General features: G+C 41.2%; 45 protein-coding genes, 8 tRNA genes and 1 pseudogene (2 of these 54 running past the window's edge). 11 read left to right on the top strand and 43 right to left on the bottom strand.

Features of this window, described 5'->3' with window-relative positions:
- The 10 genes from F8N35_RS13480 to F8N35_RS13435 all read right to left on the bottom strand — a co-directional run.
- On the bottom strand, positions 1 to 3990 hold the 5' portion of the coding sequence (locus tag F8N35_RS13480; protein ID WP_293054015.1) for a hybrid sensor histidine kinase/response regulator transcription factor. The gene continues 30 nt to the left of window position 1, outside the view; 3990 of the gene's 4020 nt are visible here — the first part of the coding sequence; its start codon is at positions 3988 to 3990; its stop codon lies beyond the left edge, outside the window.
- 660 nt (positions 3991 to 4650) lie between these two features.
- Positions 4651 to 4724, bottom strand: a tRNA-Arg gene (locus tag F8N35_RS13475).
- Positions 4725 to 4805: 81 nt separating this feature from the next.
- Entirely contained in the window at positions 4806 to 5387 is a 582-nt protein-coding gene (locus F8N35_RS13470; protein ID WP_293054013.1) for a Maf-like protein, read from the bottom strand.
- 22 nt (positions 5388 to 5409) lie between these two features.
- The gene (locus F8N35_RS13465) at positions 5410 to 6408 is read right to left on the bottom strand and encodes a geranylgeranylglycerol-phosphate geranylgeranyltransferase (RefSeq protein ID WP_293054010.1); all 999 of its coding nucleotides are present in this window, start codon (positions 6406 to 6408) and stop codon (positions 5410 to 5412) included.
- An 11-nt stretch (positions 6409 to 6419) separates the two neighbouring features.
- Positions 6420 to 6641 carry a DUF4834 family protein gene (locus F8N35_RS13460; protein ID WP_293054008.1) on the bottom strand — a complete coding sequence of 74 codons (222 nt, stop codon included), beginning with the start codon at positions 6639 to 6641 and terminating at the stop codon, positions 6420 to 6422.
- Between the two features lie 29 nt (positions 6642 to 6670).
- Positions 6671 to 7813, bottom strand: coding sequence for a GTPase ObgE (gene obgE / locus F8N35_RS13455; RefSeq protein WP_293054005.1), 1143 nt, complete (start codon positions 7811 to 7813; stop codon positions 6671 to 6673).
- A gap of 29 nt (positions 7814 to 7842) precedes the next feature.
- On the bottom strand, positions 7843 to 9162 hold the full coding sequence (gene hisD, locus F8N35_RS13450) for a histidinol dehydrogenase (RefSeq protein ID WP_293054002.1): 1320 nt from the start codon (positions 9160 to 9162) through the stop codon (positions 7843 to 7845).
- Between the two features lie 207 nt (positions 9163 to 9369).
- Positions 9370 to 10221 carry an ATP phosphoribosyltransferase gene (hisG, locus tag F8N35_RS13445; RefSeq protein WP_293053999.1) on the bottom strand — a complete coding sequence of 284 codons (852 nt, stop codon included), beginning with the start codon at positions 10219 to 10221 and terminating at the stop codon, positions 9370 to 9372.
- Positions 10222 to 10498: 277 nt separating this feature from the next.
- Complete coding sequence (locus tag F8N35_RS13440) at positions 10499 to 12568, bottom strand: helix-hairpin-helix domain-containing protein (RefSeq protein ID WP_293053996.1); 2070 nt, start codon at positions 12566 to 12568, stop codon at positions 10499 to 10501.
- 3 nt (positions 12569 to 12571) lie between these two features.
- The gene (locus F8N35_RS13435) at positions 12572 to 13309 is read right to left on the bottom strand and encodes a hypothetical protein (protein ID WP_293053993.1); all 738 of its coding nucleotides are present in this window, start codon (positions 13307 to 13309) and stop codon (positions 12572 to 12574) included.
- A gap of 384 nt (positions 13310 to 13693) precedes the next feature.
- Here F8N35_RS13435 and F8N35_RS13430 point away from each other — a divergent pair.
- Positions 13694 to 13766 (top strand) — tRNA-Met (locus F8N35_RS13430).
- Between the two features lie 39 nt (positions 13767 to 13805).
- Here the strand turns inward: F8N35_RS13430 and F8N35_RS13425 are convergent.
- Complete coding sequence (locus F8N35_RS13425; protein WP_293053990.1) at positions 13806 to 14495, bottom strand: DNA alkylation repair protein; 690 nt, start codon at positions 14493 to 14495, stop codon at positions 13806 to 13808.
- Positions 14496 to 14609: 114 nt separating this feature from the next.
- Between F8N35_RS13425 and F8N35_RS13420 the strand changes: the two genes are divergently transcribed.
- Positions 14610 to 14681, top strand: a tRNA-His gene (locus tag F8N35_RS13420).
- 39 nt (positions 14682 to 14720) lie between these two features.
- On the opposite strand, the gene F8N35_RS13415 is transcribed toward F8N35_RS13420, so the two are convergent.
- The 6 genes from F8N35_RS13415 to aroQ all read right to left on the bottom strand — a co-directional run bounded on the left by F8N35_RS13415 (position 14721) and on the right by aroQ (position 22732).
- Positions 14721 to 16121 carry a DUF5723 family protein gene (locus F8N35_RS13415; protein ID WP_293053987.1) on the bottom strand — a complete coding sequence of 467 codons (1401 nt, stop codon included), beginning with the start codon at positions 16119 to 16121 and terminating at the stop codon, positions 14721 to 14723.
- 136 nt (positions 16122 to 16257) lie between these two features.
- Positions 16258 to 17301 carry an inorganic phosphate transporter gene (locus tag F8N35_RS13410; RefSeq protein WP_293053984.1) on the bottom strand — a complete coding sequence of 348 codons (1044 nt, stop codon included), beginning with the start codon at positions 17299 to 17301 and terminating at the stop codon, positions 16258 to 16260.
- A gap of 6 nt (positions 17302 to 17307) precedes the next feature.
- Complete coding sequence (locus F8N35_RS13405; RefSeq protein WP_068704387.1) at positions 17308 to 17958, bottom strand: DUF47 family protein; 651 nt, start codon at positions 17956 to 17958, stop codon at positions 17308 to 17310.
- Positions 17959 to 18084: 126 nt separating this feature from the next.
- The gene (locus F8N35_RS13400; RefSeq protein WP_293053979.1) at positions 18085 to 20517 is read right to left on the bottom strand and encodes a TonB-dependent receptor; all 2433 of its coding nucleotides are present in this window, start codon (positions 20515 to 20517) and stop codon (positions 18085 to 18087) included.
- A gap of 161 nt (positions 20518 to 20678) precedes the next feature.
- Positions 20679 to 22127, bottom strand: coding sequence for a pyruvate kinase (gene pyk / locus F8N35_RS13395; protein ID WP_293053976.1), 1449 nt, complete (start codon positions 22125 to 22127; stop codon positions 20679 to 20681).
- A 173-nt stretch (positions 22128 to 22300) separates the two neighbouring features.
- A complete protein-coding gene (aroQ, locus tag F8N35_RS13390; RefSeq protein ID WP_293053973.1) occupies positions 22301 to 22732 on the bottom strand; it encodes a type II 3-dehydroquinate dehydratase in 432 nt (143 codons plus the stop codon).
- Positions 22733 to 23168: 436 nt separating this feature from the next.
- Here aroQ and F8N35_RS13385 point away from each other — a divergent pair, with 436 nt between their 5' ends.
- Positions 23169 to 25328 (top strand): elongation factor G, encoded by a 2160-nt coding sequence (locus F8N35_RS13385; protein WP_293053970.1) that lies wholly within the window; start codon positions 23169 to 23171, stop codon positions 25326 to 25328.
- Between the two features lie 99 nt (positions 25329 to 25427).
- On the opposite strand, the gene F8N35_RS13380 is transcribed toward F8N35_RS13385, so the two are convergent.
- From F8N35_RS13380 to F8N35_RS13290, 19 genes are all read right to left on the bottom strand, one after another.
- A complete protein-coding gene (locus F8N35_RS13380; protein ID WP_293053967.1) occupies positions 25428 to 26138 on the bottom strand; it encodes an MBL fold metallo-hydrolase in 711 nt (236 codons plus the stop codon).
- A 172-nt stretch (positions 26139 to 26310) separates the two neighbouring features.
- On the bottom strand, positions 26311 to 30585 hold the full coding sequence (gene rpoC / locus F8N35_RS13375) for a DNA-directed RNA polymerase subunit beta' (RefSeq protein ID WP_293053964.1): 4275 nt from the start codon (positions 30583 to 30585) through the stop codon (positions 26311 to 26313).
- A gap of 99 nt (positions 30586 to 30684) precedes the next feature.
- A complete protein-coding gene (rpoB, locus tag F8N35_RS13370; RefSeq protein ID WP_293053961.1) occupies positions 30685 to 34497 on the bottom strand; it encodes a DNA-directed RNA polymerase subunit beta in 3813 nt (1270 codons plus the stop codon).
- Between the two features lie 280 nt (positions 34498 to 34777).
- Positions 34778 to 35152, bottom strand: coding sequence for a 50S ribosomal protein L7/L12 (gene rplL, locus F8N35_RS13365; RefSeq protein WP_068704403.1), 375 nt, complete (start codon positions 35150 to 35152; stop codon positions 34778 to 34780).
- 45 nt (positions 35153 to 35197) lie between these two features.
- The gene (gene rplJ / locus F8N35_RS13360; RefSeq protein WP_293053957.1) at positions 35198 to 35719 is read right to left on the bottom strand and encodes a 50S ribosomal protein L10; all 522 of its coding nucleotides are present in this window, start codon (positions 35717 to 35719) and stop codon (positions 35198 to 35200) included.
- 14 nt (positions 35720 to 35733) lie between these two features.
- Positions 35734 to 36432: a 50S ribosomal protein L1 gene (rplA, locus tag F8N35_RS13355; protein ID WP_293053954.1), complete on the bottom strand. Its 699-nt coding sequence runs from the start codon at positions 36430 to 36432 to the stop codon at positions 35734 to 35736.
- Between the two features lie 18 nt (positions 36433 to 36450).
- On the bottom strand, positions 36451 to 36891 hold the full coding sequence (gene rplK / locus F8N35_RS13350) for a 50S ribosomal protein L11 (RefSeq protein WP_293053951.1): 441 nt from the start codon (positions 36889 to 36891) through the stop codon (positions 36451 to 36453).
- A 51-nt stretch (positions 36892 to 36942) separates the two neighbouring features.
- On the bottom strand, positions 36943 to 37488 hold the full coding sequence (gene nusG, locus F8N35_RS13345; RefSeq protein ID WP_293053948.1) for a transcription termination/antitermination protein NusG: 546 nt from the start codon (positions 37486 to 37488) through the stop codon (positions 36943 to 36945).
- 10 nt (positions 37489 to 37498) lie between these two features.
- A complete protein-coding gene (gene secE, locus F8N35_RS13340; RefSeq protein ID WP_293053944.1) occupies positions 37499 to 37693 on the bottom strand; it encodes a preprotein translocase subunit SecE in 195 nt (64 codons plus the stop codon).
- A 19-nt stretch (positions 37694 to 37712) separates the two neighbouring features.
- Positions 37713 to 37785: transfer RNA gene (locus F8N35_RS13335), tRNA-Trp, on the bottom strand.
- A gap of 136 nt (positions 37786 to 37921) precedes the next feature.
- Positions 37922 to 39109 carry an elongation factor Tu gene (gene tuf, locus F8N35_RS13330; RefSeq protein ID WP_293053941.1) on the bottom strand — a complete coding sequence of 396 codons (1188 nt, stop codon included), beginning with the start codon at positions 39107 to 39109 and terminating at the stop codon, positions 37922 to 37924.
- A 55-nt stretch (positions 39110 to 39164) separates the two neighbouring features.
- A tRNA-Thr gene (locus F8N35_RS13325) sits at positions 39165 to 39236 on the bottom strand.
- 65 nt (positions 39237 to 39301) lie between these two features.
- A tRNA-Gly gene (locus F8N35_RS13320) sits at positions 39302 to 39377 on the bottom strand.
- Positions 39378 to 39467: 90 nt separating this feature from the next.
- Positions 39468 to 39550, bottom strand: a tRNA-Tyr gene (locus F8N35_RS13315).
- A 107-nt stretch (positions 39551 to 39657) separates the two neighbouring features.
- Positions 39658 to 39731: transfer RNA gene (locus tag F8N35_RS13310), tRNA-Thr, on the bottom strand.
- A 185-nt stretch (positions 39732 to 39916) separates the two neighbouring features.
- Complete coding sequence (raiA, locus tag F8N35_RS13305; RefSeq protein ID WP_068704417.1) at positions 39917 to 40222, bottom strand: ribosome-associated translation inhibitor RaiA; 306 nt, start codon at positions 40220 to 40222, stop codon at positions 39917 to 39919.
- Between the two features lie 2 nt (positions 40223 to 40224).
- The gene (locus F8N35_RS13300) at positions 40225 to 41115 is read right to left on the bottom strand and encodes a tyrosine-type recombinase/integrase (protein WP_293053937.1); all 891 of its coding nucleotides are present in this window, start codon (positions 41113 to 41115) and stop codon (positions 40225 to 40227) included.
- A 54-nt stretch (positions 41116 to 41169) separates the two neighbouring features.
- On the bottom strand, positions 41170 to 41361 hold the full coding sequence (rpsU, locus tag F8N35_RS13295) for a 30S ribosomal protein S21 (RefSeq protein WP_068704419.1): 192 nt from the start codon (positions 41359 to 41361) through the stop codon (positions 41170 to 41172).
- Positions 41362 to 41524: 163 nt separating this feature from the next.
- On the bottom strand, positions 41525 to 43861 hold the full coding sequence (locus F8N35_RS13290) for an outer membrane beta-barrel protein (protein ID WP_293053934.1): 2337 nt from the start codon (positions 43859 to 43861) through the stop codon (positions 41525 to 41527).
- 530 nt (positions 43862 to 44391) lie between these two features.
- Between F8N35_RS13290 and F8N35_RS13285 the strand changes: the two genes are divergently transcribed.
- The 4 genes from F8N35_RS13285 to tig all read left to right on the top strand — a co-directional run bounded on the left by F8N35_RS13285 (position 44392) and on the right by tig (position 47657).
- Positions 44392 to 44961: a DUF177 domain-containing protein gene (locus F8N35_RS13285; protein WP_293053932.1), complete on the top strand. Its 570-nt coding sequence runs from the start codon at positions 44392 to 44394 to the stop codon at positions 44959 to 44961.
- Between the two features lie 11 nt (positions 44962 to 44972).
- Entirely contained in the window at positions 44973 to 45158 is a 186-nt protein-coding gene (gene rpmF, locus F8N35_RS13280) for a 50S ribosomal protein L32 (protein ID WP_068704424.1), read from the top strand.
- Positions 45159 to 45249: 91 nt separating this feature from the next.
- Positions 45250 to 46254, top strand: coding sequence for a beta-ketoacyl-ACP synthase III (locus F8N35_RS13275; RefSeq protein WP_293053925.1), 1005 nt, complete (start codon positions 45250 to 45252; stop codon positions 46252 to 46254).
- 59 nt (positions 46255 to 46313) lie between these two features.
- Positions 46314 to 47657, top strand: a complete 1344-nt coding sequence (gene tig / locus F8N35_RS13270) for a trigger factor (protein WP_293053922.1) — start codon at positions 46314 to 46316, stop codon at positions 47655 to 47657.
- A gap of 76 nt (positions 47658 to 47733) precedes the next feature.
- Here the strand turns inward: tig and F8N35_RS13265 are convergent, their stop codons facing one another.
- The 5 genes and pseudogenes from F8N35_RS13265 to mce all read right to left on the bottom strand — a co-directional run bounded on the left by F8N35_RS13265 (position 47734) and on the right by mce (position 51277).
- Positions 47734 to 48408 (bottom strand): phosphatase PAP2 family protein, encoded by a 675-nt coding sequence (locus F8N35_RS13265; protein ID WP_293053919.1) that lies wholly within the window; start codon positions 48406 to 48408, stop codon positions 47734 to 47736.
- A 117-nt stretch (positions 48409 to 48525) separates the two neighbouring features.
- Positions 48526 to 48942: a biotin/lipoyl-containing protein gene (locus F8N35_RS13260; protein ID WP_293053918.1), complete on the bottom strand. Its 417-nt coding sequence runs from the start codon at positions 48940 to 48942 to the stop codon at positions 48526 to 48528.
- 25 nt (positions 48943 to 48967) lie between these two features.
- Positions 48968 to 49123: pseudogene (locus F8N35_RS13255) on the bottom strand (lamin tail domain-containing protein); the annotation flags it as partial.
- 53 nt (positions 49124 to 49176) lie between these two features.
- Positions 49177 to 50739 (bottom strand): acyl-CoA carboxylase subunit beta, encoded by a 1563-nt coding sequence (locus F8N35_RS13250; RefSeq protein WP_293053915.1) that lies wholly within the window; start codon positions 50737 to 50739, stop codon positions 49177 to 49179.
- Between the two features lie 124 nt (positions 50740 to 50863).
- Complete coding sequence (gene mce, locus F8N35_RS13245) at positions 50864 to 51277, bottom strand: methylmalonyl-CoA epimerase (protein WP_293053912.1); 414 nt, start codon at positions 51275 to 51277, stop codon at positions 50864 to 50866.
- Between the two features lie 418 nt (positions 51278 to 51695).
- Here mce and F8N35_RS13240 point away from each other — a divergent pair, with 418 nt between their 5' ends.
- The 4 genes from F8N35_RS13240 to F8N35_RS13225 all read left to right on the top strand — a co-directional run bounded on the left by F8N35_RS13240 (position 51696) and on the right by F8N35_RS13225 (position 56432).
- Complete coding sequence (locus F8N35_RS13240; RefSeq protein WP_293053909.1) at positions 51696 to 52901, top strand: C1 family peptidase; 1206 nt, start codon at positions 51696 to 51698, stop codon at positions 52899 to 52901.
- A gap of 116 nt (positions 52902 to 53017) precedes the next feature.
- Positions 53018 to 53566, top strand: coding sequence for a hypothetical protein (locus F8N35_RS13235; RefSeq protein WP_293053906.1), 549 nt, complete (start codon positions 53018 to 53020; stop codon positions 53564 to 53566).
- Positions 53567 to 53748: 182 nt separating this feature from the next.
- Entirely contained in the window at positions 53749 to 55809 is a 2061-nt protein-coding gene (metG, locus tag F8N35_RS13230) for a methionine--tRNA ligase (RefSeq protein ID WP_293053903.1), read from the top strand.
- Positions 55810 to 55904: 95 nt separating this feature from the next.
- The gene (locus tag F8N35_RS13225; protein WP_293053900.1) at positions 55905 to 56432 is read left to right on the top strand and encodes an RNA methyltransferase; all 528 of its coding nucleotides are present in this window, start codon (positions 55905 to 55907) and stop codon (positions 56430 to 56432) included.
- 140 nt (positions 56433 to 56572) lie between these two features.
- Here the strand turns inward: F8N35_RS13225 and F8N35_RS13220 are convergent, their stop codons facing one another.
- Together F8N35_RS13220 and F8N35_RS13215 are read right to left on the bottom strand one after the other, a co-directional pair.
- Positions 56573 to 56908, bottom strand: coding sequence for a hypothetical protein (locus tag F8N35_RS13220; RefSeq protein WP_293053897.1), 336 nt, complete (start codon positions 56906 to 56908; stop codon positions 56573 to 56575).
- A gap of 201 nt (positions 56909 to 57109) precedes the next feature.
- Positions 57110 to 57671, bottom strand: partial view of an ethanolamine ammonia-lyase reactivating factor EutA gene (locus F8N35_RS13215; RefSeq protein WP_293053894.1) — the 3' portion only. It continues 341 nt past the right edge of the window; 562 of the gene's 903 nt are visible here — the last part of the coding sequence; the start codon falls outside the window, past its right edge; the stop codon is at positions 57110 to 57112.

Below are 57671 nucleotides of genomic sequence, written 5' to 3'. Positions count from 1 at the left end.
GCGCAAATATTCGGATGGTGATACGCCAAACTCAATCCGGAAGTTTTTAGTGAATATTTTAGGTGAATTGAATCCCACAGCATAGGCAATTTCAGCTATTTGCAGTTGGCTTTTTTCCAGCAGCTGACGCCCCCGTTTCAGACGAACGGTACGAATAAATTCCGCAGGTCCTTTACCTGTTATATTCATCAATTTCTTATACAAGTGACTACGGCTCATGCCCACTGCCGAACCAAACGCTTCAACAGAAAACTCCGTATCACTTATATTTTCTTCTACAACCCGTATAGCTTTTTCAATCAGCTGTTGATCCAATGATGTTATAGTGATCTCACTGGGCGAGACATCCATTTTTTGGCTAAAAGCAACGTGGCATTTCTCCGTCCATTCAATGAACCGCCGAACCCTCAGTTTCAGGATATTAAAATTAAAGGGTTTTGTTATGTAATCATCGGCACCAAGTTCCAGGCCCTCTACCTGAGCCTCTTCCGCGGTGCGGGCAGTCAACAGTATAACCGGGATATGAGACCACAGGATATTCGTTTTTATCTGTTTACAGAGCTCTGTCCCACTCATCACCGGCATCATCACGTCGCTCACCACAATATTCACATCAAACTGGTTCAACTGCTCGATGGCTTCCTGTCCGTTATAAGCCGTCAGCACTTCGTATTCGTCCGAAAGACTGTCCGACATAAAATCACAAAAATCTTTGTTATCGTCGACGAACAGCAACACCGGTTTTTTATTGGCAATCGGCCTTTCGGGGTTATCGGACACATCCTCTTCTTTTTCTATTGTTTCCGACTCGTCCAAAACCGGCATGTCAGGCTCCACAATAGGAATCGTAAACGCGAATACACTTCCTGCCGGCACATTGTCTGTCACCTCAACAACACCACCATGCATCTGTACATATTCACTAACAATATGCAGACCGATTCCACTGCCTGTTTTATCCTGCTTTTGCGGAGCCTGATAAAAACGTTCGAAAACATGTCTCTTTTCAGAATCACTTATACCCGAACCTGTATCAGAGATACGAATACATGCATTATTGTCCTGCCGGGTTATACTCACCGTTACTGCACCTCCGTCAGGTGTATATTTAAAAGCATTCGAAAGCAGGTTGATTACAATTTTCTGTACTTTATCAGGGTCAAATCGCATCGGAAGAGTATCGACATCCGTTGTCAGCATAAAGTTTATTTTCCTATCGGTTGCATACATCTGAAATGAAGAGTACACTCCTCTGATAAAGCTAACCAAATCCTCGCTTCTGAGTTTTAGTGTCTCTGCTCCGACATCCAGCTTTCTAAAATCCAGCAACGAATTGATTAACTGCAACAACTGCTCTGCGTTCTTGTGCATTGTCTGAAGTGTTTTCCGCAGCTTTTCATCCGACACTTCATTTAACATGATTTGAATTGGAGTAATAATCAGTGTAAGTGGTGTCCGCAAATCGTGACTTATATTGGTAAAGAATTTCAATTTCATCTCATTGAGATTCATCTCCTGTTCATGTTCTATTTGCAGCTTTTGTTGCTCCAGCTTAATCCGATGATGACGTTTAGTCCGTTTAATAATATACAGGAACAGCGAAATCAATAGTATTATATAAATCACTATGGCTACCCACGACAAATAAAATGGCGGCAACACCCTAATATCCAGCACGACCGGATCTTCATTCCACACACCATCACTGTTACAGGCTTTGATTAACAGACGATAACTACCCGGAGGCAAGGCTGAAAATTCAATTTTATCTTCTTTCGTAAACAGCCATTGGTCTGTGAAGCCTTCCAATTTATACGCATATTTCACTTTATCGGCATGAAGTAAATCGCCGGTAGTAAAATAAAACGCAATCAGTTGATCATCATATCTGAATGTCAACTCAGATGTTTTTTCCAATGAGCAATCCAGAAACTTATGTCCATGGTACAACGAATCGACCTCAATAACCTGATTGGCCACTCTTAGTTCTGTAAAAACAATATTAGCAAGCGGGCGCTTTTTTTCTGCCATTTTATTGGAATATATCAGCGTTGATCCGTCGGCATCACCCAACAAAATATTCCCGTTCCGCAGTTTACACAAAGAATGGTTATTGAAACTATTACTCTTCAGACCATCTTTGACGGAAAAATTTCTGCAGGCAAAAGTCAAATCTCCTGCTTTATTATTACTCGCTGATATGATAGACATCCCATTGCTGGTGGTAACGACCACATTTCCATATCCATCTTCAACAATTCCTCTGATAATATCATCGCATAATCCGGCTTCCTTATCCAGATAATAAAGAGTATCCTTCTTCAAATCCCAAATGGTTATTCCCTGCAAATGCCCCAGCCACAAACGACCTTTTTTATCCTTATAGATGTTTGAGATATAGGGTTGCCTGAATTGTTGCGTCCCATGTGCATTGCCGAAATACGACACCTTTTTGCCGCTAATAACATTCTTAATATAAAGACCATAAGCGGTTCCTACATACAAATTGTTTCCTCCGTCATAATATGTACTCTGAGGGTATTTGACCTCCAACCCTACCTTCTCCGGACAAAATTTTCTGGTATCGGGCTGAAAGCATTGAACCTTACCGCCCAGAGCTCCTATCCACAAATTTCCATAACGATCTTCCTGCAAACTCCAGATATTATTATCAGACAAATTGCTATTCGCAGTTGTATACTGGGTTATAGTTCCGTGATCATAACAAAATAAGCCATTTTGATATGCACCGATCCACATTCTCCCCTTCTTATCTTCGAGCAAAGAGACAATGGCAAAGTTTGGAAATGAAATTTTCTGCATTGGGTTGTTTGCACCTCCGTTCTGCACAAAAATACCGTTGCCGTCAGTTCCATACCATATATTGCCTTTCTTATCTTCGAGAATCACGCTCACATCTCTGCATCCGGGCGACTGTATATTTACAATATTCTGAAAACTTTCATGAAAGTAAGACAACCCCAGTTTATCGTGTCCCAGCCAGATTGTTCCGTTATTATCCCTGTAAATGCAATCAACATTATTAGAGGCTATTGAGGTGTACAAATACGGATCATTCTTCATATTTCTAATGGCATCTTTGTTTCTATCATACACAAAAACACCTTTATGATCTGTTCCAATCCAAACATTTCCGGCACCATCATCCATAATACTCTGCACCACGTTAGTCTGAGTTTTTATGGTCGAATTCAAAGCGATTTTCTTCCATACCGACGCAGAGTTTCGCTTATAATAAATCAGATTGGATTTATTGGAGAAAAGCCACAGACCGAAATTAGTGTCTGCATAAATTTTATTATAATTTCCCGACATGTCATTTCTGACAAAATCCGGAAGGTCGATTCTTGCCAGTCTGCCGCTAAACTTACCTATTTGAAACAATGCGCCTTCTTTAGTTATAACATACAGACTCTCTTCATTATCGCTTATGCCAATGTTGGAATAATCCGACACCGGCAACGTGTTCTTTATTATTTTAACGATATTGTTTTTATAGTTATAATAATATATGCGGCCATCACTAAACACCCATAAATTATGGTTGATATCAATATAAATTTTATAATTACGTTCAACGGTAATAGAATACTTCTTCAAAAGTCCCGGTATGTCCGTGATGAACTGATCTTTCAATTTCGAATACACCACATACCCATGTCCAATATCAACCCATATATCGCCTTTCGCATCTTCACTCAGGCCTACTATATCATTATAAGACAACACATTGCTATTAGCTTCGCGGATAGGATAAATTTTAAAACGATAGCCATCATACCTGTTCAGGCCGGCTTCGGTACCAATCCACAAAAAACCGTTCCTATCCCGCAAAATGGTATATACATGACTATTAGAAAGACCATCAACGGTTGATAAATGATGGAATACATAATCCGTTTGACCTTTTGCTTCGAAAAACAAAAAGACAAAAAAAACAAACGCCGGCAAGAAGCGCATATTCTTCATAGTATTGCTTATCCAAATTAAAAATTACAAGACCAAAGATACCACTAAATCTACCACTTACTCAGGCAAAACAGTAATAAAACAGCCGTTTATGTTTCCTATGTATGCTCTTGGGGTCTTTTGGGGAAATATTTAAACGGATAATGCCATCTCTTTCATAATCCAGTTCATAAATCAAAATAATTTTAATCTTATTGGATATTTTCCCTAATCTTGGAATTGAAATCAAGAAAAGTCTACATTTACTTAACAAAGTCATTTTGATGTCATTGTGTAGTACCCTTAACTGGACATGCACAAGTCATGAAAAAAAGTAAATGTCACTTTGTCCGGCACTTTAAATAGTCAATTTACAGATCCAAAAAAGGCTACCGTAACTAATTTATTCGTTTCTGGAGTAACCGCAATATTAAATTATACGTGATAAAATAACGATCCTTTCACAGCTATACTAAAGTGCAGCAACAATTCAAACATATAGTGGAAATAGTGGAACTTATTCCGATTCTTACTGAAATCATCTTATAAAAGTCCTAAAAAAAGAACTGTAAAAACCAAACTTAACCAAACGATCGAAGGCTATCCAAAACCAAGTAAACCAGAGTATTTAAAAGAAAAAATCAGACAGCTAATTTTATATAACTGTCTGATTTTCAAAAGTGATTCGGTTGGGATTCGAACCCAAGACCCACAGCTTAGAAGGCTGTTGCTCTATCCAGCTGAGCTACCGAACCCTTTTCTTTTGGAGGTGCAAAATAAGCGATTTTTTGCGACATTCGCAATAGCTTGAAGCTATTTTGTTCAATTAAAAACGGTTACCATTTTTTCAGTTCCGCATACAGTCGTTGAACCGGCAATCCCATTACGTTATAAAAGGAGCCATTGATTGACTCAACCGCCACATAACCAATCCACTCCTGCACTCCATACGAGCCGGCTTTATCCATCGGTCGGTATTTCCCGACATAATAATCGATCTCTTCTGCCGCCAATTTGGCAAAACGCACCTCTGTAGAAACTGAAAATGCCACCTGCTTTTCTTTCGCTTGCAGGCAGACACCCGTAAACACCGTGTGGGTTTTATCCGACAAATGAGCAAGCATACGTTTTGCATCAGCTTCATCGGCCGGCTTTTCAAGAACATGACCATCGCACCATACAATGGTATCGGCAGTAATCACCAATGTATTATCGTCCAACAAATGTTCGTATGCCGAAGCTTTGTGTTTGGCCAGATAAAGAGCTACCTCGTCACCCGAGAGTGTATCCGGATACACTTCTTCCAGATCGGGGAGCACCTGAACCGTAAAAGGAATGTCCAAACCGGCTAAAAGTTCTTGCCGACGTGGCGACTGCGACGCTAAAATGATATTGTAGGAAGATAGATTGGAAAGCACGATAAAAGAATTTAGCAAGGATTCAGACCGCAGGCTGGTTGATCATAAACAAATCAAACAACGGAAAACCGTATGCCCGCGCCTGCAGGAAATAAAAGACAAAACTGTAACAAATGCCGACTACCATTATAAACTTAAGAAATCCTGCTGCCTGATGCAACGAAGATTGACGCTTCGCCCTTATGATGAGATAGACAAAATACAAGAATGGTACAATAATGCCAAATATGTAATAACGCATCGTCAGAGTGTCGTTGGCAAAATGTATTCTGGAGACACAATAACCTGCCGCTGCAATTACGACTGCCACCAGTCCGTAAACGACCCATTTGGAACGTGAGATCCCCCAAACAATGGGCATGGTCCGACATTCCATCTCCCGGTCACCTTCAACATCCTCCATATCCTTCACCACTTCACGGATAAGAGTTACCAAAAAAGCAAACAGAGCAAATCCGTTTATCCACGAAAAAATGGATGGCGCTACAGGTGTAAAATCTAACAATTCGCCATAAGTACGATGTAAAAATGTCACTTCCAGAAGGCCAACCATAAAAGGCACCAAAGCCGTTGTTACACCGACAATCAGGTTGCCGACTAAAAACTGACGCTTATAACTGGCCGAATAGAACCAAAGCAATCCGGTAATAGCCACAAATAAAAACCCGAACGTAACATTACGTACCCATATCGCAAGACCAATACCGATACACAACCCGATTACCGTGCATATCTGGTATAGCCGCATTGCTGTTTTTTTGGAGATACTCTTGCCAACAATTACCTTATCCGGACGATTGATCTCGTCAATCTTCACATCAAAATAATCATTGACAATATACCCTCCGGCTGCTATCAGAATAGTAGACAACGCCAATAGCCAGAAAGCAATTTCAGGGGTAGCCGGCGGTACTCTAAAGGGTAACAACACTGGTTTTACAACGCAGACATGCATCACCCATTGAAGAAATAAAATGACAATCAGATTTTTATATCTAACCAGCTGTAAATAATTACGCATAACAGGCAGACTTAATTTTTTACTTCTTCGAAATCGACGTATTCACCTTCTTCCTTACTAAAAACTTTTCGATCCGACCGTGCAGCTGAAGTCGCACTTTCCTCCTGATTAGCCGTTGATGCACGCCCCTTTCGTCCGAAAGAAAACAGTCGGAGGAAGAAGTTAAGTACACTGCCTACTACAGCAAGCCCAAGAACAAGTATGAATAAAAACAGGAAAAGAAAAAATCCCATATAGTCAGATTAAATTTAACGCAAACAGACTAACGATAAGCTTCAGGATCAAGGTTCTCATAGTCAAAATCATCGTCATCCTCTTCTTCGTAGTCTTCAATATCTTCTTCCTCTGATTCGCGTTCAGACGGAAGAACCACATTCTCAGGCAAACGGTGAGTCATCGTCATTACACGGTTAGCCTCATCGTTCAACTCTTCCCAAATCATATCTTTCAGTTCGGGAATACCAAAGCCGGTGACTGCAGAGATGAATATAAACTTCACTTCCGGCAATTCGGCTTTTAAAGCCTCAATCAGTTCCTCATCCAGCAGATCTGCTTTTGTAACGGCCAACAACCGCTGTTTATCAAGCAATTCAGGATTAAACTGTTTCAGTTCATTGAACAAAATATTATATTCTTCGGCAATATCTTTTGTATCACCAGGGATCATAAACAACAGGATAGCATTTCGTTCGATGTGTCGTAAAAAACGCAATCCAAGGCCTTTCCCTTCGTGTGCTCCTTCAATAATACCTGGAATATCTGCCATTACGAACGACTTATTGTCGCGGTAAGGTACAATACCCAGGTTGGGAACCAGAGTAGTAAACGGATAATTGGCAATCTCAGGTTTAGCGGCTGTAATAGCTGCCAAAAGAGTCGATTTGCCGGCGTTCGGAAAACCGACAAGACCAACATCAGCCAACACCTTCAATTCCAGAATCACAGCCCGTTCTACGCGGGGTTCTCCCGGCTGTGCAAACCGGGGGGTTTGATTGGTTGCCGTACGGAAATGCCAGTTGCCAAGCCCTCCACGGCCTCCCTGCAATAAAATCACCTCCTGTCCGTCTTCGGTTACATCACAAATAAATTCGCCGGTTTCGGCATCGTGCGCCACGGTTCCGCAAGGAACCTCAATCACTCTGTCCTCACCCTCTTTTCCAAAGCTGCGACTACTACTGCCCGATTCACCGTCACCGGCAAAAACGTGACGGGCATATTTAAGGTGAATCAGCGTCCAGTAATTTTTATTGGCACGCATAATGATGTGCCCGCCCCGGCCTCCATCGCCTCCATCAGGACCACCTTTTTGCACAAACTTCTCACGATGAAAATGCATTGATCCGGGGCCTCCTTTACCGGAACGACAAAATATTTTTACGTAATCTACGAAATTAGTTTCAGCCATATAATTGGTTGATTTTATTTTTTAGTTTCTTATCTTCTCCACGAATCGGTATAGTCTTCGTCTTCGCGATACACTCTTTCCAAGCGTACTTCAACGGCATTTTTATGAGCAATAAGGCTTTCATTTTCAGCCATTATCTCAATAGCATTGCTCAACATCGACAATCCTTCGCGGGATAATTCCTGATAAGTTATTTTTTTGGTAAAACTGTCGAGATGCACCCCACTGTACGCTTTTGCATAACCATTGGTAGGCAGCGTATGATTCGTTCCCGAGGCATAATCGCCAGCGCTTTCGGGACTGTATTCTCCCAAAAATACCGAGCCTGCATTAATAATCCTCTCGGCTACTACCGTGTAGTTGTGCGTCATGATAATCAGGTGCTCGGGTGCATATTCGTTCGTGAACGCGATAGCTTCTTCAATATCGGGAATATAGATAATCTTGCTATGTTGCAGCGCTTTTTCAGCCAAGTCTTTACGGGGCAATAGTTCGAGTTGTGATTTTACCTCCTCTTGAACCCCTACAATAAGCGACTCATCTGTTGTAATCAAAATCGACTGGCTATCAACACCATGTTCGGCTTGCGAAAGCAGATCGGCTGCAATATAACGCGGTTTTGCCGTATTATCGGCAATAATTGCCACTTCCGATGGTCCGGCAGGCATATCAATTGCCGTATTCTTCAAACTTATCAATTGCTTGGCCGCAGTAACATACTGATTTCCGGGACCGAATATTTTATACACCTTGGGCACGCTTTCCGTTCCATACGCCATAGCAGCAATTGCCTGAGCACCACCAATTTTAAATATCTTGGTAACACCACACAAGTTGGCTGCATACAAAACTGCGGGGTGAATTTTACCTTCGGTATTGGGTGGCGAGCAAAGCACAATTTCCTCACAACCAGCCAACTGAGCCGGAATCGCCAACATCAATACTGTCGAAAACAGAGGTGCTGTTCCGCCCGGAATATACAAGCCTACTTTTTGGATTGCTACCCGTTTTTGCCAGCAACGCACTTCGGGAATTACGTTCATGTAAGGCAGTTCATCGTTTTGCGCATCATGGAATTTTTCGATATTCCGTTTTGCCTGCGAAATAGCCTCTTTCAACAGATGAGGAACCAGAGGTTCTGCTTCTGCAATTTCCTCTGCACTTACCTGCAACGCAGATAACTGAACCTTATCAAATTTCAGTTCATATTCAAAAACAGCCTTATCGCCGTTCTGACGAATATTTTCCAAAACTTCGCCCACCGTACCAAACAGGCTCGTTGTATCTATTTCAGGACGTTTGAGCAGTTCTGCCCACTCCTGTCTCGACGGCTTTTTTATAATTTGCATAACGAATTAAATAAAGACACGAATCACACGAATACATATAAATTCAACTACTTATCTCAGAAAAACGAAATCAAGCAGATTGTTTGTTTGCTCATTTTCCGGTTAACCGCCCCAAAACCCATTCTCCCTCCAGCACCAATAACCGTATAAAAAAACACAAATCAAACACACAATGAATTTGTGAAATTAGTGTCCAATATATATTATTTACATAATCATTTTTTCAATTGGCAATACCAATATACCTTCTGCTCCAAGTGATTTCAGTTTCCCGATAATCTCCCAGAAACGTTTTTCAGGCAATACCGAGTGCATCGAGCTCCAACCTTCTTTTGCCAGTGGCATAATGGTCGGACTGGTAATACCGGGCAACACGGCTATAATATCTTCAATGTTTTCATTCGGAGCATTCAGCAAAATGTATTTTTTGCCCTCGGCCGCCTGCACTGCATCAATGCGAAACATCAGTTCGTTGAGAATTTCTCTTTTTTCGGCAGAAAGTTCGGGATTCCCAATCAATACAGCTTCCGATTTCATAACCACTTCAACCTCTTTCAGATGGTTACTAACCAGTGTACTACCGGAGCTAACAATATCAAAAATAGCATCCGAAAGTCCAATACCCGGAGCAATCTCAACAGATCCTGTAATAACGTGACAGTGGGCACTGATACCTTGTTTTTTCAGGAAGGTGTTCAGAATATGAGGATAAGAAGAAGCTATTTTTTTGCCTTCAAACCAGCTAACACCCTTATAATCTTCTTCTTTAGGAATAGCCAATGACAAACGGCATTTACTGAAACCCAGTCGTTTTTCAATAATTGCATTCTCATTTCGTTCTACAAATTCATTTTCGCCCACTATGCCCACATCAGCAACGCCATCGGCTACCGATTGAGGAATATCGTCATCTCTCAAAAACAGGACTTCAACAGGGAAGTTGGTCGAGGCAATCAACAAAGTGCGTTTTGCACTACTGAGTTTAATACCTATTTCGGAGAATAACTCCATCGTATCTTCATACAAACGTCCTTTCGATTGAACTGCTATTCGTAACATAATAGTCTGTAATAATGGGTTTATAATGTATTTTTTATTATTTCAATTCTGCCATTTACAAAAAAAGCTCACCGATTAACGGTAAGCCAAGTCAATTAGGTACAACATCCCATTTGCCCACCGTTGCGATGCAGCTCATTGATGATGATGCGATAATAAATTGAGGGTCGTATTCATTCTACTCTGAAATAGAGCACAAAGGTACAAAAATATCGGCGTCAAACACAGCTTTTTATCTCAAAATATCAAAATTTCACACCTTCCGCTGTTTTATCTTTCAAAATCGGAATCGAACCAGAGCTCTGACATCTGTCTTGTGGTTCCCTTCTATTTTTTCAAGACCGTCACCAACCTCTGATCGATCCGCATACAACGTCTCTGCTACTTTCAACCAAAGTGACACATTTTTCAATGCCTGCCAACGGCAATTCAGATACCAACGACTACCCCTACCATAAAGCATTGGCACCGAGTATGCGTAGAGAATGTCCCGTTCATAGCTGTAAATCCGATTTTCGTAATTAACCGCATCAAAGAGTTCATACCTGACATCAAACGACAAAGGCAATCTTCGGAAAGAGCAGGACATTTCCTGAGAAAACAAAAAGCCAAACGCAAGCTCATGATCCCTACCCGATGCACTATTTGTCTCAATCGTACTCTTCAATACGCAACGCTCATTTGGAGAAAACACCAATTTGTAGCGCAAAGATGCTTTTGCATAATCGTCCGTAAAATCAGTAGTTTCCGGTCCCGTTTGATTTTTCTCTTTTTGCTCATAACGGAGCCGCCAAAGCATTTCAACCTTTTTATTAAGCATAAAATCCGCTTCAAGCATAGCATCATAGCCATTTGACGGTCGGCTCACCAGGTACCGCAACCAGGGGAATGAATAAACATCCATGTACCCCGTTATTTTCCAGCGTTTAACGGGATGCACCTCCAGCCCGAGATAAAATCCCTCCTCATTGTTCACTTTGGAGCCTTCGGCAAACGCATTGGACAACAACACATCATATCGTTTTGAATAAAGACGGTAAAGCGCCACCAAACTCACTGTCGATACAGGACTGACCGTAAATCCGTTCAGAAGAGCATAACCCCCCACCGATTGAGTCGCCTCTTCTCCAAAAAAGGTGAATTTATTCCACTTAAAACGGTAATTTACCCCTGCTGCTAATTGATGATTTCCTCTGAAATAAAACACATTATATGGTTTGAGTTCTGGCTCCAGATCTCTACCCAACCGCGTATCAGTCACCGTAATTCCCAAATTTGCATTAGAAAACCGATAATTTACATTACCGCCAAACACTTGCATAGAGATTGTATTCTTACTATTCAGGTCACTCAGCGTTCGATGCAAACCATCTGTTTTAAAACTCGAGAATGTATTCCCTGTAGAATCGCCATCAATGAACCTATAGGAATAAAAACCTGAAACCTCAGCTTTCCCAAACCGAAGCGTCACCCCTGTTCCCCGCAAAAAATTATATTCATCAACCGATGAACTCTTCCGCAAACCGGTATTTCGGGGCAAAACATTCATAATATCGGTCGACTTTCCAAAATTAAGCTCCGGATGAATCACCAATCCCATTCCGAAATTAGCCCTGAAATTTCCTAAAACCAACGCTTTCAGTTTGCCAAAATTAGCCAGCTGCAAATAACCCGAATAAAAATCAAAACCCTTGTGATAATTTCCCCAAAACTGCTCACCGGCATCCGTTTCCGCAATCAAGCCCACGTCTATTTTATCTTTATACCGAAACGAATATTTTAAAGACAAATATTCAGATCCGCCCAGATATCGCTTACCTGCGGCTTCCGCCTCTGCATTATCCTCCGTATTCTCATAACCAGATTTCTTTTCCAGCGTCCGCTCACTTCGCAGACAAAGCTCACTCTTCCCTTCTTTCATTAATTTCGAAAAAGACAGCCGTTTACCCCTTTTCTCTCCCATATCACCCAAATATATAAACGGCAACAAATTACGTATCAGAAACATATCAAACCCATCGACCAACTGAAGTTCATAAATCGTCTGCATCCGCTTCTGACGATACAAATAGTAAAGAAGATTCTCGATCTGCTTATCACTCAAGAATTGCAACCTCCCAAGCTCTTCTTTATTCGTATTATTAATATTAATCGGATTGCGGGCAAAATAATTCAAATCGTCTTCCAGAGTCGTTAAATCCACGTCTGTTTCCCCATCAGATGTCATCTGCTCATAAATACGCTCAATAACCGCGGCTGTATTTTCGGGCTTATCCTGAGCAAGAACAATACCGCAACACAACACGTGTACAAAGAACATAACAAACAGTACTCTCCTCATCTTCATTTATCAGAAATTATACCTTAATGCTCCCACCGACGTAATACCTAAAACTGGATGCCTTTCAAAATTGACATCAAACACAAAACCACCCACCATCACACCACACCCCAAAGTCGGTGTAAGTGGAGCTCCATATCCTCCCAATTTTACCACAATCGACTTCGTGGGGTAATATTCAAAACCGCTTCTGACAATTAAACGGCTGCTCATCTCTTTGTCAAATTGCAACAGCCACCGAAACGATTCAGCCATTCGGTACTGCATTCCAATCGTGAACAAACAAGGCAAATCCTTTACAATTTCCTGATACTTGAGTTGCTGGTGCATTGGATTGAACACATTCAAACCAAGACAAAAATCAGGTGTCACTTCCGACAGCAAGCCAATTTGCGGCACCACAACACCCTTGCTCCCAAGAGAACGCGAAAATGCAACCGTATAATAGTTAAATTGCACGCCCATGGAAAATAATTCATCAAATGTACGGGCAAAAGAAATTCCGGCAAGTTTTTCATTATAAGAAGAATACCCAAAACGAGAAACTGCCACTCCGATATTGATCAATGGAGTTGGCAACGACAACGAAAGCTGCTGCGTTGATAACTCTTTCATTGCAAACCGGTTTTCGTAAACCAACGAAAGTCCACACCGCTCTCGCACCGCCAACAATGCCGGATTATCAAATCCCTGCCAATCACCTTTTTGAGAAACAGAAACTCCTCCGGCAGAATAAGATTTAGGCAATACGCTCGCAGTTTGAGAATAACAAAAAAGACCCACTAGTATAAATACTATATTAACTAAACACTTTTTCATGCCGTAAATATAATATATATTTTTTATTTTCTCATTATAACGTAATTTTGATACATAAATCTATTTAACAATACATGACAAATCACATTTCATCCAGCAAAAACCGTTTTCCCGAAAAGAAAACAGTATTCCAAACCTCAAAGTACCGATAAAGAAGGATCTTTTTTGCCCCAAAACACAGAAAAACCAGCTCTTAAAACAGCACTAGCAACTGTATATAAACAAATTAGCTGGAAATGAAAAAATATTTCTGTTTTTTCATTTCCAGCTATTGCAAAATAGAAAAAAGTCCTTACCTTTGCAGTACAAAATCGCGGAGTAGAGCAGTTGGCAGCTCGTCAGGCTCATAACCTGGAGGCCGGTGGTTCGAGTCCATCCTCCGCAACACAGAAAAGGGAAAGATTTAATCTTTCCCTTTTGCTTTTTAAATATCGAACCGATATTCTAAATCGGTTTTCACTTCCTCATAAACATATCGTTCGGCACGCGTTTCAGACATTGCAAAATCTGTCAAAAACGACATAACAGCCCGTGCATCTTCCTGAGACTGGCCACCCAGTTTGCGTAAAAACAAAGCAATAGCGCGACAGACAGGCACTTCATTAAACTTAGCACATTGACTCACCTTTAACAGCAGCGCATGTTTTTGCTCCTGAGTTAACCTTTCAACAGCAAAGGCTGCAGAAAAAAAACCAACCGCACATATCCAATAATTCTCCGAATCGACCCAGGCTTCAGCCACAGAACCTATATAAGACAATTTTCCCAGCAAATTCCTGCTGAGATTTTCCGCAAGCTCCAGCGTCGTCACATCCGCCACCCACTCATCTGCTATATCTGCTTCAAATTCATCAACGGGATAAACAAAGGTCGCCAGCAACATTGTTTCCCGCACTTTATCTCTCCACAAAGCCTCCGCAAGCGTCTTATCTTGTGGTATTTTTGCCGCCATCTGTTTCAGCTCCGGCAACGACACTCCATAATTCTTCGCATAAACCACACCATCCGACTTCATTCTATCGGCAGTAACACCATTCATCTTTAGATAAACACTACGACGGATTTGCTTCAGCTGACGCTCGGTTTCTGCACTTATATATATATATTTCGACATCTCGCCCTATTTACAATCAATTATATTTCTGATACTTATAATTATATGTGTTTTTTTACCCAAAAAGCTTGGTTTCAAACGATATTTACACTACTTTTGCACCGCAAATAAACGGTGGCTGTAGCTCAGGGGTAGAGTAGTGGATTGTGGTTCCATTGGTCGTGGGTTCGAACCCCATCTGCCACCCTTTTTGGAAAGGAATAGTAATAATTACTATTCCTTTTTTTATTCGCAATGACACAAAGGTTTACGTACCCTATCTTTGAATGTAAGAGACACCCCCACATGCCCATTCACATATTTTGATTTATACGGAATATTATTATCCGTATAAGAAAGTGGAAGATAATCCGTCGCTACGAAAAAATTAAACGGCCCCCCTATGAAGTTCAGTCCCAAGCCCAAACTCCCCATATTACCATTTATCAATCCATAACTCACTGAAGTATTAAACCAATAAAACGGGCGGAAATTCACAGAAGTGAGCACTTCATTGTATCTATATCTTCCCCCAAAAGTTTTAACACACAACAATCCGAGGTTAATCTTCTTTTTGACCAGATCATAATCTGCCCCTAAACGAACAGTTGCCACCAAAGCTTTGACATAGCCCTGATTATTATTAAACGAAGGAGTATACGAATTTATGAGAGAGTCTTTTATCTGCTGTCCCCAGTTAGAAGTTGCATTATCAACCGTAAAATCCCAGCTCTTATAAGATGTATGTGCATTCAAATTCCCCTCCCAATCACTCCTTTTCCAACGAATAAAACCAATATCGTCTATAGAACCTGAAAACTGAAGCCTGTCATCGTACCGATAAGCCACTCCGGCATCAAGCCCCAAACCCAACCCAACCGGATGAAGCATTTTATTCAACTTCGCATCCTCCTGCCTAATATAAGGTAATCCATCAAACCGCTGCGAAACAGCTACAGGAGATGTAAATCTGGCTTTACCTTTTCCATACAAATCAATATATTGATCTCCGACATCAAGCCCTAATTCTGAAAAAGCAAGATCAGCATGAGCCTCTCCAAATAAAACTTTTACTTTTCCGCCCACTGTCCAACTGTCATCTATTTTTCGGGAATAACCAAACGCCATTTCCAGATATGTCGATGCATCACAACCAATTTTATACAGATTGTAACTTTTGGTTTCGAGAGGTACCGGAGCGCCCTCAAATCCAAGCCTGATTAATGATTTCGGTATGTTAATCCCTACCCGATCCCGTTCACTAATATCAAATGTAAAATAACCCGCCGGCAACCGAAACCCAAAGCCCAACAAGTTCACCCGGGACTCCGAGGTAAAATTGGTTGTTGTTTTCAATTTATTCAGAAACGGGCTATGATCGGCACCTGATTGCAATTCAGGCAGCAACTCATCGCCTTTTTTAACCACTATATCCTGTGCTGCAATCGAGTTGTTCCCGACACTAAAAGCCACCCCAGAAATAACCGGCAAGTCAATGTAGAATTTTTGACTGGGAATAAAAGCAGGATTCAGAACGTTGCGCGCCGGAACATTCTCCATATAATACAACGTATTCACTTGAGCATCAACACTGCACGGCAGCAAAAGAACCAGGCACACTAACAGGCATAAGTTGTTTTTTTTCATTCGACTAGAAAAGTTGGATGAATACTAAAGTCATATCATATAAACATCAAAAACGAATAATATACAATTGTCCTACAAAAATAAAAAAACTGCTCAAGATAACACCTCAAGCAGTCTCCATTTATACTTTTCTATTTTAATGCACACCGCATATTTTAAATATCCAGTAGATTATCGCCGCTATCACTCCACTTATAGGAATAGTAATCACCCATGCCACAAGCAACTGTCGGGTAATCCCCCAACGAACAGCACTAATACGCTTAAGCATTCCAACTCCCATAATTGATCCGGCGATGGTATGCGTTGTACTCACCGGCACTCCAAGCCCCTGAGAAACACCGTACAATGTTATTGAACCGGCAGTTTCAGCTGCAATACCTTCAAAAGGAGTTACCTTAGTGATACGCGTCCCCATTGTTTTGATGATTCGCATACCACCCATCAACGTACCCAAACCAATTGCCGTATAACATGAAATAGGCAACCATTCCGGCACATGATGAATATCCTTATGCGCAAGCCACTCTGGTACATAAATCCCGTGTTGCGCACAGTATCCATTATAAACAGCCAACGCCGCCATAATAATACCAATTACCTTCTGAGAGTCGGATCCTCCATGACCTAAACTTAACGCTGCTGAAGTAACCAACTGTAATCGCCTGAAAATGTGATCGGCCTTATAGGAATTGACCCGCCGGAAAAGATTTATCACGATGGTTGCAATAATAAGCCCTGTCACAATACCAATAAGAGGAGCTGCAAAGATAAACAAAACTGTTTTTTCGATCACTTCCGAATTAACAACGCTAAAGCTCATGGCGTGAGCCACTGCTGCTCCGGCAAAGCCCCCCATTAAAGTGTGAGACGAACTGGAAGGAATACCAAAACGCCATGTAATCAGGTTCCATGTAATACCAGCAATAACACCTGCCAGAATTACAACCAGATTGATCGTTTCGGGATGAACGGTCTTTGACACCGTATTTGCCACTTTAAGGTCAAAAATCCAAAAAGCAACAAAATTAAAGAAAGCGGCCCAACAAACGGCCTGAAAAGGAGTCAACACCTTCGTTGAAATAACCGTAGCAATAGAATTCGCGGCATCATGAAATCCATTGATCAGGTCAAATACAAAGCAGGCTAGAATAATGATGATTAATAACGTAAAACTCATAGCCGGTTATGCGTATTTAATCATTATATTTTCGATAACATCACAAACGTCTTCACATTTATCTGTTACCGTTTCCAGTTGATAATAAACATCGCGTCTTTTCAAGATCTGCACCATATCCTTTTCATGATCAAACAGACGTTCAAGACCTGTATACAAAAGATCGTCCGCATGATTTTCGATGCTATTGACATGCACTAATGCCTTTACAACCTGATCTGTTTTCTTCAGATCACGAAGTCCCTGCACTGCAACATTAAGATCTTCCGCTGCCTTGTGGATCAAATCTACAGTAGCAACAATTGTCTGATCATGTGTGGGATCTACTTTATAAAGCAACATACTCTTTGCCGCTACATAAATAAAGTCAGTTACATCATCCAAAGCAGATATTAAACTATGCACATCTTCCCTGTCAAACGGTGTAATAAAATTACGGCCCAGTTCTTCAAGTACTTTATGAGTAACCTGATCGTTAGCATGCTCTACATCGTGCATTTTGTTTTTAATTTCACGACGTTTTACTTCATCCGGTTCATTTACTAACTGAAGTAACAATTGCGCGATTAAACAAATGTTATTGGTATCTTCCTCAAACAAGTCGAAGAAAACTCTTTCCTTCGGGATAAAGAGTTTGGCAAAGAAATTTGATTTCATTCAGTAGTGGTTAGATAATAGTTAGTTAGACATAAAAATGCCCATGAAAACTTCTCCGGCATTTTGTCGTCAAAGTTACCATGGACATTCCATTGTAACAAGAAAATAATGTTACTATTATTTAATTTATTGCATATCCATCATATTCTCATTATTGTTCATATCCTCGTTGGACTGCTTATTCTTTTGCTTACGGGAAGCTTTTCCGTTGCCAAAATTATACGAGACATTGACACCAATTACCCTTCCGTTAAAATAGCTTTCAGATTGCTGGGTGAAATTTGCCCCCCATGTATCCGTCCGGAATTTACGTGAATTAAAGATATCCCGAACATTCAGATTCGCAGTCAGCTTTCTGTTAAAGAATGATTTTCTCAAGCCGAAATCAAGAGAGTAGTTTGCCTTATTCTTTCCCTGAGCCACATAATAAGGAGCATTATATGCACCGATCAGCTGCATAGAATAATTGGCCGGCAACATAACATTTGCTATCGATTTCACATTCCACGAAAAACTTTCTTTACCGGGAATATTTATTGTTGTATTGTCTACAAAGTATTGTCCCGTGTGCAAATTACTGTAGAATCCATTAAACGTAGTTGTCAGACTCAAGATGCGAAAGAAGCTATTCTTCATGACAACTTCAAGGCCGGCAGCCTCCGTTTTGGCACCGTTCATTGTAGTATTCATCATAATACCACCTTCCAACCAGCGCACAGATTGCATCACATCCGTCGTGTATCTATAATACAATGATGCAGATAAAGAATGCATCTCCCATGTTTTCAGATAATTCAATTCAAATGAATTGGTATACTCCGGCGTTAATTGAGGATTTCCAAAATACCAGCTTGTTGAGTCGGATGTATCAATAAACGGATTCAATGAACGACCACGGGGACGGTTCAATCGACGGGTATAATTTAATTGAAACTCATTACTCTTATCCATGGCATAGCTCAGATAAACACTTGGGAATGGTTGTATGTAATGAATCGAATAATCTTTACCATCAGAAGTGAAATTAATATCGGAAAGTTCACCTCTCAATCCCAATTGAGCACCAAACTTACCCCACTTGCTTGCATAGGTTGCATAAGCTGCATAATTTCTTTCCGTATAATCAAATTCATTGCTCAGGCGCGTATCAAACAAGCCATTCGTATATCCTGTTATATCTGAATTACGCACTTCATAGTTTCCGTCAAACCCGGCTTCCAATCTGCTTTTTTCAGAAAATTTCTTCGTATAATCAACCTTCAACTCCGTTTCCGGGTTTTTACCGCTCGTATGCTGGGATTGCTGCGACGTCATCAGTCCCAAATTGTCATACTGAATATGCCCGGCATCAGAACTACTGGGATGATTAGAAAAAGAGAGCGTAGCCAATAACTCACTTCCTTTTTTATCCAGTTCTTTTCTATAGTTTAAGTCAATATTAAACATATTTCGGTTACCCGACGATGTATTTTCTCTAGAAAACTGGCGTACCAAATTATTATTTGCATCAAACGACTGATAGTTGATGGTTGATGGGCCATCTGACGAACCCAACATCATAAATCCGGAAAAGCCAAGAGTGCTTTTTTCGTCAAGGTGATAATCAAGACCGCCTCTGACAAATGGACCATGCATACTTCGGGTCGATTCATTCGTCTGTTTAAGAAACGATAAAACATTATTGGTTACAGGGTCGATGGTGTATCTGTCACTCCAACCACCACCCGACATTGACATCCCACGCATTCCAATACTGGCAAACGCATCAATTTTTGAGCTGTTGTAATTAATACTTGCACCTGCATTGTATCCTAATTTACCATTTTGTGGGATCATCACTCCCGACGAAAGAGATCCGTAATACCCTGCTTTTCGGTTCTTCTTTAGTATTAAATTAATAATACCAGCAGATCCCTCTGGGTTATACTTTGCAGACGGATTTGTTATAAGTTCAACCTTCTCGATACTTTCAGCCGGCATTTGCTCCAATATTTGAGCGCGGTTATCAGCACTTAGCCCCGAAGGTTTACCATTAATCCACACTTCGACGTTCGCATTATTTCTCAACGAGATATTGCCATCATTATCCACATCTACAGATGGAATATTACGCAACATTTCTGAGGTAGAAGCCCCTGCTGCAGCAATTGTCTGGTCAACAGTAAAGACCTTCTTATCAATCTCCAGCTTCATTTGCGGACCCTGTCCACGAACCTGAACTTCGTTGAGGGTTTTGCTATCTTCCGACAAAAGTACAGTTCCCAAATCAACAGTTTTTCCGGTTACAGTAATCAATTTGCTTACAGGAGTGTATCCCACAAATGAAATTTCGAGCTGATATTTACCATTATTTACTTTCGACAATAAAAAAGTGCCCTGATCATTCGTCACTGCACCTGCAACCGGAATCTTTTGACCCGGCTTCGTCAAAACCACATTAACATACCCAAGCGGTCCATTGGTACCTGCATCTTTTACAATTCCCTTTATTACCGTCTCGGCAAACAGAACATTTAAACTTAAAAGACAGGCAAACAACAAAATCACATTCCTTTTCATTCAAAAATCACATTTAGTTATTATTCATTCTTCGTTTCAACATTTCTATTAACAAACAGGCTTCCCTGAACAGAGAAGCCTGCTGTCAGATGATAAATGATTATTCATTCATCAATACTGAGACCCTTAAAACCCGATAAAGTTTAAAGTTCTGGCAAATTTTATCGGAATGTTGGGAGAATATATTCGTTATCGTTTGCAAGAATTGTTCCTACATGATTAATTTCCAGGAACGATGTACCGCCACCCAATCCGGAACTACCACTCAGGTAAGCTACCAAATCGTTTTGCTTGAGTAAACCTTTACGCAACAAAAGACGCAATGCAGCAAAGAAGTATTCTCTACGATCTTCTTTCAGAGCCTGATACATAGGAATAATACCGTATGACAACATCAACTGACGCATTGGGCGTTTGTCATAGCAAATAGCAATCACAGGACTGGTTCCTCTGTATGCAGCAAGGAATCGAGCCGTACGACCGGTATATGTATCTGTAATAATAGCTTTTACTCCAAGTTCTGAAGATGCTTCGGCAGCACGGTGAGCCAGAAACGAAGTTACATCAAACTCATCTTTGGAGTAAGAGATAGGAATTTCGTTTTCTACCATTTTGGCTTGTTCGGCTTCCTGAGCAATACGTGCCATCGTCTGAACTGCCTCAACAGGATATTTACCGTAGGCTGTTTCTCCACTTAACATCACAGCATCCGTACGAGAGTAAATTGCATTTGCCACGTCGGTCACTTCTGCTCGGGTAGGACGCGGGTTTTTGATCATCGTGTGGAGCATTTGTGTTGCCACAATCACAGGCTTTTTAGCCATCACACACTTACGAATCAAACGACGCTGTATAGCCGGGATTTTTTCCTGAGCCACTTCAATACCCAGGTCACCACGTGCCACCATTACACCGTAAGCATATTGCAGGATTTCGTCGATATTGTCAACGCCTTCCTGGTTTTCTATCTTGGCAATGATCTTGATCGGGCTTTTGTGTTCATCCAGAATCTTTTGAATATCCAAAATATCCTGCTTGTTGCGAACAAACGAGTGAGCGATAAAATCGATATCGTGTTTGATAGCATATTGAATAAATTCGCGGTCACGGTCAGTCAAGGATGGCAGGTTGATACGAACACCCGGAACGTTCACGCTTTTGCGACTTCCCAAAACACCTGCATTTGTTGCCTCACAAACAAGATATTCTTCTGTCTTCTCAATTACTTTTAAATCAATTTCACCGTCATCAATCAAAATATCGTCACCAATATTCAAATCACGAACGAAATATGGATAAGAAACTGAAATACATTCTTTTGTAGTTTGCTGTTGTGGATTACCCACTACCTTAATACGATCTCCTGTTTCGATGTCAATATTTTCCGGTGTTATAGTTGTGCGGACTTCCGGCCCTTTGGTATCTACCAGAACACCAATGTATTTAGAAACTTTGCGCACATTGGTTACAATTTTATTTAAGCCGGCCTCATCAAGATGCGCCGTATTAAGGCGAACCACATTCATTCCGGCATTGAATAACTCGCGAAGAAACGCAGGATCACATTGCTTATCGGAAAGCGTGGCTACAATTTTAGTGTATTTTATCATAAGAGTAAATGTTGATGTCTTTAAATATCAGATCCAAACCCAAACGAGGCCATATTTCTTTCAAAGATAATACGAAACGCCAGGATTTGCTTGCGTAAATAAGTTAAGAAGTCAGGTAAAAGGCACGCCAATGCTCAAATTCATAAAAAAAATATGCATTCTTTATGAAAGAGTTATTTCTTGATTGCCCGTTCTATCAATGCTTCAATAGCCAAACGGTAAGAATCAAAACCAAACCCTACAATGGTACCCATGCAAACCCCTGAGATAGTAGAATGGTGGCGAAACTCTTCACGCTGAAAAACATTAGAAATATGCACTTCAACCACGGGTGACGTGATTGAACGAATTGCATCGGCTATAGCAATGGAAGTATGCGTATAAGCTCCTGCATTCAGCACAATACCGTCAATCGTAAATCCATGCTCGTGAAGTGTATCAATTATCGTGCCTTCGTGGTTGGATTGAACATAGTGGAAGTTATGTTCAGGAAAGCGGGCTTTAAGACTAGAAAAAACGTCATCGAAAGTCAATGTTCCGTAGATTTCCGGTTCTCTTTTGCCCAGCAGGTTAAGGTTTGGACCATTGATAATGAGAATGTTCATAAAAAAGTAACGATATGCTCGAATTTTCCACAAAAATAGCAATAATTTTTCAGTTTTCGGGCATCAACATCTACTTTTCATTACAATTGTATTAATTCTGCCCGTGAACAAAAGAGACTCCCTTTTCCTTCCTGCTATGATGTAGAAAGATTACAATTATTCTGCGACCGGATTAATCATTTTGCCCATAAACAAAATGGTTCCGGTACTTTTTTCTTTGATGGACATTATATCGATTAAATGTATGCAATTCTCAATAAAAGGTCTCTTCTTCCCGAGACAAATCGCCAACCATATGTCCAAAAACAATGTTGTTAAACATGTGGTTCACAGGGAGTTTTTAATCAAATCTCGCTATATTGGCATATGCAAAATTAAGTCCTCAAAAGACTATTTTTGCTTGATAACTAATTGTAAAACTTAAACCTATACAGTTATGAAAGTTTATCAATCAAATGAAATTAAGAACATCTCACTTCTGGGAAGTTCGGGATCCGGGAAAACCACTCTTATAGAAGCGATGCTCTATGAGAGTGGTATTATAAAACGTCGCGGCACGGTTGAGGGACAAAACACTGTCTCCGACTATTTTCCGGTAGAACACGAGTACGGTTATTCCGTATTTTCAACTGTAACACACGTCGAATGGAACGGGAAAAAGCTCAATATTATTGACTGCCCGGGATCCGACGACTTTATCGGCGGAGTTATCACGTCGCTGAATGTGACCGACACTGCTATTATTCTTCTTAATACTCCTTATGGTGTGGAAGTTGGAACACAAAACCATCTTCGTTACACCGAACGATTTTCAAAACCCGTTATTTTTGTTGCCAATCAGTTAGACCATGAAAAAGCGGATTTTGATCAACTTCTTGAACAACTAAAAGAACTATACGGAGGAAAAGTTGTTCAGATTCAATTTCCTCTGAATACCGGTGCCGGCTTCAATGCGGTTATCGATGTATTGAAAATGAAGATGTACCGCTGGAAACCTGAAGGTGGTGCTCCTGAAGAATTAGAAATTCCTGACGAATATAAAGATAAAGCAGATGATCTGCACAACAAGCTTGTTGAATCGGCCGCTGAGCACGATGAAGAGCTGATGGAAAAATATTTTGAACAAGGTTCTTTGACCGAAGACGAAATGAGATTCGGAATTCGCAAAGGACTTATTCACCGTGACATGTTCCCTGTTTTCTGCGTTTGTTCGGGACGTGACATGGGCGTTCGCCGGCTCATGGAATTCCTCGGCAACGTGGTTCCTTACGTACAGGATCTTCCCAAACCAGTTACGAAAGACGGCACGGAAGTTGCTCCCGATGCTACAAAGCCGACCAGCCTTTTTGTGTTCAAAACAAGCATAGAACCACATATCGGTGAAGTTTCTTATTTCAAGGTAATGTCCGGCAAAGTACATGAAGGAGATGACCTTGTAAATATTTCCCGGGGCACAAAAGAACGCATCAATCAAATCTTTTCCGTCGCAGGTTCTCTTCGCGACAAAGTTGAAGAATTGGTAGCCGGCGATATAGGAGCTACGGTCAAGCTAAAAGAGACACGCACGGGCAATACCCTTAATGCAAAGGGTTGTGAATACGAATTTCCATCTATCTCCTACCCTGATCCAAAATTCCGTCGGGCCATCAAAGCCAAGAACGAAGCCGATTCTGAAAAGCTCAGCGAAATTCTCACCCGTATGCATGAAGAAGATCCGACATGGATTATTGAGATGTCAAAAGAACTGAAGCAGACAATCGTGTATGGGCAGGGTGAATTTCATCTTCGCACACTTAAATGGAGGATTGAAAACAACGACAAGGTAATGATCGATTATATTGAACCGAAGATTCCATACCGCGAAACAATCACAAAATCAGCACGTGCCGATTACCGCCATAAAAAACAATCGGGTGGAGCCGGGCAGTTTGGAGAAGTTCACCTTATCATCGAACCTTATTTTGAAGGCATGCCAACTCCTGACCTCTACAAATTCAACGGACAGGAATTCAAAATCAGCGTACGCGACAAGCAGGAAATTCCTCTTGACTGGGGTGGCAAGCTGGTATTCATCAACAGTATTGTCGGTGGAGCCATCGATGCTCGTTTCTTACCTGCCATCCTTAAAGGAATTCTGGATAAAATAGAGCAAGGACCGCTTACAGGCTCTTATGCCCGCGACGTTCGGGTGATTGTTTACGATGGCAAAATGCACCCGGTCGACTCCAATGAAATATCATTCCGCTTGGCTGGCCGTAATGCATTCAGCGCAGCGTTCAAGCAGGCGAGTCCTAAATTGCTGGAACCGATTTATGACGTGGAAGTACTTGCCCCATCCGACCGCCTTGGCGACGTAATGAGCGACCTTCAGGGACGCCGAGCAATTATCATGGGCATGCACAGCGAAAAAGGCTTTGAAAAACTCACCGCAAAAGTTCCTCTAAAAGAACTTTCGAGCTACTCCACAACGCTCAGTTCACTAACCGGTGGCCGTGCTTCATTTACCATGAAGTTTGCCAGCTATGAACTCGTTCCAATGGATGTACAAGACAAACTACTGAAAGAATACGAAGCTACTCATCAGGAAAAAGAATAGACTATTTTTCTTGGCTCAATAAAACGAAAGCCGTCTCAAACAGTATTTGAGACGGCTTTTTGACTTAATAGATCAGGTTACTTTCTATAAAAGCATACACTAAAATTCGATATTATCCTCTTCCTTTTCTATGGAGAAATATCGGCTGCCATAGCTTTGTACCTTAGCACCAAAGCTATTGATAAAAACATGCTCTCCCTGGCAATGCATCGGCACCAGCAATCCTGTTTTAATCTGTTGGAGAAACAGGATAGCCCCATCGGCAAAATCAGCTCCGAGACGTGGATCAAGAGGAAACATCGCCACATCCAAAACAGGCACTTCTCCGGCAAGGATACTCAATTCATTTTGGTAAAACGTTTCCACTTCAGATATTTCTTCCGGCGTCGATTCTTCTTTCCAGTGCCAATTGTTCAAATCACCTGCATGAAAGATCTTTTTTCCTCCAGCTTCGACATAAAATGAAATACCCTGGTCGGTTGAACCGTAAGCCTTCACATATATTCGGTCGTCCTGATAAACGTCTCCTTTATCTAAGAAAAATCCATCTGAAGGCAAACATTGCTTTTCGGTGAGAATATCTTTAGAGAAAACATACTGAATGTCGTTCCTAACAGAGCTCCAACCCAGTATCTCCTTGTTGAAATGGTCGTGGTGCGCATGAGAGGCAAACACATATACCTTTCCTTTGAAGTCATGTAAATGTTGCGTCAGCCAATTATTAGCAGAATCTTTGTAAAAATCAAAAATGAATGTTACGTCATCTGATTCAATTACAAAACAACTATGAAAGACATAAGTTAATTTCATACATCATAGATCTTTAAGAATATGTTTCTATTATTTCGTTGATTGCAATATCATACATTTTCCAGTTTGCACGACAAAAAATCTTTTAGCTAACAAAAATACATGTTCTTCACCAAAAAGCAAGAAAGCCGTCCCTTTCGAGACGGCTTTCATCTTATATTAATTAAGAAAATTATTCGGGCAATACAGCCTTGCGAGCTTCAGTAATGCGTTCCATTTCATCAACAGAACCAACAATCATCTTATCAAATTCACGTTGACCGGTACCGGCAGGAATCAAATGACCGCAAATAACGTTTTCTTTCAAACCTTCCAGCTTGTCAATCTTACCGTTAATAGCAGCTTCATTCAATACCTTTGTGGTTTCCTGGAACGAAGCAGCCGACATAAAGCTGCTGGTTTGCAATGCGGCACGAGTAATACCCTGAAGTACCTGACTTGAAGTTGCAGGGATAGCATCGCGGGCTTCAACCAAACGTAAGTCTTTACGTTTCAAAGAACTGTTTTCGTCGCGCAACTTGCGTGCGGTTACAATCTGACCGGCCTTCAATGTTTGAGAATCACCTGGGTTTACAACCACTTTTTTACCCCACAAACGATCGTTTTCTTCAAAAAAATCGTTTTTATCGATCATTTGTTGTTCGAGGAAGCGGGTATCACCCTGATCAAGAACTTCTACCTTACGCATCATCTGACGCACAATTACTTCGAAGTGCTTATCGTTGATCTTCACACCCTGTAAACGGTATACGTCCTGAACTTCGTTCACAATATATTCCTGAACAGCGGTCGGCCCTTTGATTGCCAGAATATCTGACGGAGTAGTTGCTCCATCGGACAAAGCTGTACCTGCACGTACGTAGTCACTTTCCTGAACAAGAATTTGTTTTGAAAGTGGTACAAGATACTTCTTCACCTCGCCCATCTTAGAGGTAACGATGATTTCACGGTTACCACGTTTGATTTTACCGAACGAAACTTCACCATCGATTTCAGCAACAACAGCAGGGTTTGACGGGTTACGAGCTTCAAACAACTCCGTAACACGGGGAAGACCCCCGGTAATATCACCCGCTTTACCAACAGCGCGAGGGATCTTAACCAACAATTGACCGGCCTTGATCATATCGCCTTCATCAAGCACCAAGTGGGCTCCCACTGGTAAGCTGTAGTTACGCAAAGGAGTTCCGTCTTTATCTACCACGTGAACAGTAGGTATTTTCGTTTTATCTTTCGATTCGATAATAATCTTTTCACGCAAACCGGTAGCTTCATCCGATTCAACCTTAAATGTTGTATTCTCGATAATATCCTGGAATTCGAGTTTACCACCCATTTCCGAAATAATTACGGCATTGAACGGGTCCCATTCACAAAGCAACTGTCCTTTCTTAACCAAATCGCCATGTTTTGTATACAATTTCGCACCATAAGGAACGTGCTGATTGGTCAAAACAATCTTGGTACGCGGATCGATCACACGCATTTCGGTCAAACGACCAACCACTACCTGATATGGATTACCGTTTTCGTCGATTGCATCAACGCTACGGAGTTCTTCAATCTCAACAATACCGTCGTAACGAGAAGTAATGTTTGATTCTGCAGCAATATTCGAAGCGATACCACCCACGTGGAATGTACGCAACGTAAGCTGAGTACCCGGCTCACCGATTGACTGAGCCGCAATAACACCCACAGCTTCACCTTTGTGAACCATCTTACCGGTTGCCAGGTTACGGCCGTAACATTTTGCACAAACACCCTTTTTAGATTCGCAAGTCAACACCGAACGGATTTCAACGCGTTCGATCGGAGAATCCTGAATAGCCTGTGCAATATCTTCTGTAATTTCTTCGCCTGAACGAACGAGGATATCTCCTGTCAATGGATGCTGAATATCGTGCAGAGATACACGACCCAAAATACGTTCGTAGAGAGAAGCGATTACTTCTTCATTATTTTTAAGTTCAACAGCTGTCAGACCACGTAATGTACCACAGTCTTCTTCGTTGATAATAACATCTTGTGAAACGTCAACCAAACGACGGGTCAAATAACCCGCATCAGCCGTTTTCAGAGCGGTATCCGCCAAACCTTTACGAGCACCGTGGGTAGAGATAAAATACTCTAACACCGACAGACCCTCTTTAAAGTTTGCTAAAATCGGGTTTTCAATGATCTGACCACCTTCGGCACCTGATTTCTGAGGCTTAGCCATCAAACCACGCATACCTGAAAGCTGACGAATCTGTTCTTTAGAACCACGAGCTCCTGAGTCCAACATCATGTAAACAGAGTTAAACCCTTGGTTGTCGCTCGAGAGCTGTTTCATCAAAATATTTGACAATTTAGAGTTAACGTGTGTCCAAGTGTCGATAATCTGGTTGTAACGTTCATTGTAAGTAATGAAACCCATATTATAGTTGTTCAGGATTTCTTCTACTTCGTCATAACCTTCCTGTACCAATGCCTCTTTTTCAGCCGGAATGATAACGTCTCCAAGGTTAAAGGATAGACCTCCCTTGAACGCCATCTTGTAACCCAAATCCTTAATATCATCAAGGAACTTAGCTGTTACAGCCACACCACACACCTTGATAATGTTACCGATGATATCACGTAACGATTTCTTTGAAAGCAATTCGTTAATGAAACCCATCTGAGTAGGAACACATTTGTTGAAGATAACACGACCTACAGTTGTTTCGATCAGCATTTCTTCCAGTTCTCCGTTTTCATTCAGGTCATTGTGGCGTACTTTGATCTTCGCGTGAAGAGCAACTCTGCCTTCATTCAAAGCTATTTCTACTTCTTCAACACCATAGAAAATCATACCTTCGCCTTTTGCTCCTGGACGCGGTTTTGTAATATAGTACAAACCGAGTACCATGTCCTGAGAAGGTACAGTGATAGGAGCACCATTGGCCGGGTTCAGAATATTGTGAGCTGCAAGCATCAACATTTGAGCTTCAACAACTGCTTCGTTGCTTAACGGAAGGTGAACAGCCATCTGGTCACCGTCAAAGTCAGCATTGAACGCCGTACAAGCCAATGGGTGGAGCTGAATAGCTTTTCCTTCGATCATCTTAGGCTGGAATGCCTGAATACCCAAACGGTGAAGAGTCGGAGCACGGTTAAGCAATACCGGATGACCTTTCATTACATATTCCAAAATGTCCCAAACCACAGGATCTTTACGATCAATGATCTTCTTAGCTGATTTAACCGTTTTTACAATACCGCGTTCAATCAATTTACGGATAATAAACGGTTTATAGAGTTCGGCTGCCATATCTTTTGGCAAACCGCATTCGTGCATTTTCAATTCAGGACCAACGACGATAACCGAACGGGCAGAATAGTCTACACGTTTACCAAGTAAGTTCTGACGGAAACGACCTTGTTTACCTTTCAAACTGTCTGACAACGATTTCAAAGGACGGTTAGCATCTGTCTTAACAGCACTTGCCTTACGTGAGTTATCGAACAATGAGTCGACAGCTTCCTGAAGCATACGTTTTTCATTACGCAGAATCACTTCCGGTGCTTTAATTTCGATCAAACGTTTCAAACGGTTGTTACGAATAATCACACGACGGTACAAATCATTCAGGTCGGAAGTTGCAAAACGACCACCATCAAGAGGCACCAACGGACGAAGTTCGGGAGGAATAACCGGAAGAACTTTCAGAATCATCCATTCCGGTTTATTGCGTAAACGTGAAGCACGGAAAGCTTCAACCACCTGAAGACGTTTCAGGGCTTCAGTTTTCTTTTGCTGCGAAGAAGTTGTACTACCAATATGACGCAGTTCATAAGAAAGACTGTCAAGGTCGATTGTCTGAAGCATATCATAAATAGCATCAGCTCCCATTTTAGCAAGAAACTTGTTAGGATCTGTATCGTCAAGTTGCTGATTTTCGCGTGGTAATTCGTCAATCAAATCGAGATATTCTTCTTCTGACAACAATTCACCTCTTACGATGTTTTCTCTTCCTTCGAGAATACCCGGCTGGATAATCACGTATTTTTCATAATAAATGATAGAATCCAGTTTCTTTGTCGACATACCCAACAGATAGCCGATTTTATTTGGTAGCGAACGGAAATACCAGATATGTGCGATAGGCACCACCAAACTGATGTGTCCCATTCTTTCACGACGCACTTTCTTTTCTGTCACTTCTACGCCACAACGGTCGCAGACGATACCCTTATAACGAATACGTTTGTATTTTCCGCAATGACATTCATAATCGCGAACCGGTCCAAAGATACGTTCGCAAAAAAGACCATCACGTTCCGGTTTGTATGTACGGTAATTGATCGTTTCTGGTTTCAGAATTTCGCCGTGAGACATTTCAAGCATCTCTTCGGGCGACGCTAAACCAATCGTTATTTTGCTAAAATTGCTCTTTATCTTATTTTCTCTGATAAAAGCCATAGTTTTATTTTATTAAAGTTCTCCTGCCTCTTCATGAGGCAAGAGAATTTTCGTTTTTTGAAGAATGTAATTTATTACCGAATGGTTCTACAGAAGGAATTATTCCAGATGTACACTCAATCCGAGACCCTGCAATTCGTGCAGCAATACGTTCAGAGATTCTGGTAATCCCGGAGTCGGCATCGGCTCTCCTTTCACAATTGCTTCGTAAGAACGTGCGCGACCTACAACGTCATCAGATTTAACCGTCAGAATTTCCTGCAGAATATGGGCGGCTCCAAATGCTTCCAGAGCCCAAACTTCCATTTCCCCAAAACGCTGACCACCAAATTGAGCTTTACCACCAAGAGGCTGTTGGGTAATCAACGAGTACGGACCAATAGAACGTGCGTGCATCTTGTCTTCAACCATGTGACCCAGCTTCAGCATGTAAATAACACCAACTGTAGCCGTTTGGTCGAAACGCTCGCCGGTTCCACCGTCATACAGATATGTCTTACCGTAGTTAGGTACACCAGCCTTATCAGTCCATGCATTAAGGTCTTCAAGGGTAGCTCCATCGAAGATTGGAGTAGCAAATTTCACTCCAAGGTTCTTTCCTGCCCAACCAAGAACAGTTTCAAAAATCTGCCCCAAGTTCATACGAGAAGGCACACCCAGCGGGTTCAATACAATATCTACAGGAGTTCCATCTTCAAGGAACGGCATATCTTCCTGACGCACGATTCTTGATACAATACCCTTGTTACCGTGACGACCGGCCATTTTATCACCAACACGAATCTTACGTTTCTTAGCGATATAAACTTTAGCCAATTGTACGATACCTGAAGGCAGCTCGTCTCCGATCGTAATATTAAATTTCTTACGTTTGAGTTGAGCATCGAGTTCCTTATATTTCTTCAAATAGTTCACAATCACTGCCTGAATCATATCATTACGATGTGTATCAGTTGTCCAGCGACTTACATGAACTGTAGTATAATCAATATCGTTCATTACTTTCTGGGTAAACTTGCTTCCTTTCGGAATCAGATCGGTACCTAAAAAGTCTTTCACACCCTGAGATGTTTTATTTTGTGTAAGAGTTACCAGTTTCTCAATCAACTTCGCTTTCAAAGCTGCTGCTTCTTTTTCAAATTCTTCTTCTAATTTAGGAAGCACGGCCTTGTCAGCAAGACTCGATTTTCTGGTTTTCATTGCTTTTGCAAAGAGATTTCTTCCAATAACAACTCCTCTTAAAGAAGGAGACGCTTTTAGAGAAGCATCCTTAACATCACCAGCCTTATCACCAAAAATAGCACGCAACAATTTTTCTTCCGGAGAAGGATCAGATTCTCCCTTTGGTGTAATCTTACCAATGAGAATATCACCCGGAGCTACATGAGCACCTATACGGATGATACCGTTTTCGTCCAAATCACGGGTTGCTTCTTCGCTCACGTTTGGTATATCAGAAGTAAGCTCTTCCATACCACGTTTTGTTTCACGAACTTCAAGAGAATATTCGGTAACGTGAACTGAAGTAAAGATGTCATCGCGTACCACACGTTCGTTGATTACGATAGCATCCTCAAAGTTGTACCCTTTCCAAGGCATAAACGCCACTTTCAGGTTACGTCCCAAAGCAAGTTCTCCCTGTTCAGTTGAATAACCTTCTGTCAGGATCTGGCCTTTAGTTACGCGAGCACCTTTTTCAACGATAGGACGAAGGTCCATCGTTGTTTCCTGATTAGTCCGCTGGAATTTCGGGATAATATATTCTTTAACCGAATCATCGAAGTTAACAAACTCTTCGTCTTCAGTACGGTCATATCGGATTACGATACGTTTTGCATCTACAAATTCAACCACACCGTCTTCTTCGGCCATGATTTGCGTACGAGAGTCCTGAATCATCTGACCTTCTATACCTGTTCCAACGATAGGAGCCTCACTACGGAGCAATGGTACTGCCTGGCGCATCATGTTCGAACCCATTAACGCACGGTTAGCATCATCGTGTTCGAGGAACGGAATCAATGAAGCTGCAATAGAAGCGATCTGAGTAGGAGATACATCCATCAACTGGACTTCGTTCGGAGCAATTACAGGATAGTCGGCATCCTGACGGGCTTTAACGCGAGAACGAACAAAGCTACCGTCTTCATTCAACGGAGCATTTCCCTGAGCGATAAGCTTGCCGTCTTCTTCTTCAGCTGTAAGGTAAACAATACCGGTTTCTGAGATATCTACCTTGCCTTCCGAAACCTTACGATAAGGAGTAACAATAAAGCCCAGATCGTTAATTTTGGCATACACACAAAGAGAAGAGATCAAACCAATGTTTGGACCTTCAGGTGTTTCAATAGGACAAAGACGACCATAGTGAGTATAGTGTACGTCTCGAACCTCAAACCCTGCTCTTTCACGGGAAAGACCACCAGGACCAAGAGCCGACAAACGACGTTTGTGCGTAATCTCAGCCAAAGGATTCGTTTGGTCCATGAATTGCGACAAAGCATTTGTTCCGAAGAAGGTATTAATAACCGAAGAAATTGTCTTCGCATTAATCAAGTCTGTCGGAGTAAACACTTCATTGTCACGCACGTTCATACGTTCACGAATAGTACGAGCCATACGGGCAAGAGCAACTCCAAACTGGTTGTACAATTGCTCGCCAACAGTTCTCACACGACGGTTGCTCAAGTGGTCAATATCATCCACTTCAGCTTTCGAGTTGATCAGTTCTATGAGGTACTTGATGATTTCAATGATGTCTTCCTTAGTCAGAACTCTGACATCCATTTCTGTTGTAAGATTCAGTTTGCGGTTGATACGATAACGACCTACCTCACCAAGGTCATAACGCTTGTCAGAGAAGAACAAACCATTGATAACTTCACGTGCTGAAGTATCATCGGCAGGTTCTGCACTACGCAACTGACGATAAATATATAAAACTGCATCACGTTCCGAGTTACTGGGGTCTTTTTGCAGTGTATTGTAGATAATACTGAAATCGCTTTGGTTTTGTTCTTCTTTGTGGAGAAGAATTGTTTGGGTACCCGAATCAATGATCGCATCGATATGGCTGTTTTCCAAAATAACCTCACGGTCAATCACCACTTCGTTACGTTCAATTGAAACAACTTCACCGGTATCTTCATCCACGAAGTCTTCATTCCATGATTTCAAAACACGAGCAGCAAGCTTGCGTCCGACAACCTTTTTCAGGCTGCTTTTGTTAACCTTAACTTCTTCTGCCAGATTAAAGATTTCAAGAATATCTCTATCACTTTCGTAGCCGATAGCACGAAGCAGGGTTGTTACAGGTAATTTCTTTTTACGATCGATGTAAGCATACATCACGTTATTGATGTCCGTTGCAAATTCAATCCAGGCACCTCTAAACGGAATAATTCTTGCTGAATATAATTTTGTTCCGTTGGTATGCACACTTTGACCGAAGAACACACCCGGAGAACGGTGAAGTTGCGAAACAACAACACGTTCGGCACCGTTTATCACAAACGTGCCTTTTTCTGTCATGTAGGGAATAGTACCCAAATATACATCCTGAATAACAGTATCGAAATCTTCGTGTTCAGGATCCGTACAATAAAGCTTCAGTTTAGCCTTTAAGGGTACGCTATGAGTCAAGCCTCGTTCAATACATTCTGGAATAGAGTAACGCGGAGGATCTACAAAGTAGTCTAAAAACTCAAGGACAAAGTTGTTTCGCGTATCAGAAATAGGAAAGTTTTCTGCAAAAACGTTAAACAGGCCTTCATTCTTCCTTTTTTCGGGAGGAGCGTCCAGTTGGAAAAAGTCCTGAAATGATTTTAGTTGAACCTCAAGAAAATCCGGATAATCTAACGGACTTTTGATTGAGGCGAAGTTTATTCTTGGGTTTGCTGTATTGGACATCATTGGGAAGGAAAGTTTGATTGAACTTAATTAGCCGATACTCTGCTAAGAAATTAATTCAGTACTGTAGTCTAAAAATAAAGATGGAAAAGAAGGATTAAAAGACAAACTGAAGTTCTAATTTCGTAACGAGTTGTTGAATTAATAGCACAAATGTATATTCAATAAATTGCTTTTTATAAGCAACCAGTTAATTAAACCAAAATGAATAACATTATACGCAAAAAGGTTTAGAATCTCATCAACATGAGATTCTAAACCAAATGCCTGTAATCAGGGTGTGTTATTTAAGCTCAACTTCAGCTCCGCCTTCAGTAAGTTGTTTTTTCAAAGCTTCTGCTTCGTCTTTAGCAACACCTTCTTTGATTGCGCTAGGAGCACCGTCAACTAAGTCTTTTGCTTCTTTCAAACCAAGGCCGGTAAGTTCTTTTACAAGCTTAACGATAGCCAACTTGTTTGCGCCAGCTGATTTCAAGATAACATCAAAAGATGTTTTTTCTTCTTCAGCAGCAGCAGCGCCTGCAGCAGGAGCAGCAACAGCAACAGCAGCAGCTGCGGGTTCGATACCGTATTCGTTTTTCAAAATTTCGGCCAACTCGTTTACTTCTTTAACGGTCAAGTTAACCAATTGTTCTGCAAATGCTTTCAAATCTGCCATGATGAGATATTTTTAAAAGTTTGGATTGATTTTTTGTTTTGTTTTTTATCGTTCTGACAACGTTTGTAATACGCCGTGAAGAGTGTTTCCTCCTGATTGGAGTGCAGATACCACGTTCTTAGCAGGCGATTGCAGCAAGGCAATAACATCTGCGATAAGTTCGTTTTTGCTCTTGATGTTAATCAAGGCTTCGAGCTGATCGGCTCCAACATAGAAACTTTCTTCTACATAAGCTGCCTTCAAAGCAGGTTTTTCCAGCTTATTAGTTTTGCTAAATTCTTTGATCAATTTAGCAGGTGCATTTCCAGTGTTAGAAAGCAACAATGCAGATGAACCTTTCAATGAATCAAACAACGGGCTGAAATCAGTTCCTGTCGATTCAAGAGCTTTGATAAGTAACTTGTTTTTAACGACCATCAATTTGATCTCTTTGCTAAAACAAGCCTTACGGAGCTTACTTGTATCTTCAGCGTTAAGTCCTTCGCTGTTTGTTACATAAAAATGGCTGTATGATCCGATTGTTTCTTTGATTTGCTCTATGATGACACTTTTATCTTCCTTTTTCATACACTACAACTTTTTTAGTTTTCTTCAACCGATTTGGGGTCAATCTTAATACCAAGACTCATTGTACTTGAAAGATAAATGCTCTTCACATAAGTACCTTTAGCCGTAGAAGGCTTCAATTTGATAAGCGTATGAATAAATTCCTTCGCATTATCAGCAATCTTTGAAGCATCGAACGACACTTTACCAATGGATGTATGAACAATACCGCTTTTATCAACTTTGAAGTCAATCTTACCTTGTTTAACTTCTTCTACTGCTTTACCTACTTCATTGGTAACGGTACCACTTTTAGGGTTAGGCATAAGTCCACGAGGACCCAGCACACGACCCAGTGCACCAATTTTACCCATGATCGCAGGTTGAGTGATGATAACATCGATATCAGTCCAACCTCCTTTAATCTTTTCGATATATTCGTCAAGACCAACATAATCAGCGCCTGCAGCTTTCGCTTCGGCTTCTGCATCAGGTGAGCATAAAGCAAGAACCCTTATTTGCTTGCCGGTTCCGTGAGGAAGAGAAACTACACCGCGAACCATCTGGTTAGATTTACGCGGATCGATTCCCAAACGCACGTCAACGTCAACAGAAGCATCAAATTTGGTCGTCGTGATTTCTTTTACCAATTGTGCTGCTTCCTTAAGCGAATAGGCTTTCCCGGGTTCAACCTTGCTGTTTGCCAACTTTTGATTTTTCGTCAGTTTACTCATTGTTGAATTTCTTTTTAATTATTTACCGGGAGCTTCTCCTTTGACTGTAATACCCATACTGCGTGCTGTTCCTGCAACCATCGTCATTGCTGATTCAATTGTGAAACAGTTCAAGTCAACCATTTTGTCCTGAGCAATAGTCTGCACTTGTTCCCAAGTGATTTCTGCTACTTTCTTACGATTAGGTTCTGCAGAACCTCCTTTTAACTTAGCAGCTTCCATCAACTGGATTGCTACCGGAGGAGTCTTGACAACAAAATCGAATGACTTGTCAGAGTAATAAGTAATAACAACAGGTAAAACTTTACCTGCTTTGTCTTGGGTTCTGGCATTAAATTGCTTACAAAACTCCATGATGTTGATCCCTTTGGAACCCAGTGCAGGTCCAACGGGAGGCGATGGGTTTGCAGCCCCGCCTTTTATCTGTAATTTGATAAGTCCAGCAACTTCTTTTGCCATGATTTGATTAAATTAAAATAATTATTACCAGAGTGAGGTTCGTAACAACCACTACTCTTTTTCCACTTGCATGAAACCTAATTCTAAAGGAGTCTTACGCCCAAAGATCTTCACCATAACTTTGAGCTTCTTCTTTTCGTTATTTACCTCTTCGATAATTCCGCTAAATCCACTGAAAGGGCCAAATGTTACTTTGACACTTTCTCCTACCGAATACTCGAGTGTGATATCTTCACCAGCCTCTTGCAATTCGTCCATTGTTCCAAGAATACGATTAACTTCCGAAGAACGAAGGGGAGTGGGTTGGTCGTTTGTACCGCCCAAAAAGCCTAAAACATTAGGCATTTGTCTGAGACGGTGAGCAACGTCGCCCACAATGTTAGCTTCGACGAGAACGTAACCGGGAAGATAGCTTCTCTCTTTCGTGATCCGCTTTCCGTTACGTACTTGAACTACCTTTTCGGTTGGAATCAAGACTTGAGATACATATTGACCAAGGTTGGTGTTTTTGAGTTCAGCCTCAATATACTCCTTTACCTTGTTCTCTTTGCCGCTAATAGCACGTAGCACGTACCATTTCTTTGCAGACTCAGCCATTTTCAACCTCCTAGATAATCTGTTTGTAAATAAACTTCATGATATTTTCGAACCCTAAGTCCATGACCCATACTACCACTGCAATAACAAGGGAAGCAACTAAAACTACGACTGCACTGTTAGTAAGTTCTTTGTAAGATGGCCATGAAACCTTATGCACGAGCTCGGTGTAAGCTTCTTTACAATAATTGATGAATCTTTTCATAGCGAAGTGTTTTTTTTAGCACGGGAGGTACGACTCGAACGCACGACACTCGGTTTTGGAGACCGATGCTCTACCAACTGAGCTACACCCGTGTATTTTTTTAATTTCTTCTTTTTCTGAAGAGTTGGATAATAATCCTGACAGGAAAATTCCTGTCAGGATTTATTTGTGATCAGAATCTTTGTCAATAGCCCAACGCTATGGATTCAAAAAAACTGAGTTGCTTTATTAGTCAAGCAGTTCGGTGATCTGACCTGCACCTACTGTACGACCACCTTCGCGGATAGCGAAACGCAAACCTAAGTCGCAAGCTACCGGATAGATCAATTCTACAGTGATTGTCAAGTTATCACCTGGCATAACCATTTCAGTTCCTTCCGGCAAAGTGATTTCACCAGTTACGTCCAATGTACGGATGTAGAACTGAGGACGGTATTTGTTGTGGAATGGAGTGTGACGACCACCTTCTTCTTTTTTCAGGATATAAACCTGAGCTTTGAATTTAGTGTGAGGTTTAACTTTACCCGGGTGAGTAATAACCATACCACGTTTGATTTCTTCTTTGTCGATACCACGAAGCAACAAACCTACGTTGTCACCAGCCTGGCCATCATCCAAAATCTTACGGAACATTTCAACACCGGTTACAACAGATTTTTTACCTTCTGAACCAAGACCGATGATCTGAACTTCTTCACCTGTTTTGATGATACCTGTTTCGATACGACCTGTTGCTACTGTACCACGACCTGTGATAGAGAACACGTCTTCAACCGGCATCAAGAAAGGTTTATCAGTATCGCGCGGAGGCAGTGGAATCCATGTATCAACAGCTTCCATCAGTTCCATAATTTTATCTTCCCATTCAGCAACACCATTCAAACCACCCAAAGCAGAACCGCGGATGATAGGAGTGTTATCGCCATCGAATTCATAGAATGAAAGCAATTCACGCATTTCCATTTCTACGAGGTCAAGCATTTCAGGGTCGTCAACCATATCGCATTTGTTCATGAAAACAACCAATTTCGGAACGTTTACCTGACGAGCCAAAAGGATGTGTTCACGTGTTTGAGGCATAGGACCATCAGTAGCAGCAACTACGATGATAGCACCGTCCATCTGAGCAGCACCAGTAACCATGTTCTTTACATAGTCGGCGTGACCCGGACAGTCAACGTGAGCATAGTGACGGTTAGCTGTTTCGTATTCAACGTGAGCGGTGTTGATAGTAATACCGCGTTCTTTTTCTTCCGGAGCGTTGTCGATAGAATCGAATGAACGCATTTCAGAAAGACCTTTTTTTGCTAATACAGTCGTAATCGCAGCTGTCAACGTTGTTTTACCGTGGTCTACGTGACCGATGGTACCGATGTTAACGTGCGGTTTCGTCCTGTTAAAATGTTCTTTTGCCATAACTCAGAAAATATTATTTATTAATAAATAGATGTGGTTACCATCGTACTGTTTGAGCTGTTGATGGGAATTGAACCCATGACCTCTTCCTTACCAAGGAAGTGCTCTACCCCTGAGCTACAACAGCAAAGCGTCTTACTTTTGTCTATTGACAATTACTCCGGCCTGAGCCGGAGTAATTTTTGTAAAACCTGGAGCGGGAAACGGGACTCAAACCCGCGACCCTCAGCTTGGAAGGCTGATGCTCTATCGACTGAGCTATTCCCGCAAGTTCATTGACAATTTATTTATTGATGATTTACAATGCTCTTCGCAAAAAGATAAATCACAAATCACATTTTTTCAATCGTAAATGATGTGGGCAGTGATGGATTCGAACCACCGTAAGCGTAAGCTAGCAGATTTACAGTCTGCCCCATTTGGCCACTCTGGTAACTGCCCTAAATTCTTCATAGAAAAGACTAGATAATTAACAATCTTCCACCGAAGATTAATTTTCAAAAATGTAAAAGATCGTAATCATTAATTACCTGTTCAATTTTCTTTCGAGCCTCTTGTCGGATTCGAACCAACGACCCCGAGATTACAAATCACGTGCTCTGCCCAACTGAGCTAAAGAGGCGTCTCGATTTTTCAATCAAAAGCCGTCTTAACTACTTCGTTAAAACGGCTTGCAAATGTAGAAGTTTTTTTCAGAAGTACCAAATCTTCCTTGGTTTTTCTTTCAAAAAAATTTATTTTTCAAAACAGCTCTCTCAATTAATTAAAAATCAGAGAGCTATTCTACATTCCCAATTTTACTTTTTATTAATTTGCGGGTTGTTTGATTTTTTCTTTATGTCGGATCACTTGTTTTTCGATCGCATCCACTGCCGTATCGACTGCTTCTTCGAACGTATCACATACTTTTGATGCGAAAATTTCGTTTCCGGGGATATTAATTTTCACCAGGGCTTCCTTGTTGGCAACAGCTTCCGGCTTTACCACTTTCAAAATAACTTCCGCACTCAGTATTTCGTCAAAGAACCTGTCGAGCTTAGATACTTTCTTTGTAATGTGTTCTTCCAATTTCTGGCTAGCCTCAAATTTGATGGCTTGAATTCTAATGGTCATGGTTACCTCCTTTTTTTTGCCCTTGGATGGGCTTGTTGATAGATGGAATGCAACTGATCAAAAGTTGTATGGGTATAAATCTCCGTCGCCGACAGATTACTATGTCCCAACAGCTCTTTCACCGCATTCAGTTCTGCCCCGTTATTCAATAAGGTTGTTGCAAATGTATGTCTTAACACATGAGGACTTCTCTTTTTTACAGGAGTAACCCCGGTAAAAGCATTTCGCACCTTATTATATATGAATTTCGGATAAACTTCGGCTCCATTATTAAGGACTATAAGCCGCTCCGCAATATTTTTTTCTAAAAAAGCATCCCTTTCTTTAATATATCTGGTAATCAAATCTGCCAGTAATTGTCCGAAAGGAACAATGCGTTCTTTATTTCGTTTCCCCAGCACTCTGAGTATACGTTTGTTCAAATCAACATCACCATCTTTTAAACCGATAAGCTCTGCCCGCCTTATACCTGTCTGATAAAAAAGCTCGACAATCAACTTATCTCTCAAATGTTCAAAATCATTCTCGATGATGTTTTCTGAGACAAAATTAACTTCATTTTCCCGAAAAACCAAAGGTAATGGCTTTTTTATTTTAGGAGAAATGAGTTTTTTTGTTGGGTTATTCGTACACAGACTTTTATGGGAGAGAAAGCTGTAAAACGACTTGAGAGCGGATAGTTTTCTATTGACGGTTCTGGCACTATCACCAGTTTCCATCAAACTAATAATCCATTCGCGAATGGAAGTGGGAGTCACCTGTTGCGGATCAAAACTATCTGACTCCGGATCTAAGAACCGGGCAAATTGTTTTATGTCGTTATGATACGACAAAACGGTATGAGAAGAAGAATTCTTCTCATACCGTAAGTATTCTATGAATAGGTCGATCATGCAACAAAATGGATTTGATGCAAAGATAACCTAAAACCGCAAATAAAAAGCGGATTATTCTTGGTTCTGATGTAATTGTTGAACGTAGGCAGCATGGATCAGTTCTTCACGACGAACAACTGACGGTTTTGAAAAAGCCTGACGTCTTCTCAATTCTTTTACCACACCTGTTTTTTCGAATTTTCTTTTGAATTTCTTCAAGGCTTTTTCGATGTTTTCGCCTTCTTTTACTGGAACTACAATCATTGTTTTAGCGAATTGTGTTTATATTATTTCTGATTATTTCGGGCTGCAAAGGTAGAGAAAGGTTTTTGATTCTGCAATATTTTCTCAGAATATTTTCTCAGATTCCGATTAATTCCGCTTCTCTACGTTTGGAATCTTTGCACACAAATTGTTTTTCAACAGGTTACAAGCCTATTCCACCTGACTTTTTCTTAGCAGCGTCGCCATCTGGCACAGACTCTCTTTTCTTAACCTCTTTACCTGCATTAAAATGATAATTCACTTCAACAAAGGTCAGATTTTTAATCAAATTCAAGCTTGCCCGTGACATCTGGTAATAACTTCCTGCTTCTGTAACATTGGTCTGTTCGTATTTCAACCCCATTTCTACAGGAGGCATATACATGAGCGTTATGTTCAGCTTTTGTTTCATCAGAGATTTATTGATAAACAAAACTATCAAATCATTATTGTTTGACGTATACCCCTGAATAGCGGCATCTTTACACAACTGCTTTTGCAATACAGCTCCGGCTGTAAGTCCGATTTTCGGATTTACATAAACCAACGTCGAATTAATCAGCGAGTTTCTAACGGTCGTACCCACGCCATTGAATTCAAGATGATTCTTATAAAAATCCATCCAGTTCTGCCAGAAAATTGTCTTGCTTAATGGAAGTGTAAAATTGAGCTGCACACCGTAACGTTGATACAAATCAGCATTTACATTACTTATGTAATAATACTTCCCTACATTGGAAACAAAAGAAGCAATCCGTTTGTTATCAAAATGATAATATGGTTCAATTGTAATGAAATTCATTATATGAAATTCCAGTCCAAGCTTTTGGTAAATAGCAGTTTTCAAATCCGGATTACCCACATTCCACGTCAAAGAGTCCGATGCCGTCTTAAATGGAGTCAACTGATCCATCGACGGATAATCGGCAAACGTATGGTATTTTGCCACGACATTAAATTTGGGGCTGGCCGTAAACTGCAAATTAAAATAAGGAAGAAAAGCGCTTACATTTCTTGACTCACCCAAATAATTCTGATGATAGGTTTCCAAAACTCCTCCGCCTTTCATCTTCCATTTCTTTAATGGCTGGTAACTTACATACAATGAAAACCGGTTTTTCAGTTCATCATACGAGAACGAGGTTCCCGATAGTTTATTCGTATTACTTTGGCTTTTGAGACCATACCCAAGCTCCATGGACAACAACGGATTAAACTGATATGTGTAACCAGCATTGAAACGAATATAGTTACTAGACTTATCAATATTACTCGCAGACAAAAAATTATCCTGTTCGTATGTATTATCCGACACCCCACTGCCGAACCCATAACGCAAATCCGATGTCAACGTGCTCTTTTCTCCGAATTTTCCGTTATAGGTTATTGTTGTGGTAATTGAATTATTATGCCCTTTCTGCAAAGATTCCGACGTACTTCTGCTAAGAAAGACCCCATTATTTGAATTGGTCAGATTATTAAGAAAGGACTGATTCTGCTTATCTCCGCTCCAGTTTATCTCCGCAGATATTGTCTGTGTTTTACTCAGCATGTAGTCGCCGCCCAGGCTTGCGCTTCCACTGGCATCTTTTATCCGTCCATTAGGGTTATCAAAATCAAACGGATCTGAAGCTGTCGTTATACTACCATACTTCTTAATATTATCGAATGGCAGACAAAAATTATTGCCATACCCCCACCCCGACATATAAATATTGTATTTCTTATAAGTATAGGTAAGGTTCATATTGCCATAATCCTGAACAAACCATTGAGAACCGTTACTGCCTGCCAAATCGAAAAAGGTAGTATTTCCCACATAGAAATCAACCCCCGAATAATCTTTCTTGAGCACAATATTAATAACCGCCGTATAACCATCAGTTGCATATTTACCTACCGGATCCTTTATCACTTCGACCCGCTCAATCCGGTCGGGCGAAAGTGTCTTGGCCATTTGCTGATCTTTTTCAACACCATCAATCAAAATCAGCACCTTCGTACTTCCGTTTACACTGATTGACTTGTCATACCGGTTATAATTCACCCCATTCAGCTTACCCAGCAGTTCCTGCGACGAAGCTGTTCCCGCCTTCAATTCTTTTGTAATAGTAAAAACATCACGATCAATCTTATTTTGCCTTGCGCTGCCTTTCACCGCAACCTCATTTAGTTGTTTAGAATCCTCTTCCATTAAAAGAGTTCCCAGATCTCGATCCTTGAATACCATCTCGAGATTTTTATATCCCAGATAGCGAATTCGGATTTTACCGGTTTTTGCCGGCGGGGTAATCTCAAAGTATCCTTTTGAATCAGTTATACACCCTATCAGCAAACTGTCGTGCGCCGATAACAACTCTACTGTTGCAAACTCAATTGGCTGCTTTGTCTGACTATCTTTTACCGTTGCCGAAATATCAGCTGCACTTTTTGCAGATACTGACGTTACACAAATAGTCATCAATGCCAATAACGAAAATAAAAAACGTTTACTCTCCATACCCATTAAATTAATTGATTTACCTCTTTAGCTACCTAACATATTCTCTGCACAACAAAACACCTCATATCTGCTTGCCGTTATCGCCTCGTGAATTGGATCAGAGCCACCTAATTAATATGACCGTTTACACAACCCCTACCCTAATCATTCAGGCATTTATTTTTTTACAAACAGAATTTCTGTTTTGGTGTACTATTTCATTAATACACCGCAAAGATATACTACATTTACCAAGAATCAGCTATGGAATTTAAATATTAACTTATTTTAGTTTTATATCCTAAAACATCTACACATAAACCACCGAAAAAACTCCAAATAGTCATCGGTTTGTGTGAAAATTTCGTGAAAAACAGAAAAAATCGACGACCAATAAGACGACCATAAACAAGCCTAAATCCTCAAAATAAGTTTTCACAATTAGTCAATTCGTTAAAAGAGAGAGGCAAAAACAAAAAAAGAACAGAGGTGATTGCATCACAATTATTTTTTCGTACCTTTGCACGGTTTTTAATGTCGAGTTCGAAGTGGGAAAATTTGATACATATATCATTCCGTTAAAGTCTTTAAGTGCCGGTAATCACAGCTTTGAATACCAGCTCGATAATGACTATTTTGCAAAGATCGACAGTCCTGAAGTCCGTAAAGGCAATATAAAAGCGGCCGTTAACGTAAAGAAAACAGGGAATACATTTGAAATAACATTCAATTTGGATGGTATTGCAATACTACCTTGTGACCGTTGCCTTGACGATATGGAACAACCGATTTCTTGCAAAGAAAAGATTTGCGTGAAATTCGGCAAGGATTTTTCCGATGAAGATGAAGTAGTAATTGTTCCAGAAGACGAAGGAGAGATAAACATTGCATGGTTCCTATACGAGTTCATTGTACTTTCGATACCAATAAAGCATGTACATGCCCCTGGCAAATGCAACAAGGCAATGTCGGCGAAGCTCCGCAATCACCGGGCTCGCAATATGAATGAAGACGATGATGAAAATCTCGAAGATGAGAGTGAAAATTTAACTGACAACGAAGAAAGCGGCAATGATCCCCGCTGGGACAAGTTGAAAGATATATTCGATAACGATTAAAATATTTTAAAATGGCACATCCTAAAAGAAAACATTCGAAACAACGCACAGCAAAAAGACGTACTCACGACAAAGCCGTTGCTCCGACTTTAGCAGTTTGCTCAAACTGTGGTGCTATGCACATTTATCACACAGTGTGCGGCGCTTGCGGTTACTATCGCGGTAAATTAGCTATTGAGAAACTTGCAACCGTTTAATTTGTCGTTTGTCAATTGTGCAGACAAAAAAGAATTTGCCCTAAAACAAGTTGTTTTTAGGGCGAATTTTTTTAACTAACACCAAAACCAAATGAAAAAATTACATGCAAAAATAACCGGCATGGGAGCTTATGTTCCCGACTATATCCTGACAAACGACGAGTTGTCCCAAATGATGGACACAAACGATGAATGGATAATGACCCGTATAGGTGTTAAAGAACGTCACATTCTTAAAGAAGAAGGACTTGGCACTTCATACATGGCAGGTAAAGCCGTTAAACAATTGCTAAAAAAGACCAATACAAAACCGGAAGAAGTTGATGCATTGATCTGTGCAACAGTTACTCCCGACCACATGTTTCCCTGCACTGCTGTATTAACAGCCGAACTGGCAGGAATTAAAAACGCATATACGTTTGATTTGAATGCTGCTTGTTCAAGCTTTACATTCGGTTTGACAACCGCAGCTGCTCTCATTGAATCAGGAAGATACAAAAAAATAATATTGGTAGGTGCAGACAAAATGTCTTCATTTGTTGACTACACCAACCGCGCAACAGCTCCTATTTTCGGCGATGGAGCAGGTGCTGTATTACTTGAACCTACAGAAGAAGAAATCGGATTTATCGATAGCAAACTTTATTCTGACGGCATCGGTTATCCTCATCTTCACCTGAAAGCAGGAGGATCTGCAATTCCTCCTTCTCACGAAACTATAGACAATAAAGAACACTACATATATCAGGAAGGTCAGGTTGTTTTCAAACATGCAGTTAGCAAAATGGCTGACGTTTCAGTAGAAATTATGGAACGTAACAACCTAAGCCATGATGACATTGCATGGGTTGTTCCTCACCAGGCTAATCTCCGAATCATCGATGCCGTTGCCAACCGCATGGGTGTAGATAAAGATAAAGTGATGGTGAATATTGAAAAATATGGTAACACCACTTCTGCAACCTTACCACTGTGTCTCAACGAGTGGGAACCCAAACTTAAAAAAGGTGACAAAATCGTTTTAGCCACATTCGGAGCCGGCTTTTGCTGGGGCGCAGCCTATATCATCTGGGCTTACGACGGTAAAGAATCATAAAACGAGTGCCATTGAGGCACCTCAATCGCTCAACAAAAATAATTCAACATTAGTTTCATATGAATATCGTTAGAAATGATATTGATGCAGTAAATGCAACAGTGACCGTACAGGTCAGCAAGGCAGATTACGCCGAGAAGGTGGAAAAAACCCTGAAAGAGTACAAACGCAAAGCCAACATCCCAGGATTCCGTCCGGGCATGGTACCTGTAGGTTTGTTGAAAAAAATGTATGGCAAAGCTATTCTTGCAGAAGAAGTAAACAAGGTAATGAGCGATGCATTAAACAATTACTTAAAAGAAAACAATGTCAATATTTTAGGCGAATTACTTCCTAACGAAACAGATCAAAAACCAATTGATTTCGACACTCAGGAAGAATTTGAGTTCGTTTTCGACATGGCTGTAGCTCCTGAATTTGAGGTTGCACTTTCACAAAAAGACAAAGTTGACTACTACGACATCAAGGTTGACGATAAAATGATCGAAGATCAGGTCAAGAATCACCAGGGTCGTATGGGCAAACAAGTTCAGGTTGAAGAAGTTGCCGAAAAAGACATGGTAAAAGGCACCGTTGCAGAAGTATCTGACAGCGAAACAGCTATTACAGTTGAAAACGCTGTAATCATGCCTTCATATATCAAAGACGAAGCTCAGCAAGCTGCTTTCATTGGCAAAAAAGCGGGTGATGTAGTTACATTTAACCCATCAAAAGCATACACCAGCGAAGCTGAAATCGCTTCTCTTTTGAAGATTTCAAAAGAAGCTGCAAAAGAAATCACCAGTGATTTCACATTCACAATCACTGAAATTACACGCTTCGAAGAACACGCACTCGATCAGGAACTGTTCGATTTGCTTTACGGCAAAGACGAAGTTAAATCGGAAGAAGAGTTCCGCACCAAGGTTTCTGCCGAAATCAAAGAAATTCTGGACGAAAACAGCTTCTACCGTTTTTCTGACGATGCCCGCGTCGCTTTGATCAAGAAACTTGACGGTATTGCTTTTCCTGAAGCATTCCTGAAACGTTGGGTTTTAGCTACCAACGAAAAGGTAACTGCAGAACAGGTTGAAGCAGAATTTCCTCAAATGCTTGATGCTTTGAAATGGCAATTGATTCGCAACAAAATTGCAACTGCCAACGAAGTAAAAGTTGAGATGGAAGATATCGAAGCTTATGCTCAGAAAGTACTGAAAGCTCAATATGCTCAATACGGCATCACCAATTTCCCTGATGATTTATTAGCCGAATACGCTAAAGAATCGTTGAAAAAAGAAGGTACTGCTGAAAAATACTTTGAACACGTACTGGAAAACAAAGTGACTGAAATTGTAAAATCGGCCGTTAAGCTGAATACAAAAACAGTTTCTCTGGATGAGTTCAACCAACTCGGCAAAGCATAATTGAAGACTCTTCAATAAAGAAAAACGGGAGCTATTTGATAACAAATAGCTCCCGTTTTTATATTATGACCAGCTCTTAAAAGAAACTCTTAATTGCAATAATCAAAAACGTTGCCCCGTAAACAATTAAGAAATAACCCCGTTCTCTGGACGGAAGATAAGGCGGAGTTTCAAGGTTCTGACTTTTCAAAATCTTTGGAGCCAACATTTCCATCAACAAAAAGCAGCAAGCTCCGGCAAGCAACCCAACGACCATTCCTCCAATAATATCAACAGGAAAGTGCACTCCAAGATACATCCGCGAATAAGACGTCAAGACCGCCCACAAAAAGAAAGCTCCACTCAACAAATGGTTGCGTAATAAAAGGCTCAGGAAAAGCGCCACCCCAAAAGTATTGGCTGCATGAGATGAAACGAAGCCGTACATACCTCCTTTATAATCGTGCACAAAATGCAAAAGGTTCATGATAGAAGGATCGTGAGAAGGTCGTAAGCGCGCAACCACCGGTTTGATTATCGCTGATGAGATATTATCTGCCAGCAAGATAGTAAGTCCCAAAAAGATCAGATACCAAATGGTTTTCACTCCGTTGTCTTTGACTAGTAAAAACAAAAGAACAATTCCAAACACGATTGGGAGAAGAGAACCGGAAAGAGTCCAGTAGAAGCTATCGAGCCATGAACTATTGTGCTGATTAATAAATAGTAATAAATGTTTATCCCACTCAACGAGTGGTTGTGGTAAATACATAAAGCCGATTCTTTGATTTGATTATTATTAGTTCGCACAAAGATAAGAAAAAAGGGAGCATTTCTGCTCCCTTTTATATAAAGACATATTCAATTTAAGTCTTCAACAAGGCCGGTATTATTCGAGAACGATCAAATCGGTACCTTCCAAAACAGAATCACCTTTGTTGACGTTAATTGAAACAACCTTACCTTCATGGTCTGCATTGATGGCATTTTCCATTTTCATAGCTTCCAGCATAGCCACTTTCTGACCAACTTTCACTACATCACCAACGTTTACGTTGATTTCGAGGATAATGCCTGGCAGCGGAGATTTGATTGCACCTGCAACGCCGGCAGCAGCTTTGGGCGATGCAACAGGAGCAACAGCAGCTACAACAGGGCGAACGATTACAGGAGCAGCTTTTTCAACTTTCTCCATTTCAACCTGATAAGTTTCGCCGTTCACTTCAACTTCAGCAACGAAATCTTCCACTTTGTTGATAACAACTTTGTAGTCCTTACCAGCGATTTTATATTTATATTCTTTCATGATGAATAATTTTTCTGTGTGATGACTATTTCTTTACGTTGTAAGGTTGGCGCATTGAAAAAGCTTTAGAGCTCCATGGCGAGTAGCTGAAAGTTTCGTGTTTGATGGTCAAAACGTTGCTTTCCACGTCATGTACTTCATCAGCCAGTTCGTGCAATGCCAAACCGATGGCAGCATAAACCGCTTCGTCAATTGTTACTTTCTTTTTCATTTTGAATAGGAATTAAATGAAAATTAAAGTGGAATATTACCGTGTTTTTTCAACGGATTGGTTACTTTTTTGGTAGCCAACTGAGACAATCCACGGATGATACGGAAACGGGTGTTACGCGGTTCGATTACATCCTCGATATAGCCATACTTAGCAGCATTGAAAGGATTGCAGAACAAATCGTTGTATTCTTTCTTCTTTTCTTCTGCAATAGCAGCCTGAGCTGCAGGATCTTCAACAGCTTTAATTTCTTTGCTGTACAATACTTCAACAGCACCGTCAGCACCCATTACTGCGATTTCGGCAGAAGGCCAAGCGTAGTTAAGGTCACCACGAAGTTGTTTACAGCTCATTACGATATGAGAACCACCGTAAGATTTACGCAATGTAACAGTCACTTTAGGTACTGTAGCTTCGCCGTAAGCGTAAAGCAACTTAGCGCCGTGAAGGATTACACCGGCATATTCCTGACCTGTACCCGGCAAGAAACCCGGAACGTCAACCAAAGTAACCAAAGGAATATTGAAAGCGTCGCAGAAACGAACAAAACGACCTGCTTTACGAGAAGCGTTGCTGTCCAATACACCGGCCAAAACTTTAGGCTGATTTGCTACGATACCAACAGACTGACCGTTGAAACGAGCAAAACCAACGATGATATTGCGAGCGAAGTCGCGGTGAATTTCGAGGAATTCGCCATTATCGATGATAGCGCCGATAACTTCGTACATATCGTAAGGTTTGTTGGGATTATCAGGAATGATTTCGTTCAACAAATCTTCCAAACGATCAATAGGATCAGAACATGGGACAACCGGAGCTTCTTCCATGTTGTTTTGAGGAAGGAAGCTGATCAGGTGACGAATCAGTTCGAGACCTTCTTCTTCAGTATCAACTGCAAAGTGAGCAACACCTGATTTAGAAGCGTGAACGCTTGCACCACCAAGTTGTTCTTGTGTTACATCTTCACCAGTAACGGTTTTTACCACTTTCGGACCGGTAAGGAACATGTAGCTGCTACCTTTTGCCATGATGTTGAAGTCGGTAAGAGCCGGAGAATATACAGCACCACCCGCGCAAGGGCCAAAGATGGCAGAGATCTGAGGAATAACACCCGAAGCAAGAATGTTACGTTGGAAAATTTCAGCATAACCTGCCAAAGCATTGATACCTTCCTGAATACGAGCACCTCCTGAATCATTGATACCGATACAAGGAGCTCCCATTTTCATAGCGTGATCCATTACTTTACAGATTTTCAACGCGAGAGTTTCAGACAAAGAACCACCGAATACGGTGAAATCCTGAGCAAAAACATAAACCAAACGGCCGTTGATGGTACCTGAACCGGTTACCACACCATCGCCGAGGTAAGTTTCTTTATCGATACCGAAGTTGGTACAACGGTGTTTTACAAACATATCGAATTCTTCGAAACTACCTTTGTCCAACAGCATGTCGATACGTTCGCGAGCTGTGTATTTTCCCTTTTTGTGTTGCGAATCAATACGTTTTTGACCACCGCCAAGACGAGCTTGTGCACGCAAGTCAATAAGTTCTTGCACTTTAGTGAGTTGATTGCTCATAATTAAAAATATTAAGATTAAAGACCTCTCTTACCCCACAAGGAGAAAACCAGTAAACCAATCGTTAAATCCGATTTGCTCCCTCTCCGTGGGAGAGGGCTGGGGAGAGGTTTTCAGTTTATATTTATTTTTTGTTCGGATCTTCGCAAAGTTCTGTCAATACACCGAAAGTAGATTTCGGGTGAAGGAATGCGATATTAAGACCTTCAGCACCCTTACGTGGTTGTTTGTCAATCAGTTGAATACCTTCTTCTGCCAATGTATTGAGTTGATCCTGCAAACCTTCAACAGCAAATGCAATGTGTTGAACGCCTTCGCCCTTTTTTTCGATAAATTTACCGATAGGACCTTCCGGATCAGTCGACTCGAGCAATTCGATTTTAGTTTGACCGATTTTGAAGAAAGCAGTTCTAACTTTCTGTTCTGGAACTTCTTCGATAGAATAGCATTTGGTGCCTAACATTTTTTCGTAGTAAGGAATAACAGCATCGAGGCTCTTAACGGCAATCCCAATGTGTTCAATGTGTGAAGGTTGCATAATTGATATAGTTAAGTTTGATTTGATTTATAGAAAAATTTCTTTATTTAATTTTTCGACGTGCAAAGTTACTGGAATAATTATACACCGCCTAAAAACTCGGTCGGTTTTTTCTTGTTCGAGTGCTAAATTTTACAAAATTTCCAAACATATTTTTTCTTTGACTAACAAACTCATTTCAAAACCATTACAATTAAATGATTTACCACACAAACTGCTAACATTAACCTTTGTATTTATTAAACTTGTAGCCCCAACCGACTTGACGACGACCATATTTACACCAAAACCCTCTATTTATTGGATGAATGAAAAGTTTGCCTAACTTTGCACACCGACCGAATAATTCCTGCATCGTTTATCCAAAACAAACAAAGCGATTTAGGAAATCACATTAAACTAAATAATTGAGACTGAAATGAAGAAGATGACTCTGCTCATGGCTCTTTGCCTCGGGTGTACTTTTGCCTTTGCCCAGGAAGCAGCCAAAGAAAAAAAAGACAGTGTTGGTTTTGTGTTTACCACTGTGAAAGCCAATAAAATTACGTCCGTAAAGAATCAGGCCAGCTCGGGTACCTGCTGGAGCTTTTCCGGGATCGGATTCCTCGAATCGGAATTGCTGCGCATGGGAAAACCCGAATATGACCTATCGGAAATGTTCATTGTGCACTACAACTATCAGGAAAAAGCACAAAAATATGTGCGCATGCATGGTAAAATCAACTTTGCTGCCGGTGGTTCGTTTGCTGATGTAATAGACGCTATCAAAGAATACGGAATTGTGCCTGACACTGTAATGCGCGGCCTTAATTACGGAGAAGAAAAACATCGTCACGGAGAACTGGATGCCGTTACATCAGCTTACGTGGATGCAATTATTAAGAACCCCAACAAACAACATTTGTCTACCGCATGGTTTGATGGATTCAAGGGCATTCTCAATGCATATCTGGGCACAATACCCGAAGAGTTCACCTACAACGGCAAAAAATATACCCCGAAATCGTTTGCTGCATCTTTAGGCTTAAATACTGACGATTACATTTCAATTACCTCTTTCACTCATCATCCGTTTTACACCAAATTTGCCGTTGAAATTGAAGACAACTGGCGTTGGGAAGAGTCGTACAATGTACCTATGGACGAAATGATGGCGGTTATCGACAACGCCCTCAACAACGGTTACACTGTAGCATGGGGAGCCGATGTAAGCGAAAAAGGATTTACCCGTCAGGGAATCGGCGTTATTCCCGATGTAGATCCGAACAAAGCTCCCGCCGGAACCGATGAAGCTAAATGGATAGGCTTGAGCACGAAAGAAAAAGAAGATATGTTGTATAAAGTAACCGGACCGGTGAAGGAAAAAGAAATTACGCAGGATTTACGCCAAAAAGGCTTTGACAATTACGAAACTACCGACGACCACGGAATGCAGATTTTCGGCATTGCAAAAGACCAGAAAGGCAACAAGTTCTACATGATTAAAAACTCATGGGGCACCGAAAATAAATACAAAGGTATCTGGTATATTTCTGAAGCTTTTGTAAAATACAAAACAATCGACATCGCTATTCATAAAGATGCTATTCCAAAAGAGATTCGCAAGAAACTCGGCATAAAATAAGAATTCTAAGTTTTTTGAAACAGGCACGGGATGATCGCAAGGTCATTCCGTGTTTTGTTTTAAAATTGAAAATCAGTAAGTTTGTATAATAAATACGATCTTAAACTATCAACTACATGAAAAAACGAACAAAACAAGCCATTGAGGTTCTATCGCGCCACCTAGAAGATCTAAAAGCCATTAGTAACGTAAAACAAGGTAACACATGGAAGGCCTCTGTAAGAGCCACATTCAATCTCTATTTAGGAAGGGAATCTGCTCTTTCTGATAGACTTTCTCAGCTTTACTTTACTAAGGCAATTCCTATTCCAGATGCAGACATCTTAGAAAAGAAATACGATCATATTTATGACGAAACCGCAAAACAAGATTTTAGAGATCTCATCCAAAGCGCGATTAAACATATTGAAACAAATGGCATCTACAAAGCTCTTTCAAAAAAGAATTTTTTATCAAGCTTCAACAATGTACAATTAATCAGCGGCTTATTCGTTTTCACAAGCATAATATTCGGTGCTGGAAAATTTTATTCTGACATCAGTAAAAAAGAAGAAATATCTGAATATAAAACCATAATAAAAGACGTCGATAAATTACATAAAGCGGATTCAATCAAAATCGATTCTTTGCACAAAATAGTAAATTCAAAACAGATAACCCATTGATTCGATAGGAAAGTTAGCTTTGACCCTTATTTAAAACATCCCTCTCAATCCTTCTTCTATCTATCTCATAGATTTTGTATCTTTGCAGTCCAAAATCCAGTTAGTGAGAAAGTGAGGCCGTGAGATAGCGAGTTACTCACCGCCTCACTTTCTCACCATCTCATTTGCTTAACTATAAAGATATGTCTAAGAACTTCAAAAGAACATTGATTACCACCGCTTTGCCCTATGCAAACGGACCCGTCCACATCGGCCACTTAGCCGGAGTTTATGTACCAGCCGACATTTACGCACGTTATATGCGGCTCAAAGGGGAAGAGGTAGTCATGATCGGCGGTTCGGACGAACACGGAGTGCCCATCACCATCAAGGCGCGCAACGAGGGTATCACTCCGCAACAAGTGGTCGATCGTTACCACACCATTATTAAAGATTCGTTTCAGGAGTTCGGCATCACCTTCGATGTCTATTCACGTACCTCCTCGAAAATTCACCATAAAACCGCTTCCGACTTTTTCCGCATTCTGTACGACAAGGGAGAATTTATCGAAAAAACATCGGAACAATATTACGACGAAGAGGCCAAGCAGTTTCTGGCGGACCGCTACATCACCGGCAAATGTCCACATTGCGGCAACGAACGCGCCTACGGCGACCAGTGCGAAGCATGCGGCACTTCACTCAGCCCTCTCGACCTGATTGAGCCCAAATCGGCTATCAGCGGGAGCTCGCCCGTACTGAAAGAGACCCGCCATTGGTACCTGCCGCTCGACAAGCACGAACCGTGGTTGCGCGAGTGGATTCTCGAAAACCACAAAGAGTGGAAAACCAACGTCTACGGACAGTGCAAATCGTGGTTGGATATGGGCTTGCAACCCCGTGCCGTAAGCCGCGACCTAGACTGGGGCGTTCCCGTGCCGGTAGAAGGTGCCGAAGGAAAGGTACTCTACGTATGGTTCGATGCTCCTATCGGCTACATTTCCAACACCATCGAAATGTGCGAGAAAGAGCCGGAGAAATACGGCAACTGGGAGAAATGGTGGAAAGACCCCGAAACCAAGCTGGTGCACTTTATCGGCAAAGACAATATCGTATTCCACTGCATCGTTTTCCCATCGATGTTGAAAGCCGACGGCAGCTATATTTTACCCGAAAACGTTCCGTCAAACGAGTTTTTGAATCTCGAAGGAGACAAAATATCAACTTCCCGCAACTGGGCTGTTTGGTTGCACGAATACCTGCAGGATTTCCCAGGCAAACAGGATGTGTTGCGCTACGTGCTTACCGCCAATGCCCCCGAAACAAAAGACAACGACTTTACATGGAAAGATTTCCAGGCACGCAACAACAACGAACTAGTTGCCATCTTCGGCAACTTCGTGAACCGTGCGTTGGTGCTGACTCATAAATATTTTGACGGCAAAGTACCTGCCGTCGGCGAAGCGACCGACTACGATCGTCAAACGCTCGAAGAGTTCAAGTCGGTACAGGCTGAAATGGAGAAACTGCTCGAAGTGTACCGTTTCCGCGATGCACAGAAAGAGGCAATGAATCTGGCGCGCATCGGCAACAAATACCTTGCAGATATGGAACCGTGGAAGCTGGCGAAAACCGACATGACCCGCGTAGCAGCGATCATGAACCTCAGCCTGCAAATCACAGCCAATCTGGCTATCGCTTTCGAACCGTTCCTGCCCTTCTCGGCACAGAAACTGCGCGATATGATCGGCATGCCCGAATGCAACTGGGCACACCTCGGACATTTCAATCTATTGGAAGAGGGTCATCAACTGAAAGAACCGACTTTGTTGTTTGAAAAAATAGAAGACAGCGTGATAGAAGCTCAGGTACAAAAGTTGCTTGACACGAAAAAAGCTAACGAAGCCGCTGCCTACAAGGCAAACCCGGTGAAAGAGAACGTGGCTTTCGAAGATTTCATGAAGATGGATATCCGTGTGGGTACAGTACTCGATTGTCAGAAAGTGCCTAAGGCCGATAAACTGCTGCAATTCCGCATTGCCGACGGTTTAGAAGAACGCACCATCCTCTCGGGTATTGCCAAATATTATCCCAATCCCGAAGAACTCATCGGTACGCAGGTTTGCTTTATTGCCAATTTCGAACCCCGCAAGTTGCGCGGCATCATGAGCGAAGGAATGATTCTTTCTGCCGAAGATGCGGATGGCAAACTGGTGTTGATCCAACCGAGAATGACTGTAACCAACGGTGTTGAAGTAAAATAATTTTTTCACCACAAAGAGCACTAAGGACTTCACAAAGAAAAATCAAAATAACTTTGTGGTTGCTTTGTGTCCTTTGTGGTTTGATATTTAAAGCGATGCGTAAACTCAAAATAGACGAACTGAACCGCCTCTCGACCGATGAGTTCAAGCAGGCCGACAAACTGCCGTTAGTGGTAGTACTCGACAACGTGCGTAGCCTGCACAATGTTGGGTCGGTATTTCGCACCTCGGATGCCTATCTGGTGGAAGCCGTTTACCTTTGCGGCATCACCTCCACCCCACCCCATGCCGAAATACACAAATCAGCACTGGGAGCGGAGTTTTCCGTCGACTGGAAATATTTTGAACAGACACTCGATGCCGTAGCACTACTCAAAGCCGACGGCTACACGGTTTTCTCTATCGAACAAGCGCAGGGCAGCACCATGCTCACAGACCTTCAGCTAAATCCTAACGGCAAATACGCCGTGATTCTAGGACACGAAGTGAAAGGCGTACAACAGGAGGTGGTCAATGCCAGTGACGGCTGCATCGAACTGCCGCAATACGGCACCAAACACTCGCTCAATGTTTCGGTGACAGCAGGCATTGTGATCTGGGAGTTTTTCAAAGGAATAAAATAAATTCCATACTGCGTAATAAGTAGATAATCTGGTGGCACACACCGACAAGTTCTTTTGACATTCAAGCAGAAATAAGAAAAGGAAAATGACAAAATCAAATTCCTTTCCTGCTTGTACACAACTAAGTAAAAGCAAACTTCTTATTGGACTTTCAACTCTCCGCTTCCAGATCCAAATCGATTGCAGGATGCTTTCACTTTGATTGTACTACCCGCTTTGATATCCGGTAGACTTGCTTCTACGTTTTGCTCTTCTGCCGAAGTTTGTGATGTATATGCCAATTCCTTTACAACTTTCCCATCCACACTAATTGTTATTGTCTTGATATAATGCGTAGTGGGATCTTGAACTTTGTGCACAGCAACAATCTTCAATTTTCCTTCATTATAAGTAACCGTAACACTTTTAGGCGGGTGCGCCATTAATGAAATCGAGAAAATTGAAAAGAAAACAACCAATACAATTCCTTTTTTCATAACGCTTAATTATTTGTAATTTTATATTAATGAAACAGATGCAAAGATAAAGTCAAAAAAACAGTTTGATACTATTGGTTCTTATTCTTTTCAACGGCACAGTAGAAATATGAAATAACGATCAGTAATACAAACACAAAGTCTCTCTCTTCAGGAGAGGTCAGATGCTAAAATTATAAACTAAACTCAACGGTATCATGTCTATTTTCCCGTATTGTTTTGTTGTTCCGACTTGTAAATTGTGTGCAGCAGTCCGTCCACCAGCCCGAAGGTGGGCACGTAAATTTGCTGAATTCCGGTAAGATCGGCGATATGCAGAAAGATTTCCGAAGCCGGAATAATCACATCGGCCCGGTCGGGATTGAGTTCGAAGCGTGTCATGCGTTCCTCCACGGTCAGTTGCTTCATATCCTGATAAATATTTTGCAATTTATCAATATCAAGCATATCTCCTTTTTTCAACTTCGCCAACTTATGCAACTTATTGATATTGCCACCTGAACCGATAATTTCGCGTAACGAATACTGGCTCTTGACTGTGTGCAAAAAATCATTCATCCGTTCCAGTTCTCCGCTTACCACTTTATTGCGTAACATCCGAATAGTACCGATATTGAAGGATGCCGACTCTACTAATTTACCCTTGGAAATAACCGAAAGTTCAGTGCTCCCGCCACCCACATCCACATAGAGGTAATTCCCATTGCGATCGAGACGATCCTCCACATGGCTTTCGTAAATGGTGCGCGCCTCTTCCGTCCCG

The sequence above is a fragment of the Paludibacter sp. genome, from assembly GCF_009712605.1.
GTDB lineage: Bacteria > Bacteroidota > Bacteroidia > Bacteroidales > Paludibacteraceae > Microbacter.
The sequence above is the reverse complement of the archived record's forward strand: the minus strand, read 5'-3'. Positions and strand labels throughout refer to the sequence as shown.

Bases quoted from the DNA above. Each gene is read 5' to 3' on its own strand.
- mce (WP_293053912.1), bottom strand. From the start codon at position 51,277: ATGCAACCTTCACACATTGAACACATTGGGATTGCCGTTAAGAGCCTC.
- F8N35_RS13400 (WP_293053979.1), bottom strand. From the start codon at position 20,517: ATGAAAAGGAATGTGATTTTGTTGTTTGCCTGTCTTTTAAGTTTAAAT.
- rplL (WP_068704403.1), bottom strand. From the start codon at position 35,152: ATGGCAGATTTGAAAGCATTTGCAGAACAATTGGTTAACTTGACCGTT.
- F8N35_RS13385 (WP_293053970.1), top strand. From the start codon at position 23,169: ATGAAAGTTTATCAATCAAATGAAATTAAGAACATCTCACTTCTGGGA.
- pyk (WP_293053976.1), bottom strand. From the start codon at position 22,127: ATGATAAAATACACTAAAATTGTAGCCACGCTTTCCGATAAGCAATGT.
- hisG (WP_293053999.1), bottom strand. From the start codon at position 10,221: ATGTTACGAATAGCAGTTCAATCGAAAGGACGTTTGTATGAAGATACG.
- F8N35_RS13220 (WP_293053897.1), bottom strand. From the start codon at position 56,908: ATGAAAAAAGGAATTGTATTGGTTGTTTTCTTTTCAATTTTCTCGATT.
- F8N35_RS13250 (WP_293053915.1), bottom strand. From the start codon at position 50,739: ATGAGCAATCAACTCACTAAAGTGCAAGAACTTATTGACTTGCGTGCA.
- F8N35_RS13410 (WP_293053984.1), bottom strand. From the start codon at position 17,301: ATGAGTTTTACGTTATTAATCATCATTATTCTAGCCTGCTTTGTATTT.
- rplK (WP_293053951.1), bottom strand. From the start codon at position 36,891: ATGGCAAAAGAAGTTGCTGGACTTATCAAATTACAGATAAAAGGCGGG.
- F8N35_RS13290 (WP_293053934.1), bottom strand. From the start codon at position 43,861: ATGGAGAGTAAACGTTTTTTATTTTCGTTATTGGCATTGATGACTATT.
- F8N35_RS13235 (WP_293053906.1), top strand. From the start codon at position 53,018: ATGAAAAAACGAACAAAACAAGCCATTGAGGTTCTATCGCGCCACCTA.
- rplA (WP_293053954.1), bottom strand. From the start codon at position 36,432: ATGAGTAAACTGACGAAAAATCAAAAGTTGGCAAACAGCAAGGTTGAA.
- F8N35_RS13415 (WP_293053987.1), bottom strand. From the start codon at position 16,121: ATGAAAAAAAACAACTTATGCCTGTTAGTGTGCCTGGTTCTTTTGCTG.
- raiA (WP_068704417.1), bottom strand. From the start codon at position 40,222: ATGACCATTAGAATTCAAGCCATCAAATTTGAGGCTAGCCAGAAATTG.
- F8N35_RS13300 (WP_293053937.1), bottom strand. From the start codon at position 41,115: ATGATCGACCTATTCATAGAATACTTACGGTATGAGAAGAATTCTTCT.
- F8N35_RS13240 (WP_293053909.1), top strand. From the start codon at position 51,696: ATGAAGAAGATGACTCTGCTCATGGCTCTTTGCCTCGGGTGTACTTTT.
- rpmF (WP_068704424.1), top strand. From the start codon at position 44,973: ATGGCACATCCTAAAAGAAAACATTCGAAACAACGCACAGCAAAAAGA.
- F8N35_RS13260 (WP_293053918.1), bottom strand. From the start codon at position 48,942: ATGAAAGAATATAAATATAAAATCGCTGGTAAGGACTACAAAGTTGTT.
- obgE (WP_293054005.1), bottom strand. From the start codon at position 7,813: ATGGCTGAAACTAATTTCGTAGATTACGTAAAAATATTTTGTCGTTCC.
- rpoB (WP_293053961.1), bottom strand. From the start codon at position 34,497: ATGATGTCCAATACAGCAAACCCAAGAATAAACTTCGCCTCAATCAAA.
- F8N35_RS13275 (WP_293053925.1), top strand. From the start codon at position 45,250: ATGAAAAAATTACATGCAAAAATAACCGGCATGGGAGCTTATGTTCCC.
- tig (WP_293053922.1), top strand. From the start codon at position 46,314: ATGAATATCGTTAGAAATGATATTGATGCAGTAAATGCAACAGTGACC.
- rpoC (WP_293053964.1), bottom strand. From the start codon at position 30,585: ATGGCTTTTATCAGAGAAAATAAGATAAAGAGCAATTTTAGCAAAATA.
- F8N35_RS13225 (WP_293053900.1), top strand. From the start codon at position 55,905: ATGCGTAAACTCAAAATAGACGAACTGAACCGCCTCTCGACCGATGAG.
- F8N35_RS13460 (WP_293054008.1), bottom strand. From the start codon at position 6,641: ATGGGATTTTTTCTTTTCCTGTTTTTATTCATACTTGTTCTTGGGCTT.
- F8N35_RS13465 (WP_293054010.1), bottom strand. From the start codon at position 6,408: ATGCGTAATTATTTACAGCTGGTTAGATATAAAAATCTGATTGTCATT.
- F8N35_RS13425 (WP_293053990.1), bottom strand. From the start codon at position 14,495: ATGTCGAAATATATATATATAAGTGCAGAAACCGAGCGTCAGCTGAAG.
- F8N35_RS13440 (WP_293053996.1), bottom strand. From the start codon at position 12,568: ATGAAGATGAGGAGAGTACTGTTTGTTATGTTCTTTGTACACGTGTTG.
- aroQ (WP_293053973.1), bottom strand. From the start codon at position 22,732: ATGAACATTCTCATTATCAATGGTCCAAACCTTAACCTGCTGGGCAAA.
- nusG (WP_293053948.1), bottom strand. From the start codon at position 37,488: ATGGCTGAGTCTGCAAAGAAATGGTACGTGCTACGTGCTATTAGCGGC.
- tuf (WP_293053941.1), bottom strand. From the start codon at position 39,109: ATGGCAAAAGAACATTTTAACAGGACGAAACCGCACGTTAACATCGGT.
- F8N35_RS13265 (WP_293053919.1), bottom strand. From the start codon at position 48,408: ATGTATTTACCACAACCACTCGTTGAGTGGGATAAACATTTATTACTA.
- metG (WP_293053903.1), top strand. From the start codon at position 53,749: ATGTCTAAGAACTTCAAAAGAACATTGATTACCACCGCTTTGCCCTAT.
- F8N35_RS13380 (WP_293053967.1), bottom strand. From the start codon at position 26,138: ATGAAATTAACTTATGTCTTTCATAGTTGTTTTGTAATTGAATCAGAT.
- rplJ (WP_293053957.1), bottom strand. From the start codon at position 35,719: ATGAAAAAGGAAGATAAAAGTGTCATCATAGAGCAAATCAAAGAAACA.
- secE (WP_293053944.1), bottom strand. From the start codon at position 37,693: ATGAAAAGATTCATCAATTATTGTAAAGAAGCTTACACCGAGCTCGTG.
- hisD (WP_293054002.1), bottom strand. From the start codon at position 9,162: ATGCAAATTATAAAAAAGCCGTCGAGACAGGAGTGGGCAGAACTGCTC.
- rpsU (WP_068704419.1), bottom strand. From the start codon at position 41,361: ATGATTGTAGTTCCAGTAAAAGAAGGCGAAAACATCGAAAAAGCCTTG.
- F8N35_RS13405 (WP_068704387.1), bottom strand. From the start codon at position 17,958: ATGAAATCAAATTTCTTTGCCAAACTCTTTATCCCGAAGGAAAGAGTT.